Origin of the sequence: Bacteroides caecigallinarum (genome assembly GCF_021531075.1) — a bacterium.
Taxonomy (GTDB): Bacteria; Bacteroidota; Bacteroidia; order Bacteroidales; family Bacteroidaceae; genus Phocaeicola; species Phocaeicola caecigallinarum_B.
Window position 1 is genome coordinate 1 of the sequence record NZ_JADYTJ010000024.1, and the last position, 46,755, is coordinate 46,755.

The 46,755-nt window shown below is 42.6% G+C and carries 37 protein-coding genes, 2 tRNA genes and 4 pseudogenes; 30 read left to right on the forward strand and 13 right to left on the reverse strand.

Annotated elements, in window-relative coordinates:
* From I6E11_RS07935 to I6E11_RS07985, 11 genes and pseudogenes are all read left to right on the forward strand, one after another.
* A partial coding sequence (locus tag I6E11_RS07935; protein ID WP_235337518.1) for an AAA family ATPase occupies positions 1-1,257 on the forward strand: 1,257 nt, incomplete at its 5' end.
* A complete protein-coding gene (locus I6E11_RS07940) occupies positions 1,238-2,023 on the forward strand; it encodes a hypothetical protein (RefSeq protein WP_235337519.1) in 786 nt (261 codons plus the stop codon). The genes I6E11_RS07935 and I6E11_RS07940, both read left to right, overlap by 20 nt.
* A 115-nt stretch (positions 2,024-2,138) precedes the next feature.
* Entirely contained in the window at positions 2,139-2,954 is an 816-nt protein-coding gene (locus I6E11_RS07945) for a patatin-like phospholipase family protein (RefSeq protein ID WP_235337520.1), read from the forward strand.
* A gap of 86 nt (positions 2,955-3,040) precedes the next feature.
* Positions 3,041-3,913, forward strand: coding sequence for an aldose 1-epimerase family protein (locus I6E11_RS07950; RefSeq protein WP_235337522.1), 873 nt, complete (start codon positions 3,041-3,043; stop codon positions 3,911-3,913).
* 6 nt (positions 3,914-3,919) lie between these two features.
* Positions 3,920-5,134 (forward strand): exonuclease SbcCD subunit D, encoded by a 1,215-nt coding sequence (locus I6E11_RS07955; protein ID WP_235337524.1) that lies wholly within the window; start codon positions 3,920-3,922, stop codon positions 5,132-5,134.
* Positions 5,135-5,149: 15 nt separating this feature from the next.
* Entirely contained in the window at positions 5,150-8,551 is a 3,402-nt protein-coding gene (locus tag I6E11_RS07960) for an AAA family ATPase (protein WP_235337526.1), read from the forward strand.
* 11 nt (positions 8,552-8,562) lie between these two features.
* Entirely contained in the window at positions 8,563-9,420 is an 858-nt protein-coding gene (locus tag I6E11_RS07965; protein ID WP_235337528.1) for a DUF4595 domain-containing protein, read from the forward strand.
* A 182-nt stretch (positions 9,421-9,602) separates the two neighbouring features.
* A pseudogene (locus I6E11_RS07970) lies at positions 9,603-9,770 on the forward strand (alcohol dehydrogenase); the annotation flags it as partial.
* Positions 9,771-9,808: 38 nt separating this feature from the next.
* On the forward strand, positions 9,809-10,369 hold the full coding sequence (locus I6E11_RS07975; protein WP_235337530.1) for a flavin reductase family protein: 561 nt from the start codon (positions 9,809-9,811) through the stop codon (positions 10,367-10,369).
* A gap of 44 nt (positions 10,370-10,413) precedes the next feature.
* Positions 10,414-12,348 carry a sialate O-acetylesterase gene (locus tag I6E11_RS07980; RefSeq protein WP_394800115.1) on the forward strand — a complete coding sequence of 645 codons (1,935 nt, stop codon included), beginning with the start codon at positions 10,414-10,416 and terminating at the stop codon, positions 12,346-12,348.
* 18 nt (positions 12,349-12,366) lie between these two features.
* The gene (locus I6E11_RS07985) at positions 12,367-13,935 is read left to right on the forward strand and encodes a glycoside hydrolase family 43 protein (RefSeq protein ID WP_235337532.1); all 1,569 of its coding nucleotides are present in this window, start codon (positions 12,367-12,369) and stop codon (positions 13,933-13,935) included.
* A 74-nt stretch (positions 13,936-14,009) separates the two neighbouring features.
* On the opposite strand, the gene I6E11_RS07990 is transcribed toward I6E11_RS07985, so the two are convergent.
* The gene (locus tag I6E11_RS07990) at positions 14,010-14,651 is read right to left on the reverse strand and encodes a DUF1847 domain-containing protein (protein WP_235337534.1); all 642 of its coding nucleotides are present in this window, start codon (positions 14,649-14,651) and stop codon (positions 14,010-14,012) included.
* A gap of 281 nt (positions 14,652-14,932) precedes the next feature.
* Here I6E11_RS07990 and I6E11_RS07995 point away from each other — a divergent pair, with 281 nt between their 5' ends.
* Positions 14,933-15,397, forward strand: a complete 465-nt coding sequence (locus I6E11_RS07995) for a hypothetical protein (protein ID WP_235337536.1) — start codon at positions 14,933-14,935, stop codon at positions 15,395-15,397.
* A gap of 79 nt (positions 15,398-15,476) precedes the next feature.
* Here the strand turns inward: I6E11_RS07995 and I6E11_RS08000 are convergent, their stop codons facing one another.
* The 3 genes from I6E11_RS08000 to I6E11_RS08010 are packed head-to-tail and all read right to left on the reverse strand — an operon-like array spanning position 15,477 to position 20,548.
* Entirely contained in the window at positions 15,477-17,612 is a 2,136-nt protein-coding gene (locus tag I6E11_RS08000; RefSeq protein ID WP_235337538.1) for a Tex family protein, read from the reverse strand.
* 40 nt (positions 17,613-17,652) lie between these two features.
* On the reverse strand, positions 17,653-18,891 hold the full coding sequence (locus I6E11_RS08005) for a CobW family GTP-binding protein (RefSeq protein WP_235337540.1): 1,239 nt from the start codon (positions 18,889-18,891) through the stop codon (positions 17,653-17,655).
* Positions 18,884-20,548: an AMP-binding protein gene (locus I6E11_RS08010; protein ID WP_235337541.1), complete on the reverse strand. Its 1,665-nt coding sequence runs from the start codon at positions 20,546-20,548 to the stop codon at positions 18,884-18,886. The genes I6E11_RS08005 and I6E11_RS08010 overlap by 8 nt, the downstream gene beginning before the upstream one ends.
* Positions 20,549-20,853: 305 nt before the next feature.
* Here I6E11_RS08010 and I6E11_RS08015 point away from each other — a divergent pair, with 305 nt between their 5' ends.
* From I6E11_RS08015 to I6E11_RS08025, 3 genes are all read left to right on the forward strand, one after another.
* Entirely contained in the window at positions 20,854-21,159 is a 306-nt protein-coding gene (locus I6E11_RS08015) for a DUF4286 family protein (protein WP_235337543.1), read from the forward strand.
* Positions 21,156-21,725, forward strand: a complete 570-nt coding sequence (gene ruvC / locus I6E11_RS08020; protein ID WP_235337545.1) for a crossover junction endodeoxyribonuclease RuvC — start codon at positions 21,156-21,158, stop codon at positions 21,723-21,725. The genes I6E11_RS08015 and ruvC overlap by 4 nt, the downstream gene beginning before the upstream one ends.
* A 79-nt stretch (positions 21,726-21,804) precedes the next feature.
* A complete protein-coding gene (locus tag I6E11_RS08025) occupies positions 21,805-23,250 on the forward strand; it encodes an ATP-binding cassette domain-containing protein (RefSeq protein ID WP_235337547.1) in 1,446 nt (481 codons plus the stop codon).
* On the opposite strand, the gene I6E11_RS08030 is transcribed toward I6E11_RS08025, so the two are convergent.
* Together I6E11_RS08030 and I6E11_RS08035 are read right to left on the reverse strand one after the other, a co-directional pair.
* Positions 23,247-24,410 (reverse strand): dicarboxylate/amino acid:cation symporter, encoded by a 1,164-nt coding sequence (locus I6E11_RS08030; RefSeq protein ID WP_235337548.1) that lies wholly within the window; start codon positions 24,408-24,410, stop codon positions 23,247-23,249. The two genes, I6E11_RS08025 and I6E11_RS08030, sit on opposite strands and share 4 nt — an antisense overlap.
* Positions 24,411-24,428: 18 nt before the next feature.
* Positions 24,429-24,917, reverse strand: a complete 489-nt coding sequence (locus tag I6E11_RS08035) for a pyridoxamine 5'-phosphate oxidase family protein (protein ID WP_235337549.1) — start codon at positions 24,915-24,917, stop codon at positions 24,429-24,431.
* 82 nt (positions 24,918-24,999) lie between these two features.
* On the opposite strand from I6E11_RS08035, the gene I6E11_RS08040 reads away from it, so the two are divergent.
* From I6E11_RS08040 to I6E11_RS08075, 8 genes and pseudogenes are all read left to right on the forward strand, one after another.
* On the forward strand, positions 25,000-26,667 hold the full coding sequence (locus I6E11_RS08040) for a formate--tetrahydrofolate ligase (RefSeq protein WP_235337550.1): 1,668 nt from the start codon (positions 25,000-25,002) through the stop codon (positions 26,665-26,667).
* A gap of 186 nt (positions 26,668-26,853) precedes the next feature.
* The gene (locus tag I6E11_RS08045) at positions 26,854-27,474 is read left to right on the forward strand and encodes a TetR/AcrR family transcriptional regulator (RefSeq protein ID WP_235337551.1); all 621 of its coding nucleotides are present in this window, start codon (positions 26,854-26,856) and stop codon (positions 27,472-27,474) included.
* 108 nt (positions 27,475-27,582) lie between these two features.
* Entirely contained in the window at positions 27,583-28,863 is a 1,281-nt protein-coding gene (locus I6E11_RS08050; protein WP_235337552.1) for a TolC family protein, read from the forward strand.
* Between the two features lie 76 nt (positions 28,864-28,939).
* Positions 28,940-29,830, forward strand: coding sequence for an HlyD family secretion protein (locus tag I6E11_RS08055; RefSeq protein WP_235337553.1), 891 nt, complete (start codon positions 28,940-28,942; stop codon positions 29,828-29,830).
* Positions 29,831-30,056: 226 nt separating this feature from the next.
* Positions 30,057-30,971: an ABC transporter ATP-binding protein gene (locus I6E11_RS08060; protein WP_235337555.1), complete on the forward strand. Its 915-nt coding sequence runs from the start codon at positions 30,057-30,059 to the stop codon at positions 30,969-30,971.
* 23 nt (positions 30,972-30,994) lie between these two features.
* Positions 30,995-31,714: pseudogene (locus I6E11_RS08065) on the forward strand (ABC transporter ATP-binding protein); the annotation flags it as partial.
* A 5-nt stretch (positions 31,715-31,719) separates the two neighbouring features.
* On the forward strand, positions 31,720-32,826 hold the full coding sequence (locus I6E11_RS08070) for an ABC transporter permease (protein WP_235337557.1): 1,107 nt from the start codon (positions 31,720-31,722) through the stop codon (positions 32,824-32,826).
* 7 nt (positions 32,827-32,833) lie between these two features.
* On the forward strand, positions 32,834-33,955 hold the full coding sequence (locus I6E11_RS08075; protein ID WP_235337558.1) for an ABC transporter permease: 1,122 nt from the start codon (positions 32,834-32,836) through the stop codon (positions 33,953-33,955).
* A gap of 14 nt (positions 33,956-33,969) precedes the next feature.
* Here the strand turns inward: I6E11_RS08075 and I6E11_RS08080 are convergent, their stop codons facing one another.
* From I6E11_RS08080 to I6E11_RS08105, 6 genes are all read right to left on the reverse strand, one after another.
* Positions 33,970-34,335: a helix-turn-helix domain-containing protein gene (locus I6E11_RS08080; RefSeq protein ID WP_235337559.1), complete on the reverse strand. Its 366-nt coding sequence runs from the start codon at positions 34,333-34,335 to the stop codon at positions 33,970-33,972.
* Between the two features lie 37 nt (positions 34,336-34,372).
* On the reverse strand, positions 34,373-34,669 hold the full coding sequence (locus I6E11_RS08085) for a type II toxin-antitoxin system HigB family toxin (RefSeq protein ID WP_235337560.1): 297 nt from the start codon (positions 34,667-34,669) through the stop codon (positions 34,373-34,375).
* Positions 34,670-34,804: 135 nt separating this feature from the next.
* Positions 34,805-37,654 carry an aminomethyl-transferring glycine dehydrogenase gene (gene gcvP / locus I6E11_RS08090; protein ID WP_235337561.1) on the reverse strand — a complete coding sequence of 950 codons (2,850 nt, stop codon included), beginning with the start codon at positions 37,652-37,654 and terminating at the stop codon, positions 34,805-34,807.
* A gap of 30 nt (positions 37,655-37,684) precedes the next feature.
* Positions 37,685-38,323, reverse strand: coding sequence for an MBL fold metallo-hydrolase (locus I6E11_RS08095; protein ID WP_235337562.1), 639 nt, complete (start codon positions 38,321-38,323; stop codon positions 37,685-37,687).
* A gap of 3 nt (positions 38,324-38,326) precedes the next feature.
* Positions 38,327-38,953, reverse strand: a complete 627-nt coding sequence (rsmG, locus tag I6E11_RS08100) for a 16S rRNA (guanine(527)-N(7))-methyltransferase RsmG (RefSeq protein WP_235337563.1) — start codon at positions 38,951-38,953, stop codon at positions 38,327-38,329.
* Positions 38,954-38,989: 36 nt separating this feature from the next.
* Positions 38,990-39,844, reverse strand: a complete 855-nt coding sequence (locus tag I6E11_RS08105; RefSeq protein WP_235337564.1) for a DUF3298 and DUF4163 domain-containing protein — start codon at positions 39,842-39,844, stop codon at positions 38,990-38,992.
* Positions 39,845-40,003: 159 nt separating this feature from the next.
* Here I6E11_RS08105 and lipB point away from each other — a divergent pair, with 159 nt between their 5' ends.
* The 3 genes from lipB to I6E11_RS08120 all read left to right on the forward strand — a co-directional run bounded on the left by lipB (position 40,004) and on the right by I6E11_RS08120 (position 41,048).
* Positions 40,004-40,669 carry a lipoyl(octanoyl) transferase LipB gene (gene lipB, locus I6E11_RS08110; RefSeq protein ID WP_394800116.1) on the forward strand — a complete coding sequence of 222 codons (666 nt, stop codon included), beginning with the start codon at positions 40,004-40,006 and terminating at the stop codon, positions 40,667-40,669.
* Positions 40,670-40,867: 198 nt separating this feature from the next.
* Positions 40,868-40,940, forward strand: a tRNA-Lys gene (locus I6E11_RS08115).
* Positions 40,941-40,975: 35 nt separating this feature from the next.
* Positions 40,976-41,048 (forward strand) — tRNA-Lys (locus I6E11_RS08120).
* A gap of 162 nt (positions 41,049-41,210) precedes the next feature.
* Here the strand turns inward: I6E11_RS08120 and ric are convergent.
* Positions 41,211-41,927 (reverse strand): iron-sulfur cluster repair di-iron protein, encoded by a 717-nt coding sequence (gene ric, locus I6E11_RS08125; RefSeq protein WP_235337567.1) that lies wholly within the window; start codon positions 41,925-41,927, stop codon positions 41,211-41,213.
* Between the two features lie 714 nt (positions 41,928-42,641).
* Between ric and I6E11_RS08130 the strand changes: the two are divergent.
* The 4 genes and pseudogenes from I6E11_RS08130 to I6E11_RS08150 all read left to right on the forward strand — a co-directional run.
* Positions 42,642-43,752: pseudogene (locus tag I6E11_RS08130) on the forward strand (ATP-binding protein); the annotation flags it as partial.
* Between the two features lie 381 nt (positions 43,753-44,133).
* A pseudogene (locus tag I6E11_RS08140) lies at positions 44,134-45,699 on the forward strand (RNA-binding domain-containing protein).
* A gap of 78 nt (positions 45,700-45,777) precedes the next feature.
* Entirely contained in the window at positions 45,778-46,200 is a 423-nt protein-coding gene (locus I6E11_RS08145) for a hypothetical protein (protein WP_235337572.1), read from the forward strand.
* Between the two features lie 3 nt (positions 46,201-46,203).
* Positions 46,204-46,359 carry a hypothetical protein gene (locus I6E11_RS08150; protein ID WP_235337574.1) on the forward strand — a complete coding sequence of 52 codons (156 nt, stop codon included), beginning with the start codon at positions 46,204-46,206 and terminating at the stop codon, positions 46,357-46,359.
* Positions 46,360-46,755: the final 396 nt, after the last annotated feature.

The window sequence follows — 46,755 nt, forward strand, 5'->3', positions numbered from 1 at the left end:
GTATTATCCGGTATAAATGGATGTGGTAAAAGCACACTGTCAAGGTGGTTGTATTATTTGGTAAATGGTGTAAAAGGATTTGATTTATTCTTGTTTGAAGAATATAAAAATAAGATAGGCCATATCCTAAGTAGGATGCAATTTGCTTGTGCTGATTTGGAAAGATTTATTCGTAAGGATGATTTATTGGATAAAACATCATTTTACAAACTAATCCAAACAATAAATGAGTTTGGATTTGTAAAAACAGAGACAATAGAGGATTTGTTTTTGCAGGCTTTGCATGCTACAAAAAACTTTCTTACTGAGGCAATGTCAATGGATTTACCAGAGACGCGTAAAGCCAGAATCCTTAATTATCTGAACATAGAAGTTGAAGATAAAGATTTTAATCAAGCGATAGAAAATTTCGTAGAACAGAATATACGTTTGATAAATAAATTGTCAAGTCAATTAAAGAAGGAGATCAAAGAACGGGGGAGAAATAAATTTTTTGATTTGCTTAATGAACGTTTTGAAATACAAAATGATATTCCATCCTTCATTCAGTTGGAAGAGGATGATGTTGATATGATAGAGAAAGATCATATTTCTACTCTTTTCAATCTGCAGCAAGCAGTATATATAGATACTCCTATGGCTGTGGAGATGGGAGATACAGAAAATATATTGTGGAAAGCTCTGCGTGATATTATGATTAGTGAAAGACAAATTGATAATTTTTCATTGCACGAGAAAAAACTCATGTTAAGAGTAAAAGATATTCTGGAAGGAGAAACTGTACTGGAAAAAAGTGATTTATTTAAAATAAAAGGTTTACGTTATATCTCCAAAGATAAAAAAGTAAATATCCTTCTAAAAGATGCTGCTACAGGTTTTAAGACTTTCTCATATCTGCAACGTTTATTGGAAAACGGACTTTTGAACGATGAAACACTCTTGATGATTGACGAACCGGAAGCACATCTTCATCCGCAATGGATTGTTGAATTTGCACGCTTGTTGGTATTATTGAACAAGGAATTAGGATTGAAAATAATGATTGCCAGCCATAATCCTGATATGGTGGCTGCAATACATGATATTGCAAATAAAGAGGGGGTATTGGAAAATACCAACTTCTATGTCGCACAGACGGAGAATCCAGAAAGTCATCAGTATATATTTAAAGATTTGGGACATGAAGTAGGTGAGATTTTTGAATCGTTCAATATTGCTTTAGAAAACATTGGCAGATATGGAAGAGTGGATTTATAATAACAAAATAGTACGGGAACATTCGCTTTTCCGTTTTTGTGGCTCTACTTTGAATGATGTATCAGACAAAGATTATAAGGGCAAATATAAATTCAATCCTGATATAGAATGTCTTGATATTGATGAGTTTGAGAAGAATGTACAAAGAAAACAACAATCCTTTCATACAGGAGATGCGGTAATAGGTATTTCTGCATACGAAAATAATCGTGGTATAAATCCTCGTTTGATGGTTGTAGAGCTTAGAATGGGATATGTAAGTATTTCAAATCTCTCTAAACAAGATATGGAAGCTAAAGTGACCTATACTAAATCTTTGCTTGGAGGGGAAAAGCCTATAAGCAGGGAGAGCATCTTTATTTTCAATAATAGTTTTATAGAGCAGGCCAGGAGTTGGTTTGACAGGAATAGTAGAACAGGAGGAGAATTAAGAAATTGTATTCCTGTTTCTGTTTCTGATTTTTCTGTAAAAGTAAAATCAAAGTCAGACTTTCCTTATGTACCTATCCATAAGGAAGAGGATATAAAGATGAGTATATTACTATATGAGGAAAAGACAGATTGGATAAATGTTTTTAGAGATATAAGATATTGGTGCAATAAAGCTGAAGAGTATAGGTATAAGAATATATCTGAGTTCGGACATATAACTGCTGTCCTTAAAGAATTATGGAAAGATTTTAAAAGCAAATGTTACACTCTTAATGATGAAGAAGAATTGACACTATTGATTATTGAAGAAGATTTTGATTTTCTAATATCTTGAAAACAAGTATTTTATGACTTTTCTCACTGAGCCATAAATAGAATCTTTCCAGGAAAAATACAATGATTTTCCATCTGTTTTTTTACCTTTGTAAAGTCTAATAACACCCAACAACATGGAAAACCAGATAACGAAACAAGACAAAAAGGAAATAGAGATACATAAACCTTATAACTTGGGCCTGGCACTTAGCGGTGGAGGAGCAAAAGGATTTGCGCATCTTGGTGCTTTACAGGCTATGGATGAGAAAGGTATCAAGCCTGATATAATAGCCGGTACGAGTGCAGGGGCTGTGGTAGGGGCTTTGTATGCTGCCGGACTCAAGCCTAAAGAGATTCTGAAATTGTTCTTGGGACATGACTTCAGAGACTTTGTGAGCTTTACATTGCCGAGGGAGGCTCTGCTGAAATATGACGGGTTCATAAAGTTCTTGAAGGAAAATCTGCCGGTGAAACGCTTTGACGAACTGAAGATTCCTTTCTATGCAGTGGCTACCGATTTTGACAAGGGGGAGCCAAAGGTATTTACCGAGGGTGAGCTGGTACCAAGAGTGATGGCTTCGTGCACCATACCTATAGTGTTCAAACCTATGATGATAGATGGGGTGAGATATGTGGATGGAGGACTCTTCAAGAATTTCCCTGTTACACCCATTCGTGACCTCTGCCATAAGGTGATTGGGGTGAATGTTTGTCCGAAGCATCTGGAGGAGTACGAGGATAATATCTTGCGTGTGGCCATAAGGTCTTATCTGTTCCTGTTCAAACAGAATGCAGTGGAGGATTCAGGACTTTGCGATTTGCTGCTTGAGGTGGACTCTATTGACGAATACAATATCTTCAATCTGAAAAATGCCTTGAAAATTTATAATCAGGGATACAGGCAGATGCTGGAACTGCTGGAGAAGGAAGGGAAATTAATAACTAGGTGACAAGTTGACTAGGTTTTTTCTAGTACCTAGTACCTGAAGCCTTGTCAACTAAAAACTAACAACTAACAACTCATAAACTATCATACATGGAAAGATTATCAAACAATGTATTAAGTATTCAGGTATCGGCTGCAGGAGCTGAGCTGTGCAGCATACAGTGTAACGGAAAGGAATATTTGTGGCAGGCTGATCCGGCTTTCTGGAACAGACACTCGCCGGTGCTTTTCCCTATAGTGGGAAGGGTGTGGGACAATACATACAGATGCGGTGGCGAAACTTTCAGTATCGGACAGCATGGATTTGCACGCGATATGGAGTTTCAGCTGGTGAGCATTACGGATAATGAAGTGTGGTACAGACTGACGGATAATGAGGAAACCCATAAGAAATATCCTTACAGTTTCTGCCTTGAGATAGGCTACAGAATAGAAGGGAAAAAGATTCATGTGATGTGGAAGGTGAAAAACACCGGAACTGGGGATATGTATTTCCAGATTGGTGCACATCCTGCATTTTATTTTCCGGGATTCGATGCCGCTACCACTGAACGTGGCTTCTTCGGGTTCGACAAAAAGGAGGGACTGGAATATATCCTGATTGGCGAAAAGGGGTGTGCGAATACTGATGTGCATTATCCGCTTGAGCTGAAGGACGGACTGCTGCCTATGAACACTTCTACTTTCGACGGTGATGCTCTGATTCTGGAGGACGGTCAGGTGGGTGAGGTTGCTCTGTATGACAATTCCCGCAAGGCTGTGCTGCGTCTGCTGTTCGATGCTCCTGTAGTGGGACTGTGGTCGCCTCCTGGAAAGAATGCTCCGTTTGTATGCATAGAGCCGTGGTACGGACGTTGCGACAGAATGAATTTCGACGGAGAATATATGGAAAAGGACTGGATTCAGCATTTACCGGAGAATGGAATCTTCGATGGCGGATATGTGATTGAAATAATGGAATAAGATTTTATGAAGATTATACACACCAGCGACTGGCATTTGGGACATACCCTGTATGAGCATGACAGGACGGCAGAACATACTGCTTTCCTGATACAGCTGAGGGATATTGTGGAGGATGAAAAGCCGGACGCTCTTCTCGTGAGCGGTGATATTTACGACCGTACCAATCCTTCTACTTCGGTGCAGAAAATGTATTATAAGGCTCTGCTGGATATGCATGCGGCATGTCCGGAGATGACTATTGTGGTGACTGCCGGAAACCATGACAGCAAGGCGATGCTGGAACTGGGGCGCGAACTGTGGCTTATGGCCGGAGTGAGAGTTGTAGGACAGGTGGAGAGAAAGGACGGGATGGTGGGCCTGGACAGGCATATCATCGGTATAGAAGGTGCCGATGGGATGATGAAAGGGTATGTGGTGGCCGTGCCGCATATATTCGACCAGAATTATCCGCTGATGGATGAGGAGACTCAGAAAGAGGAACGAAGGTGTGTATTTTTTCATGCGTTGCAGGACAGGGTGAAGGCTGTTAACACTGGCGGTCTGCCTGTAGTGATGATGGCGCATATGACGGTGGCTGACTGTAACTGCGAGGGGCATGATGCTGACGTGATAGGCGGGATAAACGAGGTACCTCACAGCGAACTGGGAAGCGGGTATGACTATATAGCACTGGGACATATACATTATCCGCAGACTCTGAAGGGGGATGCCGGAGTGGCAAGGTATTCGGGATCGCCTGTTCCGGTGAACTTTGATGAGACTTATCCGCATTCGGTGTCTGTAGTGACGCTGGAGAAGGGGCGGGAGCCTGAGATAAGGGAGATAAGGATAAGGAATGTGCGTCCTATGCTGACTGTTCCTGCTGTGCCGTCGGGATTTGAAGATGCCATTGAGGGGCTTTCGGCCATAGGTGATGATGAGGAATGTTATGTAAGACTGAATATTCTTCTGGATGAGCCTATGCCTGCCGACTATATGGAACGTATAGCAAAGGCTCTGGAGGGAAAGCGGGCGGCGTATTGTTACTGCAAAATTACAAGACCGGAAACGGAGGTTGTGGCGGACGGTACGGCGGTGACTTACGACGAGTTCAGGGAACTATCGCCCATAGATGTGGCTCAGAGATTCTATAAGGCAAGGTTCGGAGCGGATATGCCGCAGAGAATGTCGGATATGATTGGAGAGGCGGTGAAAAGATATGACAGTGAATGTAAATAGTGGTTCGTGCAGGGTATGAAACTTATAAAACTTATAATAGAAAATATAGCGTCTATAGAGACGGCTGAGATTGATTTTGACAGGGGGCCTCTGAGTGAGGCTTCTGTCTTTCTTATTACCGGGGATACGGGGGCCGGTAAGTCTACTGTTCTGGATTCCATATGTCTGGCATTGTATAACACTACGCCGAGACTGAATATGGCTTCGGGTACGAAATCGAACTTCGGAACGGATAATATCACTGCCAGGAATACTTCGAATCTGCTCAGACATGGGGCAAGGCAGGCATCGGCTGTGCTTCGTTTTACGGGTACGGATGGTGTGGAGTATGAGGCTGCATGGCAGGTGAGACGAAACAGAAACGGCAAGCTTACTTCGCCGGAACAGACTCTGACGTGGGGAAATGTGACGGTGAAGAATGCAGATGCAGTGAAGAAGATTACTGAAGAGGCTGTGGGGCTGGATTTTGAACAGTTCTGCCGTACTACGATGCTTGCACAGGGACAGTTCACTCAGTTCCTTAAGAGTAAGGATGATGAGAAATCGGAAATTCTGGAGAAACTGACGGGTACGCGTATATATTCGGAAATAGGAAAGAAGATAGAGGAGATAAAGAAGGAAAAGGAGGCGGAATATACGGCACAGAAGAATCTTACAGCCGGAATTGTACTTCTGAAACAGGAGGAAACGGATTTGCTGAAAGAGAAGCTTCTGGCTGCCGTAGAGAGGAAAAAGGCTCTTGATACAGAGACTGTACGTCTGGAAAAGTGTGTCAGATGGTTGGAAACAAAGGCTAAGATAGACGGTGAACTTGTGGCTGCGGAACGGACTGTAAAGGCCTGCGAAGAGGTAATAAATTCTGACAGTTTTAAGGAAAAGTCCAGGCTAATCCGCGATATGGACAGAACGGAGCAAGCAAGAAACAATGTCCGTATGCTTAAGGACGCGGAGAAGAGAACAGGTGAACTGAACAGGGATGCGGAGAGTCTTAAAGCTCTGTATGTGGATTTGTGTAGGGGAAGGAACGGACTTAGGGACTGGATTCGAAGGAAGCAGGAGTATATGGTTTCGCTTGCCGGGAACATGGAATCGGCTTCGGAATATTCGGCTATGTATGCCAATGCGCAGAAGATAGAGGCATTGCTTAATTCGGCTGTCGAAGCTCAGGACCGGATAATGGTTAACGGTGAGGCTGTGAAGGGTATCACCGGGAATATGCCTGTGCTGCAGAAGAACTGTAAGGAGGCTGAAGAGGCTTTGGAACTGGCATCGAAGGCTGTAATACTGAAGGAGAAGGAATACGAAAAGGCTGATGCGGAACTGAAGTTGCTGAAACCTGATGAGGTGAACGGGGAGCTGAACAGAATCAATCAGGAGAAGGATGGACTGAATGCACTGACGGGATATGTGGCGGAACTGAGGAATGTAAACGCTTCGGTGGAGAGGATTGACAGGGAACTTTCGGCACTGGAGGAAGAACTGAAGAAACGGCAGGAGGAATTTCAGACATTCAGTGGTAAACTGGAGGACGTGACACGAAGATTCGGTGAGGCTAAAAAGGCTTATGATGGTGTGGAACTGTCGCTGAAGGAATGGACCGTGAACCTGAGGGCAGGACTGAAAGTGGGTGATACGTGTCCGGTGTGCGGACAGAGGATTGAGAACCTTGTATCTGACGAGGAATGCAGCAGAAGACTGAGACCGCTGGAGGAGATGGTCGTTGCTCTGGAAAAGGAGATGCGTGATACGGTTTCGCTCTGTAACGGTACGGGGATGATAGTTGAGAAACTGAAGAAGGATAAGTCGGCCAGGGAACAGGAAAGGACAACTGCAATGGATGGTGTGAACAGGCTGGCTGAAAAGGTTGTACAGGAGTGCGGGCGTATAGGATTGGCTTGTGTTGAAGGCAATGGAGTGGATGCTGCTGCAGTGGACAATGGTGTGCGTGTGAGGACGGAGCAACTGTCGGCCCGTATAAGTGAACTTATGGAGATGCAGAAGAGGATTTCTGCAGGCAACAGATTGTTGTCTGAGTTGGGACGGGAGCTTTCTGCGCTACGAAAGGATGTTGACAGGGTAAGGAAAGAGAGTGAAAAGGACAAGGAGAAACTTTTGTCTGCCACCAAGGATATGGAACGGATAAATTCTCTGATGGAAGCTGATGGACGCAACGTGGAAAAGGCTCTTCAGGAAGCGGACGGTATGATAAACATAGAAGGATGGAAGAACCGGTGGAAGGCTGATGCAAAGGGACTTGTTTCTTTCATTAATGATTCTGCAGCACAGTATTTCGGTTGGGAAAAGGAACTGAACCTTACGGAGAAACACTTGTCGAAGGCTCTGCCGGCATTGGAGAATGTGGAAAAAATCCTTACATCGGTGGCTGTTCAGTGGCCGGAATGGGCTGCACAGGAAGTGACGGAGTCTGTTCCTAAGGAGGGCCTGAAGGATATGTGCGACGCTTTTGGCGAAAGGGTTAGTGCATTGGTGGCATCGCTGTCTGCCGAACGTGAAAACGTAAGAAAAGCTAAAGATGGGCTGGATGTGTTTTTTACGGATGAAAAGGATATAGATATGGGACGTCTGGAGTTTCTGGCTACGGTTACCGGACTGAAGGAGATTAGGGAGGTTCATGACAGGAAAATTTCGGATGCGAAAAGTGCTACGGGTGTGTTCGAATCGAAAAAGAGGGAACTGGAGGCTCATATGGCTGTTCGTCCGGAATCTCTGACTGACGATGACGGACAGGAGAGACTTAACGATTCGCTTAAGGAGGTACGAGGTATGATGGAGGTGTTGATGGCTGAGACGGGACGTATAGAACAGCAACTGAAAACCGATGAAGAGAATGCCGCACGATTCAGAGCTGAAAAGGAGAGGGAAGAGGAGATGATGAAGGTGTATACTGAGTGGGAGACTCTGAACAAGCTTTTCGGTGGCGGTGACGGTAAGATATTCAGAAGGATAGCCCAGAGTTTTATACTGAGTGATCTGCTGCAGAGGGCAAACGGCTATCTGGGCCGATTGAACAAGAGGTACAGGCTGGACTGTGAGCCGGGTACTCTGACCATACGCATGATGGATATGTATCAGAATGATGCCCAGGGACCGGTGGACATCCTTTCGGGTGGTGAAGGTTTTCTGGTATCTTTGTCGCTGGCTCTGGCGCTGTCGTCGCTGAACAGAAGAAATCTGTCTGTAGATACTTTGTTCATCGACGAGGGTTTTGGTACGCTGAGCAGTGAGGTGCTGAACACGGTGATGGATATGCTGGAGAAACTGCAGAGCATGAACGGAAAACGTGTGGGAATAATCAGTCATGTGGAGGGACTGAAGGAGAGGATTGCCGTGCAGGTGAAGGTGAAAAGAATAGACCAGACACGCAGCGCGGTGGAGATAACGGATAATAGATTATAGGAGATATTGATATGAGAAATATTATATGGATTTTGTTTCTTCTGGTTATGTATGGGTGCTCGGAGGAACGCGTGAATGACAACTCGGATGAAAATACGGGAGGCAATAAGAATAATTCCGGCAAGGAAGTGAGTAGTATTGAACTTAAAGAGCTGATTCCTAGCGACTCGTATGACGTTACTTCGACCAGGACTTTTAAGTTTGGAGATGACGGGATATCTTATTTTGTAGCAGCACAGGAGATTGCAGGCGGGAAACTGTTCAGCAGTTCGGACACTACATTCGTTTCGTATACGGACGGTGGAATGGTGGTGAGCGACCGTAACGGTAATGTAAGGACTTATATGATGAATGACTTCGGATGTGCTGTTTCATGTTGTCTGCAGGAAGGGGGCGGTACAGAAAGGAACTATTATTTCTCTTATATCACGGGTGAAGACGGATTTCAGTATCTGTCGGGGATTACGGAAATGCTTGATGACGGGGAGGTATATTCGCTGTTGACGTTCGACTATTCGGAGGATGGAAAGATTAAGGTAGGACAGACTGTGGACGGAATGTCCGAAACATATATCGTGGAATTTGATAAATCTGTTGCGGTGGAGAATGTGTGCGGATTGCCGGATATCTTCCTCTCGGAACTGTATCCTATGTCGATGCATCTGGTGGCACTTTATGGCGGTGTATTGGGTAATGCCTTTGAGTATCTGTGTACGGATATGTATCCTGAAAACAGTCCGGAACTGAATGAACATACCACGTACGAGTATTCTGTAGATGAGGAAGGGATACCGGATTATTGCGAAATTGTTACTGTGAGCGGTGGAGAAGAATATAAAAGAAATATTAGTGTAAAGATTACGATATAAGGGTATTTTTACATATATTTGTCCGTGAAAAACATACTTCCATAAGTCCTTTAGCCTTAAGGATTTATGAAAAAATATTAAGCTAATATGAAAACGGACAATAAGACTATAAAGCCTGTGACTGCTGGAAATGCGGCTGAGGGTGGTATAAAAAGGGTGATATTGCTGAATGCAATAAGGAAATGTTGACATTAACTTATGTCGGAAAAGGACAATTTGCCCTGATTAGAAAACCGGTTCCGCATATTATCAATCCCAAGGATGCAATAGTGCGTGTCACGCTGGGTAGTATCTGTACGAGCGATCTTCATATCAAGCATGGCAGTGTGCCGCGTGCAGTTCCCGGAATTAAATGTATCGTTTCCTTTAACCTAAATAAAAATATCATATGAGAAAGAATTTTGGAAGTAAAACATGGTTATATCCTATGCCGGTGTTTATAGTGGCGGCATATGATGCCAACGGAGCACCTAATGCAATGAATGCGGCATGGGGTGGTATTTATACAGACAATATGGTTTGTCTGTGTCTGTCGGAAGGTCATAAAACGACAAAAAACATTTTGGAGTCGAAGGCTTTTACTGTAAGTATGGCTACTGAGGATTATGTTGTGGCGTGTGATTACCTGGGCATTGTGTCTGGAAATAATGAAAACAAGAAACTGGAGAAGGCTGGTCTGCATACTGTAAAGGCGGAATCGGTGAATGCACCGCTGATAGAGGAACTTCCTATGGCTTTGGAGTGTGAACTGGTTTCGTATGATCCTGAAACATGCCATATGGTGGGACGAATAGTAAATATATCTGCAGACGAATCTGTATTGGGAGATGATGGAAAAATAGATGCGGAAAAATTACGTCCTATCACCTACGATCCGATAAAGCATGTTTACAATGTTTTAGGGAAAAAGGTTGGAAATGCATTTTCTGACGGCAAGAAATTGAAATAACTTTACACTTAAGGTACGGATGAAAAACAACTTATAATTTTATTATGAGAAAGACATTTAAATCGATGCTCCTCTGTGTAGGCATGGTATTGTGTGGCCTGACGGCTTATGCGCAAGATTCTAATTTTTATATTTATTTGTGTCTGGGACAGTCTAATATGGAAGGTAATGCCAGATATGAGGCTCAGGACACTACTGTTAATCCCCGTTTTCAGGTGCTCTCGGCGGTTGATAATGATGAGGTGGGACGTAAAATGGGTAAGTGGTATCCGGCACGTGCCCCGTTGTGCCGTAAAGGTACAGGACTGACTCCTGCCGATTATTTCGGTCGTACTATGGTGGAGTATCTTCCTGAGAATGTAAGGGTCGGTGTGGTGCATGTGGCAATAGGCGGTTGCCGCATTGAACTCTATCAGAAGGATACACGCGAGGAATACATTAAGACAGCTCCGGACTGGATGAAGAATATGCTGAAGGAGTACGACAACAATCCTTATGCACGCCTGGTGGAGATGGCAAAACTGGCTCAGAAGGATGGCGTGATTAAAGGTGTTCTGTTGCATCAGGGTGAATCGAATACAGGTGATAAGGAATGGCCTATGAAGGTAAAGAATGTTTACGAGAGTTTGCTTTCTGACTTGAACCTTAAGGCGGAGGATGTTCCTTTGATAGCCGGTGAAGTGGTGAATGCCGATCACGGAGGTACTTGTGCTAGCATGAATGAGATTATAGCTACTTTGCCTCAGGTTATAAAGAACTCTACTGTCGTTTCGTCTGCCGGACTGAGTTGTGCAAGCGATCATCTGCATTTCGATGCTGCCGGTTATCGCGTGTTGGGACGCCGTTATGCCGAAAAGGTGCTTGGCATGATGGGTATCAAACTGCCTACTACTGAGGATGTGATAGCAAACACAGTTCCTGCATCATCGAATATGCATGGATGTGACTTTCCGCGTCTGGATAAGGAAAACCGTGCTTATTTCCGCATTTATGCCCCGGACGTAAAGAGACTTCAGGCGGATGTGTGCGGTGTGAAATATGACCTGGCAAAAGATGAAAACGGATGGTGGACAGGACGCACAAATCCACTTGTGGTGGGTTTCCATTATTACTTCCTGCTGGTTGACGGATTTTCAGTAATCGACCCTATGAGCTGTACTTACTTCGGATGCAGCCGTATGGCCAGTGGTATAGAAGTTCCTGAAGGCAGTGAGGGCGATTATTATCGTACTAAGGATGTTCCTCACGGACAGGTAAGGATATGTACATATTATTCAGAGTCGCAGAAACGTTTCCGCCGTTGTGTGGTTTATACTCCTGCCGAGTATGAAACTAACAGGAAAAAACGTTTCCCAGTTCTGTATCTGCAGCATGGTATGGGAGAGGACGAAACAGGATGGAGCACTCAGGGATATATGTACAACATTCTTGACAATCAGATAGCAGAAGGTAAGTGCGAGCCTATGATTGTGGTAATGGAAAGCGGAGATATTGAGATTGGCTTCCGTCCGCGTCCTGGAAAGAACGTAAATGAGGAAAGAAATCTTTATGGGGCTTCGTTTGCTACTCTTATGACAGAGGATCTTATTCCATACATTGACAAGACTTTCCGTACATATACCGATCGCGACCATCGTGCAATGGCAGGATTGTCATGGGGTGGAAAGCAGACGTTTGATATTACTCTGAACAATCTTGACAAATTCTCGTATATAGGCGGTTTCAGCGGTGCTATATTCGGTGTTGATGTGAAGACTGCATTCAATGGTATATTTACGGATGCAAAGGCATTCAACAAGAAGGTACATTACCTCTTCCTGGGATGCGGCACAGACGAGAATATGGGTACTGAGGCCCTAGTGAAGTCATTGCGTGATTTGGGAATAAATGTTGATTATTATGTGTCGCAAGGCACCGGACACGAATGGCTGACATGGCGCAGATGTCTGAATGAGTTTATTCCGCATTTGTTTAAATAAGAAATTTAATATAATGACATGAAGAAGAATCTTTTATTTGTGATGGCAGCATTATTGATGCCATATTCGGCTTTTTCGGATAATTCGGACAAAGCTACCAATCCACTCATTTATGCAGACGTCCCGGATATGTCGATGATTAGAGTGGGAGATACATATTATATGAGTAGTACCACCATGCACATGTCTCCTGGTGTGCCTATCATGAAATCTAAGGATTTGTCGAACTGGGAACTGGTAAGTTATGCCTATGATACACTTACTGACAGTTTGGAGACTATGAACCTTGAAAATGGAAAGAATACATATGGCCGTGGCTCATGGGCAAGCTGTATCCGATATCATAAGGGATATTATTATGTGTCAACTTTTGCCCAGACTACCAACAAGACATATTTCTTTATAACAAAGGACATAGAGAAGGGATTATGGAAACGTATAGAGTTTTCGCCTTCATACCATGATATGACATTCTTTCTGGATGAGGATGGAAAGAACTATATGATTTACGGTAATGGAAAACTTTTTATGGCCGAACTTAAGAGTGATCTGACTGGAATTGTTCCAGGCTCGGAGAGGGTACTGATAGAAAATGCCAGTGCTCCAGCAGGAGACAAGATAATGCTTGGTGCTGAAGGATCACAGTTGTTTAAGGTGAATGGCAAATTCTATCTGTTCAATATCACATGGCCGATAAACGGAATGCGTACAGTAGTTGTACACCGTGCCGACAAGATTACAGGTCCTTATGAAGGCAGGGTAGTGTTCCAGGACAAGGGTATTGCCCAGGGTGGTATGATAGATACACCGGACGGAAGATGGTTTGCATACCTTTTCCAGGATTGCGGAGCTGTAGGACGTATTCCATATCTTGTTCCTATGGAGTGGAAAGACGGATGGCCAGTTCTAGGGGTAGATGGTAAGGCTCCGGATTATCTGGACTTGCCTGCTTCTAAAGGGCTGGAACCTGGTATCGTATGTTCGGACGATTTCTCACGAAAAGACGGCGACAGGGCATTGCCTCTTACATGGCAGTGGAATCATAATCCGGACAATTCACTATGGTCTGTTTCGGAACGTAAAGGTTATTTGCGTCTTACTACAGGTAATATAACCAATACAATATTCCAGGCCAAGAATACATTGTCGCAACGCACTTTCGGGCCTGTGTCATCGGCTTCTACATGTGTAGATGTATCAGGTATGAAGGATGGTGATTATGCTGGTCTCACACTGTTCCAGGAGAAGTATGGATTTGTTGCCGTAAAGAAAGTAGGCAATAAGAAATACATCGTAATGGCCGATGGATCTTGTGAAAAGCCAGGTGAAGTGGTAAGCATACCTTGCAAGGCAAATAAGGTGTATTTCAAGGCTGAATGCGATTTCAGAAACCGTACTGACAAGGGATATTTCTATTACAGCCTCGACGGAAAGAAATGGACGGAAATAGGCAGTGTCATTAAAATGCAATACACTCTGTCACACTTCATGGGTTATCGCTTCGGACTATTCAATTATGCTACAAAAGAAATAGGTGGTCATGTGGACTTTGACTATTTCGACATTGATGACAGTATTTCGAAATAATAAGCTTTTCCCATTATATAAAAAGCTCCCGGTTGGTTATTGCTCGGGAGCTTTTTCGTTTTTATTGTAAAAAGCTATTTCCGGTTCTTGAAGAACTTCTTGTTATAGTATGAATTTGCTGTGTATAGTGCGGCTGCCGGATTGTTGCCTGTTACACGGTCTTTTGTGACGAGTGTTGTGACGTATGCATCGGAATATTTGTAGAACAGACTGTCGTGTCCCACACATAAACCAATAACTACGTTCAGGTCGGTTTTTGCTTTATTGAGAAGTCTGGCCTGCATTATAGGATTACACATTGCCGGACCGATGTTTTCGCACTCTGCGGGTATTCCCATTGACGATTTGGCCTGTCCTGCCACTTTGCATATCACCGAATATGCCTCGAAACCGTTGGCACGAAGTATCTTTGCGAAAATGCGCGCTTCGTTTATCAGACCGATACAGTTGGCTATTCCGATTCGTTTTGCGTTTATCTTCCGTGCAAATTCCATTATTTCCTGTACTCTTGTCCACTGGCAGTAACCTTCGTATTCCACTTCGGCACTGGCTATCATTATCTGTCTGTTGTTTCCTTCATCGTATCTTTCCAAAGCCCATTGTTTGTCTTCTTCGGTCAAAGCTGTGGTGAGGCAAAAATCAGGGTATGTACGGTCCTTGAATTTGCAGTTCTGTGTTCCGCAGTCCACGCAGGTGTGTATTGTTTCTTTTTCCATATTATAATGCTATTGTTTAAACGGGTGACAAATATACGATTTTTATGTAAAAGCAGTGGAACCAGAATTATTAGTATATATAAATCACGGTTTTCGGTGAATACTTTTTATGGCTTAGTTTGTATTTTTGTAAAAATTAAATCTTATCAATATGAAATCTTTTTATTATTTGTTATTAAGTGCGGCACTGGTGTTTAGTGCTTGTAGCGAAGGAGAGGATAATCCTGCTCAATTAAAGTTGGCTGCAACTTTATAGAATAACAGGTTCTTCAAAAGAAAAATTGTATGATTTTGAATACAACGGAGAAGGACGTCTTGTTAAAATGGAAATGTACAAGGGAAATGGTTATAAATGTACTGAAACTATTTCTTATAATGGAAGCTTGTTCGAAACATATGAATATGAGGATTATAATAATGAAGGTAATTCTGATGCATGTACTTATGAAGTTGATTTGGAGACAGGATATGCACACAAATATCCGAATAATGGAAATATTGATATAATGACTTATATCTTCCCTTTTCTGGATAATAATTCAATGTTATTTCATATAGGAGTAATGGGAAAGACAGGTGATTATATGCCAGAGGCTGTAACATTAAACTTTAAATATAGTGATACTATCAAGAAACCAGATATATTCAGTTATGAATTTGACGATAAGGATAGAATGACTAAACTTACAATTAAAGAATCATATGATGGATATGAGAATTATAGAATATATGAGTTCTCCTACTAATAGAAACAATATTATATAAAAATAAAATCCATGAAGATTAAATGTTAATTATCTTCATGGATTTTATTTTTATGTATGTTTATTTTATCCCTTTCATAGTAAGCTGTACACGTTTTCTTTCGTGGTCAATTCCAAGAACTCTGACACGTACGTGTTGGTGTATGCTGACTACTGTAGTCGGGTCGCTCACGAACTTGTCGGCAAGCTGGGAGATGTGTACAAGACCATTTTCCTTTATACCTATATCGACGAAACAGCCGAAGTTGGTGATGTTTGTCACTATACCAGGCAGTTCCATTCCTTCACGTAGGTCATCCAGTGTCTTAACGTCCTTGTCAAACTCAAACACTTGAATCTGCTGGCGAGGGTCTCTTCCTGGTTTATCAAGCTCCTTCATGATGTCGTTCAGGGTAGGGAGGCCTACGGTGTCGATGACATATTTCTCTATATTGATTTTATTTCTCAGTTCCTTGTCCTTGATAAGGTCTGCAACAGTACATTTCATATCTTTTGCCATCTTTTCTACTATGGCATAGCTTTCAGGATGTACGGCAGAATTGTCAAGCGGATTGTTGGCTCCCGGTATTCTGAGGAATCCTGCACACTGTTCGAAAGCCTTGGCTCCCATACGTGGAACTTTCAGGAGCTCTTTTCGTGATGCGAAAGGTCCGTTCTCTGTTCTGTAGTCCACGATGTTCTGAGCCAGTGAAGGACCAAGCCCTGACACGTAAGTCAGCAAATGCTTGCTGGCAGTATTCAGGTTCACTCCAACAAGGTTTACGCAACTTTCCACTGTACGGTCCAGCGACTCCTTAAGTTTGGCCTGGTCTACGTCATGCTGATACTGTCCCACACCAATGGACTTTGCATCAATCTTTACAAGTTCGGCAAGAGGGTCCATCAGACGGCGGCCTATAGATACAGCTCCACGTACGGTTACATCGTAATCAGGGAATTCCTCGCGGGCAGTTTTCGAAGCCGAATATATTGAAGCGCCGTCCTCGCTCACTACGAATACCTGCACCTCACGGTCGTATCTTTGAGACGTTACGAAACGTTCGGTTTCGCGGCTTGCAGTTCCGTTTCCTATAGCGATAGCCTCTATCTTGTATTGTTCAACTAGTTTTACAATCTTTCTTGCTGCCAGCGCTTCTTCCGATTTAGGCGGATGAGGATATATGGCTTCGTTGTGAAGCAATGTTCCCTGGGCATCCAGACATACCACCTTACAGCCTGTTCTGAAACCAGGGTCGATGCCCATTACACGTTTCTGTCCCAATGGTGGAGCCAGAAGTAACTGTCTCAGGTTTTCGGCAAATACGCGTATAGCCTCTTCGTCGGCCTTTTCTTTGCTGAGAGCTGAAAACTCGGTCTCGATAGCAGGTTTGAGCAGACGTTTGTAAGCATCCTTTACCGCTTCTGCCACTTGCGAAGAGCATTCTCCGTTACCTCTTACGAACTGGCGTTCGAGTCTGTCTGTACATTCTTCGTCTTCTTCAGGTGAGATTGTTACCTTAAGAATTCCTTCCGCCTCACCACGACGGATAGCCAGCAGACGGTGTGACGTGCAGCGTTTCAGCGGTTCGCTGAAATCGAAATAGTCGCGATACTTAGCAGCATCCTCTTCCTTCTCTTTGCCTTTTACCACTTTGGCTGTGATTACGGCCTGACGTGTAAATATATTTCTTATCTGATTCCTTGCTCTTTCATCTTCGTTCACCTGTTCGGCAATGATGTCGCGTGCACCTTTCAATGCGTCTTCCTCGTCTTTTACTTCACCCCTTACGAACTGTGCCGCCTTTGCCATAAGGTTGTTTTCGCGCTGCATCATCAGGATTATTGCCAGTGGCTCAAGACCTTTCTGGCGTGCAGCTTCTGCCCTTGTTTTTCTTTTTGGCTTGAATGGAAGATAGATGTCCTCCAGTTCGGTAGAGTCCCAGCAATTGCCGATTCTGTCCTTCAGTTCGGCAGTCATCTTGCCCTGTTCCTCTATCGTGGAAATAATTGTTTCCTTTCGCTTTGCAAGTTCGCACAGCTTTTCGTATCTGTCGTTTATTTCGCTTATCTGCACCTCGTCCATACCACCGGTAGCCTCTTTTCTATATCGGCTTATGAACGGTATGGTTGCCCCGCCCTGAAGAAGTTTAAGAGTGTTTTCCACTCTGTGCTCCTGGAGCTTCATGGCAGCGGCTATCATCTTACTGAATTGTTCCATTGTATTATCTTCTCTAACTTCTTTAACTTCTCTACCTTCTCTAACTTTCCAGGCATGAGTCAAGCTCCTTTATGAGCTGTTCCTTGTCCATATCTTTTCCTATGAATACTATCTTCTGCATTCTGTCGCCATATTTCTCGTCCCAGTCTCTCATCAGTCCCGGTTCCTGTTCCATCAGTCTTCTGATGTCAGCTTCCGGCAATGTGGCATACCATAGTCCTGCTTCGGAAATCTGTTTCTGTTTGCCTGCCTGTTCGAACAGATACGACATTTCCGGCTGGTCGCTGAAGTAGCATACACCTTTGGCTCGTATAACGTTCTTAGGCCATCTTGACGAAATGAAGTAGTCGAAACGGTTCATGTCGAATGCAGCACGTCTGAAGTAAAGTAATGTGCTTATGCCATATTCCTCGGTTTCGCCTCCTTCATGGTGATGGTGATGTCCGCAAGTACATTCTCCGTCGTGATGATGATGGTGTCCGCATGAACATTCCTCTTCGTGATGGTGATGATGGCAATGACTGTCGGTATCTTCTTCAGTAACATGTTTTCCCAATTCCTGAACCCATCCGGCAGAGGCTGCAACCTGTTCGTATCTGAACATCGAAGTTGATATAATCCTGTCAAGGTCAATATCTGCATAATCGCATTCTATAACCTCGGCATAAGGCTGGAGAGTCTTGACAATACGGTGTATTGTTTCCAGTTCTTCAGGACTTACTTCGGATGCCTTATTCAGTAAAACTATATTACAGAATTCTATCTGATGTATAAGAAGATTCTCGATGTCATCTTCAGAAAGATTCTTGTTTGTGAGACTTTCGGCACAGCAGAATTCGTCTTTCATGCGGAGTGCGTCGACCACAGTCACCACCGAATCAAGGCGTGTGATGCCATACTTGGTATAGGCGCCTCCCAGTTGTGGTATGGAGCAGATAGTGTTTGCAATGGATTCCGGTTCGCAGATACCGCTGGCCTCAATCACTATGTAGTCGAATTTTTCTGTCTTCAGAATTCCCAGAATCTGTTCTATCAGGTCAGTTCTAAGGGTACAACAGATGCATCCGTTCTGTAGTGCTACAAGGCTGTCGTCATTCATGTCCACCACGCCCTGACGCTGTATCAGTTCGGCGTCTATATTTACTTCACCTATATCGTTTACGATGACTGCAAATCTGATGCCCTTCTTGTTCGAAAGAATTCTGTTGACCAGAGTGGTTTTCCCACTTCCCAGGTATCCTGTCAGGAGCAGTACCGGTATGTCTTTTGTCTTATTCATCTATGTTCTGATATAAAAATCTCTTTATACTCTTTTTGGCTGTTTTCTCGAATTCCTCAGGATAAAGTTTTGCCTTGGTTATTTGTGAGAAAGCAGGAAGAGTTTTGTTGAGTTCAATTCTGTTTTGATCTATTGCCTCTTCAAGCTGTTTCATTGACATACCGTTGGCAAAAGCTTCGTCTCTGTCCGGATATACCAGAGCAACCAGCTTTTCACCATGCAGAATAATCAATGATTCGTTTACGAAAGGCATATTGTTCAGCTTGGCTTCAATTTCCTCAGGATAAATGTTTTGCCCTGTAGAAGTAAGTAGCATATTTTTGCATCTGCCTTTTATGTAGATGTTGCCCCTTGCATCCTTTATAGCCATATCTCCTGTGTGCAACCAGCCGTCGTGATCTATAGTCTGTGAAGTGGCTTCTTCATTCTTGTAATAACCAAGCATCACGTTTTTACCTCGGCATACCAGTTCGCCTGGAATTGTCTCCGGATTTTCGGACAAGACTTTGGTCTCCATATTGGCTACCGTTTTTCCGCACGACTGATATTCAATCTCGTCCCACCGGCTGTGGCAGATAAGCGGAGCGCACTCTGTCATACCGTATGCTATAGTATATGGGAAGTTTATTTTTCTTAGGAATGCTTCTACTTCTGCATTGAATGGTGCCCCGCCGATAACTATTTCGATGAAGTTGCCGCCGAACACTTCCATAGCCTGATGTCGTATCTGTTCCTTAATCTTGTCGCTTATGATAGGAAGGTCCAGAAGAATCTTGCCTAGTGTATTGTCTACTTTAGGCAATATATTTTTCTTGATAATTTTTTCTACTATCAGAGGTACGCACGCTATCACCCTCGGACGGATTTCTGCAAACGATTCTGCAATGATTTTCGGGCTCGGCATACGGGTGAGGAACCATATGTGTGCTCCTACGGTTATTCCATAAAGGAAATCGAATACCAGGCCGAAAATATGTCCCAATGGAAGCATTGAAACAATTCTGTCGCCAGGTTTCAGCCCGACCTTGTCATGTATGTGGATTATGTTCGATGTTATTGCCCTATATGGCAGCATGACACCTTTGGAATATCCTGTTGTACCTGAAGTGTAATTGATGATAGCCAGTTCTTCAGGATTTTCTCTTCTGTATGACACCTGTTCAGCTCTGAAACGGCATGGATATTTCTTCCCGAATTCTTCATTCAGATGTTCTCTGGCATATGTTAGTTTTTCAGAACGTGATACTACAAGGTCGAAGTTTTTCAGTTCGATAATGCCTTCCAGATTAGGCATAGAAGCTTCGTTCAGGTTTTCCCAAATCTGGTCGCCGGCAAAAAGCATCCTTGCTTCAGAATGGTTTACTATATGATGAATGTTGTCCGGCTTAAATTCGTGGAGGATAGGTACAGCCACTCCGCCATATGCTATTATTGCTAGAAATACTGCGGTCCAGTTGGCACTGTTGCGTCCACAAATAGCTATCTTGTCTCCTGGTTTGATTCCTGCATGCTGGAGCAGAATGTGCATTTTCTCTATTTTTCTTGCTACGTCCTTGTATTGGAGTGTCACTCCCTTATAGTCGGTAAGTGCATTACCGTCCCAATTTTGTTTTATGCTTTTCTCAATTAATTCTATGAAGCTGTCGTTTAATTCCATATCAAATATGTACACATTTCGAGATAATGTGTGCAAAAATAGTAAAAGTTGCTTTAACGTCAGCACTGTAAGTTTATTTATTTTTAATTATTCCTACTATTTGGGTATAAATACTTACATTTAGTAAAATAGGCTGCACCTCGGGATTAAAAGTCGAAAACTATGTTTTCACTTTGTACTTCTCTCGGTTTGCACTATCTTTAGATAAGATAGGCTGCACCTCGGAATTAAAAGTCGAAAACTGTGTTTTCACTTTGTACTTCTCTCGGTTTGCACTATCTTTGCAGTGATAAAATTTTACATTTATGCTTATTTACAATACTACTTTTCATGTTGAAATGAACGATGCCAGAAATTTCGTAATCTGGCTGAATGAGTGTTATATACCTGAAGCTGAAAAGACAGGCGAACTTAAGAATCCACGCATATTGCGTATTCTGAGTCATAAGGAGCAGGACAGCGAGTGCTTTTCTTTGCAATGGGAGGTTGAGGAAAGTGCTGCGCTTCATAGCTGGCATACCAAGTGTGGTGCCCGTCTGAATGATGAAATGACAAAAATTTTCAAGGACAAGATTATTGGTTTCCCTACTTTGATGGAGGTAATAAAGTGATTCAGCCCGTTAAGGAAAAAATAATATTAGGAATCGACCCCGGAACTAACGTTATGGGATATGGAGTCATAAAGGTAGTAGGTACCAAAGCCGAGGTTGTCACTCTGGGAGTGATAGACATGCGTAAGTTTACAGACCCGTATCTCAAATTGAAGCATATTTACGAGCGTGTGCAGGGGGTTATCAATTCATATCTTCCGGACGAACTTGCCATAGAAGCTCCTTTCTTCGGCAAGAATGTGCAATCCATGCTTAAGCTTGGCAGGGCACAGGGAGTGGCAATAGTAGCTGCGTTGTGCCGTGACATCCCTGTAACCGAATATGCTCCTCTAAAGATAAAGATGGCCATTACAGGCAATGGTCAGGCAAGCAAGGAGCAGGTGGCTGATATGCTGCGACGCATGCTGAAAATAAGAAAAGAGGACATAGGACCGTTTATGGATGCCACAGATGCCTTGGGAGCAGCATATTGTCATTATTTGCAGATGGGACGGCCGGAGACTCAAAAGGCTTATTCGGGATGGAAAGATTTTATAGCAAGGAATCCTGATAAGGTGGTGAAGTAGCTCTTAATTAATAATTAAAAATTAATAGTTAAGATTGCTGCTAACAACTAAAAACTAACAACCAACAACTAAAAATACAATGCAACAACGAGTTATTTCAGTATCAAATGGTGTTACACGCCATCCGATGTACAGAATGCAGAAACCTGTGGACTTTTGCCTTAATGCAGGCGAGCAACTGGCTGTGGTAGGTCCAAACGGTGGTGGTAAAAGCATTCTGATAGATATTATCACAGGGAAATATCCCCTTCTGATGAATGAGGTGGAATATGACTTTTCACCTTCAACTTCAAATCTGGTTTCGGACAATCTCAGATACATTACATTCCGCGATTCGTATGGCGATGCCGATGGCAGTTACTACTATCAGCAGAGATGGAATTCGCAGGATACGGAGAATATTCCAGTGGTGGGCGATCTTCTTCCACAGTGCAAGGACGAACAACTGAAGGAGAGTCTTTACACATTGTTCAGAATAGAAGAGATGCTGCAGAAACCTATAATACTTCTTTCAAGCGGCGAGCTAAGAAAGTTCCAGCTTACCAAGACATTGCTGGCAGGACCGAGAGCCCTCATCATGGATAATCCTTTCATCGGACTGGATGCCGGTACGCGCGATTTGTTGAAGTCTCTTCTTGCTGAGCTTATCAAGGTGATAGGTCTTCAGGTTATCCTTGTGCTATCCAAATCGGATGATATTCCTGAGTTCATCACTCATGTTATTACTGTTGAGAATATGACGTGTGGCGAAAAACTTCCACGTCCGGAATATCAGGGTGTAACAGTTCCTGAAAAGATGCTTCACGACGATAAGATACAGGCTATACTTGATTTACCGTATAAGGACAATCTGTATAAGGCCGCCAACGTAGTCAAACTGAATAAGGTTAGTATCCGTTATGGCGAACGGACCATCCTTCGTGACCTTGACTGGACAGTTAGGTGTGGCGAGAAATGGGCGTTGAGCGGTGAGAACGGTGCCGGTAAGTCAACTCTTCTCAGTCTTGTATGTGCAGATAATCCTCAGAGTTATGCATGCGATATCACATTGTTCGACCGCAAACGTGGCAGTGGCGAGAGTATCTGGGAAATAAAGAAACATATAGGATATGTCAGTCCTGAGATGCACAGAGCCTATCTGAAGAATATTCCTGCCATTGATATTGTGGCAAGCGGACTGCACGATTCTATAGGACTCTACAAGCGTCCTAAGGAAAAGGATAGGGAAGTGTGTCTGTTCTGGATGGATATATTCGGAGTGAAACAGTTGGCAGACAGAAGCTTCCTTCAGTTGTCAAGCGGCGAGCAGCGACTTGTACTTCTGGCACGTGCTTTCGTGAAAGACCCTGAACTTCTGATTCTCGACGAGCCGCTTCACGGACTTGACCTTTACAACCGTCGTCTGGTGAAAGATGTTATAGAAACATTCTGCCGCCGAAACGACAAAACCATGATTATGGTTACCCATTATAAGGAAGAACTTCCTGCCTGCATTACCGATTCATTGTATCTGGTCAGGAATTAGACTTTCTTCCTGAACCAACGGTCTATAATTACAGCCAGCGCACCATCGCCTGTCACATTGCACGCGGTGCCGAAGCTGTCCATTGCAATATAAAGTGCTATCATCAGTGCTTGGGCGTTGTCATCGAATCCAAGCATTGATGAAAGTATTCCCAGTGATGCCATAATTGCTCCACCTGGTACCCCGGGAGCAGCCACCATCGTTATTCCAAGCATGAAGATAAATCCGGACATCATCTTGAAATCGTAAGGTATGCCTTGCATCATCATCAGTGCAAGGGCACATGCCACAATCTTCATTGTGCTTCCAGAGAGGTGTATCGTTGCACACAGAGGTATCACAAACCCGGCGGTATCTTCGTTCACTCCATTCTTGACAGTCTGTTTCAGTGTGACAGGAATAGTGGCAGCCGATGACTGTGTACCCAAGGCTGTGAAATAAGCCGGCATCATGTTTGCAAGCATCCTGAACGGATTCTTACCTGCTATAACTCCTGCTATTACATATTGGAATATCAACAGAAGTATATGAAGGATGAATATTATTCCGATAATCTTGATGAATACACTCAGAACATGGAACACCTGTCCCGAGTGCGTCATATTGAAGAATATGCCGAATATGTATATAGGCAAAAGGGGAAGTATGACCTTCTGGATAGTTTTTACGATAATCTCCTTGAAATCAACGAAAGCATTTTTCAGATAGCTGGTGTTCAGGTTTGCCATTCCCAGCCCTACGGTGAAAGCCATGACGAGCGCTGTCATTACGTTCAGCGGTTCGGGAATGTCAATGGTAAAGAACGGTACGACCCCGTTTGCCTCACTGATTTCCGATAGCGGAATGTCTCTTGTTATGAGCATAGGGAAGAAAGTCTCACCCACAGCGTATGAAGTAAACCCGGAGAAAAGTGTGGCACCATAAGCCAGCAGGGCAGTTGCGGCAAGCATCTTTCCTGCTCCCTTGCCTATGTCGGCTATGGCAGGAGCTACAAGTCCCACTATTATTAGTGGAATGATGAATGCCAGAAATTCGCTAAACAGTCCGTTGAAAGTGACGAATATTCTCACAGGCAGGGCAGGTGATATGATGCCCGCTCCTATACCTAATACTATGGCAATAATAATCTGTGCCAATAGTCCGGGTCTTTTTAGTTTCATGTTGTTGTGATTTTAAGTTTAGAACATAGCTTTGCTTTTTCCGCTTATGCTTTCTATATCCAGCCTGATGATTTCAGTTCTATGGAAAGATTTGTTGGCATACTCCATACCCATAATCTTATGGTCAGGGCAGTATTTGCTTATAAAGAGCGAAAGTGCGGACATTCGTTCCGCTTCATGCAGACTGTGGTGTGCCGTACATTTCATCACTACGCTTTCGTAGCCGGTAGTAAACTTCTCAGGATGAATTTTAGTCTTTCCCACCACGCAGAATGATACGTTAGGATTGGCGTCAATGCACCTTAACTTTCTGCCCACAGGAGCGCAGTGTATGTATATTGAGTTCCCTCTGTCCCAAACGTAACTCAACGGTATGCCGTAAGCACCTTCTGCATCTTCGGCTATCATTGACAAAATGCCATATTCACCATCTTTTATTATCTCCATTGCACGCTTTTCGTCGAGTAATCTGTCCTGTCGACGCACTTCTTTATTGCTAAATTCCATAAATAGTGTATTTTACTTTATTGTTGTTTTCACAAATATATAGTTTTTTTTCTTACCTTTGCAAACATATAAAAATAAGAATATGAAATCAGATATAGAAATTGCTCGCAGTATTGAGTTAACCAAGATCAAACAGGTAGCATGTAACTTCGGAATGCCATTGGAGTATGTCACACATTACGGTCGTTACATGGCTAAAGTATCAGAAGAAATCATCGACGAAGAGAAAGTAAAAAACAGTAATCTTATTCTTGTAACAGCCATCACTCCAACTAAAGCCGGTATCGGTAAGACTACAGTGTCAATAGGTTTGGCATTGGGACTTAACAAAATAGGAAAGAAAGCCATCTGTGCCTTGCGTGAGCCGTCACTCGGTCCATGTTTCGGTATGAAGGGTGGTGCAGCCGGAGGTGGTTATGCACAGGTTCTTCCTATGGAGAAAATCAATCTTCATTTTACAGGCGACTTCCATGCCATCACTTCTGCACATAACATGATTGCTGCGCTCCTCGACAACTATATGTATCAGAATCAGGACAATGGTTTTGCCATGAAGGAAGTGTTGTGGAACAGAGTGCTCGACGTTAACGATCGCGGTTTGAGATATATCGTCACCGGACTTGGGGGCAAGTCAAACGGTATAACACGCGAGTCAAGCTTTGATATCACTCCTGCATCAGAAATAATGGCTATCCTCTGTCTTGCCAAAGATGAGGCTGACCTTCGTCGCAGAATAGAGAATATACTTCTCGGTTTTACTATCGACAACAAACCTTTCACAGTGAAAGACCTTGGAGTGGCAGGTGCCATAACAGTGTTGCTCAAGGATGCTCTTTCTCCTAATCTGGTACAGACCACAGAGGCCACTCCGGCATTCGTTCACGGAGGTCCGTTCGCCAATATCGCACACGGATGTAACTCTGTTCTTGCTACCAAGCTTGCAATGACTTTCGGTGACTATGTAATTACAGAAGCCGGATTCGGTGCCGACCTGGGTGCAGAAAAATTCTATGACATCAAGTGCCGCAAGGCAGGTCTGCAGCCTAAGCTTACAGTGATTGTTGCAACTGCTCAGGGATTGAAGATGCATGGTGGAGTTGAAATTGACAAGATTAAGGAACCTAACCTTGAAGGATTGCGCGAGGGAGTGAAGAACCTCGACAAGCATATCGAGAACCTTCAGTCGTTCGGACAGACTGTAGTTGTGGCATTCAACCGTTATGCAAACGACACTGAGGAAGAAATCAACTTCGTTCGTCAGCACTGCGAGGAAATGGGAGTAGGATTTGCCGTTAACAATGCTTTTGCCGAAGGTGGTGCAGGTGCTGTTGAACTTGCAAACCTTGTAGTCGATACTATTGAGAACAAGCCGTCTGCTCCTCTCTCATTTGCATACGATGAAGAAGACTCAGTAGAGGTTAAAGTCACTAAAGTGGCATGCGAACTTTACGGTGCTAAACAGGTGTTGTTCGGCCCTGCTGCAAGAAAGAAACTCAAGATGATAGAAGAACTCGGTTTCAGTCACTTCCCTATATGTATAGCCAAGACACAATATTCGTTCTCTACAGATCCGAAACTGTATGGAGTGGCATCTGGATTCAACTTCGCAGTACGCGATATAGTAATCAATGCCGGTGCCGAGATGTTGGTAATCGTTGCCGGTGAAATGATGCGTATGCCTGGATTGCCTAAGGAACCACAGGCACTTCACATTGATATCGTTAACGGTGAAATAGAGGGCTTGTCTTGATTTTGAAGTTAAAGTAGTTAAGAAGTTAAATGAATTTACAGCACGGATTGAGTGCTTGAATATTATAATATCTGCCATGGGTGTTATGCTCTTGGCAGATTTTTTTTGCACATTTTCATTGTTTTATTTGGATATATTAATCGGATAATTTAATTTTGTGATTAAAATAATAATTAACAATTATCAATGAATAAAGACAAAGCAAATATGGAGCAGAAAATCCTTGAGGCAGCCGAGAAACTGTTTATGGAACAAGGATTTGCTTCTACTACCACAGCCAAGATAGCTAAAGAGGCTGGTTGTAATCAGGCATTGGTGCATTATTATTACCGTACGAAGGAACTGCTGTTTGAAAGAATCTACAAGGAGAAAATGCAGCTCATGGTAAATAGCATTACAAACATAAATACTTCAGGTTCTACATTTGAAGAGAAAGTTGTAGGTGTTATCAATGCATATTGGGATTTTCTTACAAAAAATCCTTTGATAGTATGGTTTGCCTTGCGCGAGAACCTGAATGGTTCAACAGCACTGGTAAATCTTTTTATTAAGGAAATAAGACCAAAGGCTGTTGATGCTTTCTCTAAACTTGAGAAAGATTTGAATACTGAAATAGAAAAAGGAAATATTTCTCCTATAACAATTTATGATTTATTGCTTACCATTATATCGCTTGATATAGCACACTTTGTCATACAGCCTTTTTATCAGATGATTGTTGGCGATGGAGAAACATCTGTGAAACATATTCTTGATAACAGAAAGGAAGAGGTGATAAAAACAGTGTTAGCCAGACTGAAAAAATAACTTTTAGTCTGATTTACGGATGAGGCTAGTATTGCATAGCCATAATCCGTTTTTTTAGACTATTCTATTAATTAAGTAATTAAATATTATAATTAATATTGCTGATGTATGAAGAAACTAACCATTACAACAATTGCAATTGCCTTGTCATCGCTTTGTTTTGCACAGTCACGCATAACAATAGAAGAATGCTACGGCAAGGCGAGGGAGAATTACCCTTTGATAAAACAATTGGGACTTGTGGAGAAAACCAAGGATTACAATATAGACAATGTAAGTAAGGGTTATCTTCCGCAACTGATGTTCTCTTCAAAAGCTACTTATCAATCGGACGTGACTAAAATCCCGATAGATTTGTCTGCTATTGGAATTCAAGGTGTAAATATTCCGCAACTCAGTAAAGACCAGTACGGTATTACGCTTGACCTCAATCAGACAATATGGGATGGCGGTGCTATAAAGTCGCAGAAAAACATTATCAGATCATCGTCTGAAGTAGAGAAGAACAATATTGAGGTGAGTCTGTATTCGATAAATGAAAGGATAAATCAGATATATTTCGGTATCCTGTTGGCGGATGCCCAGATATTACAGAATAAGTTGCTTAAAGAATTTCTTGATAACAGCTACAGTCAGGTGAGCTCATACGTCAAGAACGGTATTGCCAACCAGGCAGACCTTGACGCCATAAAGGTAGATATGATAAAGGCCGACCAGAATAATGTAGAATTTCTCACAACAAAGAATACATACATCACAATGTTGTCAAAGCTGATAGGTACAGAGATAAGTCTGGATACCGAATTTGTCAAGCCGTTGCCTGTCATTCCATCAGACAAAGGGGTGTTAAACAGACCGGAGATGAGTCTTTACGATGCACAGGTTTTAAAGTATAAGAGTGAATACAGCAATATAAATGCCGGATTGTATCCTAAATTAAGTCTTTTCGCCACAGGAGGATATGGTAAGCCGGGACTTGATATGTTCGAAAATAAGTTTTCGCCATACTACATAGCCGGAATAAAGTTGAACTGGAATATCGGCAACTTCTATTCTCTGAAAAGTCAGAGAAGGCTGATACGCAACAATATTGATATGGTGGAAAACCAGCGTGAACTCTTTCTTTTCAATACGGATATAGACAAGACGCAGAAAGAGCTTGCAATAGACAAATACATGGATCAGATAAAGTACGATGACGAGATTATCCGCCTGAAGACTTCAATCAGAAAAGCATCCGAGGCAAAGATAGCCAACGGGACTATATCCGGTACAGATCTTATGCGTGACATCAATTCGGAGCATGCTGCCATACAGACAAAGATTCTGCATGAGATACAGCTTCTGCTTGCCATCTACGATTTCAAGTATGTGATGAACGACTTTTAAATACCATTTAAACACCGTTTAAAAGCCTTTTAAAACACTTTGCAAAAACTTTTCAATACATAAAAAACAGGGAAATATGAGAAACATTCTTTTTATTATATCAGCAATGGCTCTCCTGACAGCATGTTCGGGAAGCGACAGTAAGTACGATGCTTCGGGAGTATTCGAAGTGACAGAAGTAATGGTATCGGCAAGAGTGGCCGGTGAGATTATGGAACTTGATATAGACGAAGGTACGGAAGTTACTGCAGGTAAGCCTGTGGGATATATTGATACCGTACAGCTTTACCTTCAGAGGCTTCAGCTTGAGGCCAATGTAAAGGCGACAGAAAGCCGTATATGTGATGTGGAGAGACAGACAGCAGCCATACGTCAGCAGATTGCTACACAGAAAAAGGAACAGACCCGATTCGAAAATCTAGTAAACGCCAATGCCGGAAACCGCAAGCAGTTGGACGATATCACTGCTGCCATCAATCTGTTGGAGAAACAGTTGGATGCACAGACCGAAACATTGAGAAACGGCAATGCCAATGCCAAAGCTCAGGCAGAAGCCTTGAAGGCTCAGATAGCCCTCACTGATGATATGATAAAGAAAAGCACCATTTCATCACCTGTGGATGGAACTGTGATGGCCAAGTATGTGGAGAAAGGGGAACTGGCTGTGCAGGGACGCACCCTGTTCAAAGTGGCAAATATCAACGATATGTATCTGAAAGCCTATATCACATCCGGACAGATTACCGGTCTGAAGATTGGTCAGGAAGTAAAGGTTTTTGCCGACAGCGGTGACTCCGACAGAAAGGAGTATCACGGGGTTATCTCATGGATTTCAGACAAGGCAGAGTTTACGCCGAAGACCATCCAGACACGGGATGAACGTGCAAACCTGGTATATGCTGTTAAGATTAAGGTGCAGAACGACGGATATATCAAGCGCGGAATGTATGGCGAGGTGAGTTTCTGATTTGGCAAGGCTTCAGTTACAAGGCTACAGGTTTCAGATACTAGGAACCAGACACTAGGAACTAGATACTAGACACTGGGAACTAGATACTAGACACTAGGAACTAGATACTAGACACTAGGTACTAGATACTAGATGCCAGGTATTGGAAAACCTTGTTTACTTGTCAACTGGTTAACTTGTTACCTGATTATTAATTCTTAATTATTAATTATTAATTCAACAAATGCCCTCAGTATCAGTAACACAATTATCAAAATCATATAGCTCAATCAAGGCTCTTGACGATGTCAGCTTTGATGTTCCGAAAGGCGAACTCTTCGGTATCATAGGTCCGGACGGAGCTGGGAAGACTACACTCTTCCGTCTCCTCACCACACTGATATTGCCGGACAGTGGCAGTGCCGTGATTGAAGGTCTGGATGTGGTGAAGGACTATGCATCCGTGCGAAGTATAATAGGGTATATGCCCGGAAAATTCTCGCTGTATCAGGATCTGACAGTAGAGGAAAATCTGAATTTCTTTGCTACGGTTTTTAATACTACTGTAAAGGGAAATTACCATCTGATAGAAGATATCTATAAGCATATCGAACCCTTCAAGACTCGCCGGGCCGGAAAATTATCGGGAGGTATGAAGCAGAAACTGGCATTGAGCTGTGCACTTATCCACAAACCGAAAGTCCTCTTTCTTGACGAACCTACTACCGGAGTAGATCCCGTATCAAGAAAGGAATTCTGGGAAATGCTCCTGAAACTGAAGAACCAGGGTATAACCATTATAGTATCAACGCCGTATATGGACGAAGCCAGACTTTGTGACAGGATAGCACTGATGCAGAACGGAAAGTTCCTTAGGATAGACTCGCCGGACAATATCATAGCATCCTATCCCCAAAAACTATGCTCTGTCACAGCAGACAATATGCACGGACTGCTGAACGACCTGCGTTCCTGCCCATACTTGAAATCGTCGTTCTCATTCGGTGCATGCTATCATGTCACTATGGTTGAAAGCGCTACTGCCGCTATGCTTGACGAATATCTGATTAATAAGGGATACGGAAATATTGAGATTACAGAGATTAAGCCTACAGTGGAAGACTGTTTCATGTTGATGTTAAAGGAGGATGAGCAATGAAAGAAGAATACGTTATACAGGCCGAGAACCTTACCAAGAGGTTTGGCAATTTTACTGCAGTCGATCATATTACTTTTAACGTAAGGAAAGGAGAGATCTTCGGTTTTCTTGGTGCAAACGGAGCAGGCAAGACTACAGCCATGCGAATGCTTTGCGGACTGAGCCGTCCTACGGAGGGCAGAGGAACAGTTGCAGGTTTCGACATAGATAGCGAACCCGAAAAGGTAAAGCGCAATATCGGCTATATGAGTCAGAAATTCTCATTGTATGAAGATCTGAAAGTATGGGAGAACCTGCGTCTGTACGGAGGTATTTACGGTATGAAAGATAAGGAAATAGCCGAAAAGACCGATGCAGTTCTACGCAGTATAGATATGGAATCAGAGCGCGACACCATGGTATGCGACCTTCCTTTGGGCTGGAAACAGAAACTTGCATTTGCCGTTTCCACTTTCCATAATCCTAAGATAGTATTTCTTGATGAACCGACAGGTGGGGTAGATCCTATCACGCGTCGCCGTTTCTGGGAACAGATATACGGTGCAGCGTCAAGCGGTATCACGGTGTTTGTCACCACTCACTATATGGATGAGGCCGAATATTGCGACCGCGTCTCCATTATGGTGGACGGTAGGATAAAGGCGCTGGACTGCCCTATGGCTCTGCGTAACAAATTTGGTGTGTCGGACATGGACGAAGTATTCCGCATGTTGGCACGCGAAGCTACACGAAAAGGAGATTGACAGTTATGAAACAGTTTATTACATTTGTCCGAAAGGAATTCCTTCATATATTCCGCGATTCCAGAACAATGCTTATCCTCCTGGGTATGCCTATGGTGCAGATGCTCCTGTTTGGTTTTGCCATTACCACCGAAGTGAGAAACACCAAGGTTGCCGTGTTCGATCCTTCACAAAGCATGGAAACCAGAGCCATAAAGGAACGTTTCGATGCCAGTGAATATTTCACCATTGCCGAGGAAATTCGGGATGTGTCGCGCATAAACGATGTATTCAAGTATGGGGAGATAGGCCTTGTCATGGTGTTCAGCGATGATTTTGAAAATGAACTCCATCAGGGAGGCGATGCCGCCGTGCAGCTTATTACCGACGGTACGGAGCCGAATCAGGCGTCAATGATAACAGGATATGCCTCTAACATCCTTGCACTGAGCATGCAGGAACTGTCCGAAGGTAGCAGTGCTCCGTGCCGTATAATACCCGAAATAAGAATGCTATATAACCCGCAGGCAGAGAGTGCATACAACTTCGTTCCAGGAGTAATGGGAATGATACTTATGCTTATCTGTGCCATGATGACCTCAATAGCCATTGTGCGCGAAAAGGAAAACGGCACTATGGAGATACTGCTTGTATCGCCCATGAAACCTATATACATCATTCTTTCCAAGGTCACTCCGTATTTCACACTGTCTATGGTAAATCTTGTAACCATACTTCTGCTTTCGGTCTGTGTACTCGGAGTACCTATTGCCGGGAGTCTGTCTCTGCTGCTTTTCGTATCGGTGATATTCATCTTCCTTGCATTGTCGCTCGGACTGCTTATCTCGAATGTGGTGAACACACAGGTGGCAGCCATGCTTGTGTCCGGAATGGGACTAATGATGCCCGTCATGCTTCTTTCCGGTCTGATATTCCCCGTAGAAAGTATGCCACTTCCGCTACAGTGTCTTTCTGCCCTTGTTCCCGCAAGGTGGTATGTTGATGCCATCAGAAAGATAATGATTCAGGGAGCAGAGATACAGTTTGTACTGAAGGAGATAGGAATACTGCTTTTTGTCACAGTGGCACTTGTAGCCCTGAGTCTGAAAACATTCAAGAACCGTTTAAACTGAAACGTCTATGCTGAAATATTTGTTGGAAAAAGAATTCAAGCAGATAATGAGGAACAAGTTCATCCCGCGGATGATAATAGCCATGCCTCTTTTCATGATGCTTATTATGCCCTGGGCTGCCAATCAGGAGGTGACCAATATCCGTCTCACAGTGGTTGACAACGACCGCAGTGTGACATCCGATGAACTGGTGCGCAAGGTAGTTTCGTCAGGATATTTTATCTTCCAGTCGGTGTCGGACGGTAGCGGGGAAGCCCTTAGAGACGTTGATGCCGGAAAGGCTGATATTATACTCGACATACCGGACGGATTCGAAAAAAACTTACAGACTGAAAGAGTTTCGGGCGTTATGATTTCGTCCAATTCCGTAAACGGAACCAAAGGAATTCTGGGTAGCAGTTATCTTTCTACGATAGTCAATGATTTTGCAACATCGCTGTCAGAGGAAATGATGATGTCTCAGCCTGCGGCACTGAACTCCGTGGGAAAGTCTTTTACCATTGTGCCCCAGTACAAGTTCAATCCGCATCTCGACTATAAAGTCTTTATGGTTCCTGCCATAATGGTGATGCTCCTCACCATGATAACCGGATTTCTCCCGGCATTCAATATCGTGGGTGAGAAGGAAGCCGGTACCATAGAACAGATAAACGTAACTCCTGCAAGCCGTATGCAGTTTATACTTGCCAAGCTGATACCTTACTGGTGCATAGGGCTCATAGTCTTTACCCTCTGTATGCTACTGGCTGTGTTTGTTTATTCTCTCATACCTGTAGGCAGTCTTCTGACGATATATCTATTTGCTGTGGTATATATCGTTGCCGTATCAGGTATGGGATTGGTAGTGTCCAATTATTCAGACACCATGCAGCAGGCCATGTTTGTGATGTTCTTCTTCATAATGATGTTCCTGCTTATGAGCGGACTGCTCACACCTGTTGCCAGTATGCCGGACTGGGCACAGTATATAACCATATTCAATCCGTTGAAATATTTTATCAGCGTCATGCGTATGGTTTACCTCAAAGGCAGCGGTTTTGCCGAACTCGTTCCGTATTTCCTCTCTCTATGCGGTTTTGCCGTGGTGTTCAATGCGTGGGCGATATTAGGGTATAGGAAGAGGAGTTGAATGGTGTAACAGTATCAAACACCTAACACTATGTTGGCATCAATATTAAGTTTTTGACTGATTTCGCGGGCAACTTTTAATGTTGGTTCACATTTACCTGATATATAATCACTTAAACGGGAAGGGCTAACTCCAATCAATTTAGCTAAAGATTTTTGATTAAGTCCCATTTCATACATACGAAGTTTAAGAACATCAATCAATGTTGGTGCTCCCAGTGCAAAATGCTCTTCCGAATAGTCCGCGACAAGGTTGGAAAGCAATTCCAACTCTATACTGTTAGGATCATCCAGAGGAGTTTCATCTGTAACCAGCGGAAGTAATTCCTCAACTCTTTTTATAGCCCAGTCGTATTGAGCTTTTGTCTCTATCTTTGTCATTGCTCTTGATTAATCGGTAACCGCCGATTCGGTTTAATTATAAAACTGAACAATCGGTAATCTTGTCATATTCAGCATGAGTGCCGATGAAGCGAATATAAACAAACTTTATAGTGAATTTTATTACTACAATCAGCCTGTAATTATTACCCTTGATGTTGAATACATAATGTTGGTTGCCTACATTATCGACACTATTGAATGTCTTTTTTACATCAGCAAAACAAGTCCATTCGCTTCTCTTAACAATAGTAGTCCATTCTTGTAAAGCTACCTTTGCATCAGGGTGTGCTTCTGCATATTCTTTTATAGCTTGTTCGGTAAATATTCTCATAGAATTCACTCATTAATCATATTGCAAAGATAGAAATTTAATTCTAATATTCAAAATTTAATTCTATAATACGGAATTATAATAAAAACCACCACACGTGGGATACCAAGTGTGGTGGTTTTAAGACCTTTTTATTCATTCAAACGCCCCATACCGTGTAGGCAACAGCTTGCGGTCGCCCAGTGTATTGTCTATTCTTGCCACGTTTATCCAGAACTTGTTATGCCTTACACTTTCCAGCGGATATACGGCCTTGGCGCGTGTGTAAGGATGATTCCATTCGCCTTCCACCACCTCATATTCCGGATGAGGAGCATTTTTCAGAACATTGTCGTCGGCAGGAGCAGAACCGTTCTTCACTTCCTCTATCTCGTTCCAGATACTCAGCATAGTATCTACAAAGTTGTCCAGCTCGGCGAGACTTTCACTCTCTGTAGGCTCAATCATCAGAGTGCCGTGAACAGGAAATGAAAGGGTAGGAGCATGATAACCGTAGTCCATCAGACGTTTGGAAATATCGTTTTCGTCTATACCGCTTTCCTCATGCAGCTTTCTGCAATCCAGAATCATTTCGTGTCCCACAAAACCGTTTGTTCCTCTATATACTATACCGTAAGTATCGTTCAGACACGCAGCCAGATAGTTGGCATTGAGGATAGCAGCCTTTGTGGCATTCTCCAGACCTTCGGCACCCATCATGCAGATATATGCGTATGTGATAGGCAATATTCCGGCACTACCATACGGAGCTGATGAAACCTCATTCAGAGCATTATCGGTTGATGCATGTCCCGGAAGGAAAGGAACAAGATGAGATTTCACACACACCGGACCTACCCCCGGACCACCGCCACCGTGAGGGCTGGCAAATGTCTTGTGCAGGTTCAGATGACACACGTCAGCACCGATAGTTCCCGGATTGGTTAGTCCCACCTGGGCGTTCATATTCGCACCGTCCATATAAACCTGTGCACCGCAGTTATGTATAATATTGCATATTTCCACTATGTCCGCTTCAAAAATTCCGTGAGTGGAAGGATAAGTAATCATCAGTGCAGCCAGACGGTCCTTGTTCTCTTCAGCCTTGCGTTTCAAGTCTTCCACGTCCACATTGCCATGCTCGTCGCAAGCACAGGTCACAGTTGTGAATCCTGCCTGAATAGCCGATGCAGGATTGGTTCCGTGAGCCGATGCCGGAATAAGAATAATATCCCTGTCGCCCTGACCGATGCTGTTCAGATAGGCAGCAATTACGCGCAGACCGGTATATTCACCCGCAGCACCCGAATTTGGTTGCAGAGTCACACCGTCCATACCCGTAATCAGAGCCAGCTGTTCCGACAGATTTGTTATCAGTTCCATGTAACCTTCAGCCTGTTCAGCCGGAGCCAGAGGATGCATATTCATCCATCCGGCATTGCTTAGAGGCAGCATCTCGGAAGCCGCATTCAGCTTCATTGTACATGACCCTAGCGAAATCATTGAGTGAGCCAGAGAAATATCCTTACGTTCCAGACGCTTGATATATCTCATCATCTCCGTTTCTGTGTGATACTTGCAGAACACCTCGTGAGTGAGATACGCACTCTGGCGTTTCATATCCTTTTTGATCACAGATCCTTCTGGTATCTCTGCTGTTTCAGTGAAAGGCTTTTCAGCAGCAATGGTAAATATGCTTAGCAGAAGATTAGCTTCGGCCACAGATGTAGTCTCGTTTATGCTCAGTCCCACATCACCATTGTCAAAATACCTCAGATTGACACCTTTACCGAGTGATATAGTCTTTATTTCGTCAGTCTTTACATGTTCAGGCATCTGCAGTCGCAGAGTGTCGAAATATATCGCATTCTTCTGTACATAACCCAATTTCGAAAGTTGTTTAGCCAGCCATACCGTAGTGCTGTGAATACCCGAAGCAATACTCTTGATACCTTCCTGACCATGATATACGGCATAGAATCCGGCCATTGTAGCCAGCAAAGCCTGGGCTGTACAGATATTGGATGTAGCCTTTTCGCGTTTGATATGCTGTTCGCGAGTCTGCAGTGCCATACGATAGCACAGATGTCCGTACTTGTCTTTCGACAGACCTATGATACGTCCCGGCATATTTCTCTTATATTCGTCCCTAGTGGCAAAATAAGCAGCCGACGGACCTCCATAGAACATAGGAATGCCCAACCTTTGGGTACTTCCGAACACTATGTCCGCACCCCATTCTCCCGGCGGAACAAGCAGAGCGAGCGACATGATGTCCGCATCCACAGCCACCTTGCACTCAGCCTGATGAGCCTTTTCTGTAAACTCCCTGTAGTCCTCAGCACTACCGCTGTTGTTCGGATATTGCAGTATGCAGCCGAACACATCCGGAGTAAATTCAAAATCCTTGTATGAACCGGTCTTTACGTTCATTCCCTGAGGAATGGCCCTTGTCATGATAACGGCAAGATTCTGCGGGAAAATCTCCTCATCCACGAACAGGGTACAAGCCCCTTCCTTCTGCTGTTTTCGGCTCCTCAATGCAAACATCATAGTGGCAGCTTCGGCAGCGGCAGTAGCCTCGTCCAGCAGAGAGCAGTTGGCAAGCGGCATAGCCGTAAGGTCGCACACTGCAGTCTGGAAGTTGATAAGAGCCTCAAGTCGTCCCTGAGATATTTCAGCCTGATAAGGTGTGTACGAAGTGTACCACACCGGATTTTCGAATACGTTTCTCTGTATCACGGCAGGAGTGGCAGTGTCGTACCATCCCTGACCGATATACGATTTGAATCTTGTGTTTTTCGCTGCCATGCGGTTTATATGTTCTGCAAACTCATGTTCGCTCATGGCAGGTTTCAGTGGCAGTCTCTCTTTAAGCCTTATTTCAGACGGGATGGTCTTTTCTATAAGTTCATCCACAGACTTTACTCCAATTTTCTTGAGCATTACAGGAATATCCTGTTCCGAGATACCGATATGACGGTCGGAAAATGAGAAACTTTTCATGGTTATATTAGTTTTAGGTTTGTGAGTTTTTTATCTGAAGAACGGATTATTCATCTTCTCGTTCCCTATAGTGGTAGGTTCGCCGTGTCCTGTATACACCTTTGTCTGTTCAGGCAGAGTAAACAGGCGGTTGCTTATACTGTCTATAAGCTGTTTGTAGTTGCCACGGTCAAGGTCGGTTCGTCCTATACTGCCTCTGAACAGTACATCACCACAGAACAGACAGTTGTCCTTCTCGCTGTAATATACAAGGCTTCCCGGCGAGTGTCCCGGAGCCTGTATCACTTTCAGTACAGTGTTTCCGAAACAAACCTCATCACCGTCTGCCAGATGTTTTCCCAGGGCTGGAACATCCTCGTTCATCGCAATCCCGAACATTCGGCAATAGTCCTTGGTTTTAGGCAGAAGGAATTCATCATCAGCCGAAGCCTCCGGCATAACACCATACGTCCTGCTCACAAAAGCATTTCCAAAGATATGGTCCAGATGCAGATGAGTGTTAAGCAGATGCTTCACCGTAAGTCCGTTTCTTTCGATATATTTCTTCAGCATCTCCTGTTCGTCCTCATAATAACATCCGGCATCTATTATCACCGCTTCGTTAGTCTCGTCCGAAAGCACATAAGTGTTTACCGGAAACATATTGAATTCAAAGCACTTTATAGTCATAAATTATTTGTTTATAGTTACGTAAACCACCTTCTTGGTTTCGAAAAACTCTTCCTCGAAATAGTTCTTCAGATCATACATCTCAGTCTGATGTTTCACCGGCATTACCTCGTTCTGAAGCTCACCGCCCTTCAGACAGATAAGTCCGTTAGGCAGAGAATTCTGCTGTTCCTTCTTTATATTCTTTCTGATGATTTTCAGAAGATCCGTCAGAGGCATTACGGCGCGGCTCACAACAAAATCGAACAACTGCTTCTCTTCCTCGGCCCTGCAATGACGTGTAGTGACATTTTTCAGTCCTATGGCAGAAGCAATCTCGGTAGCCACCTTCACTTTCTTGCCTATACTGTCCACCAGATGGAAATGAGTGTCCGGAAACATGATGGCCAACGGAATGCCAGGGAAACCACCTCCCGTTCCCAGGTCCATAATCTCGGTACCCGGTCGGAAATTAATCACCTTGGCTATACCCAGCGAGTGAAGTACATGGTGTTCGTACAGGTTTGTAATGTCTTTTCTGGAAATCACGTTGATTTTGCTGTTCCAGTCGGTATATAAATCGTATAAAGCCATGAACTGCTCCTTCTGTGTGTCGGTCAGTTCCGGAAAGTATTTCTGTATAATCTCCATTTATTGAGTTAATAATTAATAATTAAAAATTAAGAGTTATTCCCTGTTCAGCATCGTTTCAATTTCTGCGTAAGGCACGTCTATGATGAATTCACCCATTGAATAAGGAGCGATGTCATATCTGTTGTATAGGAACGAAACCCTGTCCTCAAGCAAGAGGAAGTTGTCAGGGATATAAAGATCCACATCCAGCAAGGCACCGTTCTGTTTCAGCCCCTCTATGGAAGTGATAGTGTCTGTTTCCAGTCTCTGGTTCACTTCATCTATCAAATGTTTCATTATCAGTCCGACAATTTCGTTTTCCTTGTCTTTTCTGAACACCACATCCTTGGTAAGTATCTTTCCGGATTTTGCAAGCAGGTTAGCCCATTTTATGGTAGTGTTAGGATGAGCCCCGCCCGTATCCCTGAAAGTAGATACAGAGAAGTTCCAGATACTGTCATTGTTGAGCGACAGTTCCGATGTAATCTCATACTCATAGTTATACCATGCCGGCACATCTTCAGGTTTCATGCCGTTGTGCAGGTCGGCTTCATAGAATTTTATCAGTTTGTCTCTATATTCTTTGGTATAACTTCTCATTACTGTAGGTACGGCCTCTTTCGGACTCATACTGCTGTATGCGTTGCCAAATGCTATACTCTGAATCCTGGAATTTATGATGGAAGAAATGGAATCCTTTTCGTCGCTCGCTTCGAGGTACATATAATCTATTGAAACCTTACATTTGGGCGATGCCTCATCACCTGTTTTCAGGGCAACCAATGTATCTGCCTGTATGCTTGACACCTTTGCCGGCTTTAAGGTCTGTGTCTCCTGGCAGGACTGCAATGAGAAACATACAGCAGCTCCACATGCCAAGGCTGTATTGAGAATTGTTTTTTTATTCATAAATTGTTTTTGTGATAGTTCTAGTTATTACAAATATAATGAAAGTTCTTGAATGCATTAACCGGATGCTTACATTTTAATAGTTTTTTACTGAATATGCACCATGCATCACGCCTCACATCTTGCAATATTAAGATAAAACCTATATTTTTGTTATGAATAAAACCTATAACCATGAAAATAGAAGACTGGAAACACATATCCTATTCCGATGCCTGGAGCAGACAGACAGAAATATTCAATTCAGTAATAGAAGCCCGTAAAGAAGGAAAACCGTACGAGAACCGTATAATTTTCTGCACCCATCCGCACGTATACACCATAGGCAAGCACGGCAAGCAGGAAAATATGCTGATATGCGATGACATGCTTTCGCGCATAGGGGCAGAAGTGTTCCGTATCGACCGTGGAGGCGACATCACATATCATGGCCCCGGACAGTTGGTGTGTTATCCCATACTCTGTCTGGAAGATTTCAATCTCGGACTGAAAGGCTATCTTCATTTGCTTGAAGAGGCAGTGATACGTACATGCTCGCATTACGGCATACAGTCGGGCAGGGTAGACGGAGCCACCGGAGTGTGGATAGACATAAATACACCGCGTGAAAGGAAGATTTGCGCAATGGGAGTGAGGAGCAGCCACTTCGTGACGATGCACGGTCTGGCACTTAACGTAAATACCGACCTGAAATACTTCGATTATATCAATCCGTGCGGTTTTACCAACAAGGGAGTTACCTCAATAGAGAAGGAGACAGGAGTACAGGTTTCAATGGACGAAGTACGACGGATATTGACCGATGAGCTTCTGAAACTGCTTTGAAAGCGTATGTGCCGTTTGCTTTTTGTTAAAACACAGGAAGTCCCATCATGTAAGTTTATCGGCTGATAATGTGCATTTTGTGCCGTCTGTGAGTTTATGCTGCGTAATTAAAAGGACAAAAAACGGATAAAAATGTACATGAAATGTTTTGTAAATTCAAATAAAAGTCATACATTTGCACCCGCAATCGAAAATGATGCACTCTTAGCTCAGTTGGTAGAGCAACTGACTCTTAATCAGTGGGTCCAGGGTTCGAATCCCTGAGGGTGTACTTCTTTCGGGAAATTTGACAATAATTTAGTGGATGCACTCTTAGCTCAGTTGGTAGAGCAACTGACTCTTAATCAGTGGGTCCAGGGTTCGAATCCCTGAGGGTGTACGTGCACTGACGGTTTTTTGGATTGGGGAATCCATTGGCCGGAAAAAACGAATAAGGAGTCCTTTAGATCGTGAAGATTTGAAGGACTTTTTTATTTTCTGTCTGCTCCAAAAAATAAGGGATGCCGAAGCATCCCCTTTCAGAAAATTCAATCTTATAATATTAAAACATTCTTTCTTCCAGTTCCAGACTTTTCGGGAACATGATATTGTTCTCAATGTGAATATGTTCGAACAGTGCATTTACGAACTTCTCCAGCTCCGTCATCATCAGGCGGTAAGTGTTGCATCCGTCCTGTGGAACCTCAAAATTGTTTGTAATCTCCTTGATATGTAAATATCTGTTACCTTCATTCTCATGCTCCATGTTCATTACCCTTATAGGATTGGCTATTGATCCGCAGTGCATAGCTTCGATACTGATATTTCTTTCTGTTGCATCGAAAAGTTCAAGCAGATACGGGAACAGCACATTCTCCTCTTTCTGCAGATGGTTTTCCAGGTCTTCAAGCGAAACGCTGACCAGATCGTACAGTTCGTTCAGTTCCGGATGTCTCTCGCCATGAGTATTTCTCACTTTTTCTATCAATTTCAGAAGTACCGGGCCATTGTTTCTGATTCCGCGGTGATGTATCTTGAGAACATAGTCAATAAGCAGGTCGATAGGCCATGAAGCAAACGGAATACCACCTTCCGAAACAGTGCTGTTGTCATTTATGGCATTTATAACAGTATCTACATCTACATTCGCTTTCTTGCAAGCCTCATCCAGAGCAACCTGTCCGTGACAACAGAAATCTATGCCAAACTTATAGAACACACTTGCCGTAGAAAATCTTTCGGCTACGATATCTCCAACGTTTCTCTTTCTTAAATCCATAATACTTAATGTTTAATTGTTTGCGGCAAAGGTAAGGGTAATAAACCGGGAGAACCGTAACATTTGTTACCCGGCTGCATAATAATGGTTAATTAATATTACGCCGTATGTAAATTGTCATTTTGACAAATTGTAATTTTAGGCTTCTGAGAATGGCTTATTTGTGTGCGATGATACGGTTGGTGCTGAAAATTACAATGATGAAAATTTGTGAATTGATAAAGTGATTTTTATATTGGTTAAATTTGCTGTGTATGTAAGGCCTATTGATTAATATTATGTTTTTAATTCATTTAATAGCACATATATCTATTATTGTGATATTCTGTGTAGCCTTCGGCTTATTGATGAAATAGAATAAAATTCCCTGTTTTGCAATGGATTTTCAAATGCTTTGCAAACCTCCTGAAAATGCTTTGACATTCAAATTAAGATGTCAAAGCGTTTTTATTGGAATTCCCTGTCATTTTTTCTTGATTTTTGGGGTGGGTGAATGTTAATTTATTTCTTGTTTTTGTTTGTGTATTCGATTTTAGTTGATGATTTATTAAGTATATGCCTTTATATGTTTAACTTTTCTCTCCGGATTGTTGTTTCTTTTATTACTATAAGGTAAAAATATAGGCTGATTGGTGGCCAAAAGTAAGGAAAAGTAATTGAAAAAATGAATATTTTTCCGTAAGTTTGCGTAAATTTCAAGAATAGAATTAAGTTATGAAATTCCCAATTGGTATCCAGAGTTTTGAACGTATTATTCAAGAAGGTTATATATGTAGATAAGACAGATATTATTTATGACCTTACACATAATGGAAGTATTTATTTTCTTAGTCGTCCGAGACGCTTCGGAAAGAGTCTTTTTATTTCTACCTTGGAAAACTATTATTCAGGACGTAAGGAACTGTTCAGTGGTCTTGCCATAGAAAAGATGGAGACTGAATGGAACGAGTATCCTGTATTTCATATGGATTTCAATGCTACCAATTTTACCAATCCTGGAGAATTGGAGAAGAAACTTAACTTTTATCTTACGGAATGGGAACAGAAGTACAATCTGCCTGTACGTGAAAATGAATTGGGGCTTGGCGATCGCTTTATAAAAATTCTCGAAGCCGCTCATCTTCAGACAGGCCGACGCGCTGTGGTGCTTGTAGATGAATACGACAAACATATTCTTGATGTACTGGATGTGGACACCAATCTGGAAGAGAGACATCGCAATATTCTGAAAGCTTTTTATTCCGTGTTTAAGGGAGCGGACAAACACCTGCAGTTCGTACTGCTGACAGGGGTTACAAAGTATTCCCAAGAAAGTATATTCAACGGTTTCAACCAAGCAAAAGATATAAGTATGGATGTACGTTATGAAGCTCTGTGCGGTATAACTCAGGAGGAAATTGGAAAATATTTTACTGAACCCGTATCGCAAATGGCTGTTGAATATCAGTGTACACCGGAGGAAATGTATAAAATGCTGAAGAAACAGTATGATGGTTATCACTTCAGCAAACGTATGACTGACATATATAACCCATTCAGTCTGTTGAACGCTCTTGACAAAATGAGTATTGATGACTATTGGTTCAGCACAGGAACTCCCACATATCTTATTCGCCTGCTTAACCATTCGCATGAGAGGATGAACGAATTTACCGGGAAATATTACACTCCGGCAGAATTTATAGACTACAAGGCAGACGTGGAACGTCCTTTGCCAATGATATATCAAAGCGGATATCTTACAATAAAGGCTTACGACAGAGATTTCAATACCTTCCTTCTTGATTTTCCGAACAATGATGTAAAGGGAGGATTCCTTACAATATGCAGCCGATAACCGCAAGGTTTATAAGATTGGTGCATCATTCTCTTCCGAAACAGGGACTATTGGTGATTGGGGAGTTAGGTAAACAGGTGGTAAATGGTGATTAAGCAGTAATTAAACGGTTTTTAGACACTGTTTAGATTGTGTTCATTGGCTGTTTAGTGAGTGTTCACTGAAATAATAAAAATATGAACTATTCAAATTTTTCGAATAGTTCGAAGTTAAAGAAGCGAGTTGCTCAGGGTTACTGGACAACTCGATTTTTATTTATGAAAAGATGAATTCTCTGTTCATTTTTATAACTTAATTATTAAGGAATTTTTATTATCTTTGCAACTAAGCGTTTACATAGTTTGAAGTCGTTTTTTTATCCAGTAAATTATGGCAATACCTATCAATATTGAAGATATCTTAAACAAACGTAAGATAGAATCTAATCGCATCGAATTTAAAAAAGGATGGAATCCTGATAAGATCTATCGTACCATTTGCGCTTTTGCCAATGATTTTGATAATATCGGTGGAGGATATATTGTCGTAGGTGTAGAATAGGAGGAAAGAACAGGTATAGCAAAACGGCCGGTTGCAGGTATATCTATAGAAGAACTGGATAAGATCCAGCGTGAGATGATAGGTTACAACAATAAGATTGAACCGTTCTATCTGCCACGAATAGATGTACAGGAGGTTGATGAAAAATATGTACTGCTTATCTGGGTTCCGGCAGGTGTGAATCGTCCGTACAATGTACGCGAGCGGGTTACTGCAGGCAATCAGTCGCCATGCAGATGGTATGTCCGTAGCGGTACAAATACTATTGAGGCAAAAGGGGAGGTGTTGGACGAATTGCGGGAAATGGCAAACCGTACTCCATTCGACGAAAGAGGAAATGAGAATATAGAACTGACAGATATATCAAGAGCCTTGGTTCTTGATTACCTTCAGACAGTCAACAGTCGTTTAGTGGCAGGTTTTGAGCAGCTATCCCTGTCGGAACTATTGTCGCAGATGGATCTCCTTGTAGGACCTATAGAACGCCAATTGGTCAAGAATGTTGCAGCCATGATGTTTTGTAAGAATCCGGCCAAATTCTTTCCGACTACACAGGTGGATATTGTCATCTTCCCTGAAGGGTGTGTCAGGAATCCCAACAATATGATTGAAGTCCCGAAGATTGTCGGACCAGTACCCGATATGATAAAACAGGCGTTGGACTATATCAGAACCAATGTCATCAAGAAGCGTATTATCAAGCAGAAAGACAAGGCTGAATCTATAACCTTCTTCAACTATCCTTATCAGGCTATTGAAGAGGCAGTAGTCAATGCCCTGTATCATAGAGATTATCAGGAGCGGGAGCCGGTTGAGATTACTATCGAGCCGGATAAGATTTCCATTCTCAGCTATGCCGGTCCGGACCGTTCCATAAGTATTGATGCCATTCAGAAGGCAGAGCGACTTAAGTCACGTCGCTACCGCAATCGTCGTTTAGGTGATTACCTTAAAGAACTTAAGCTGTCTGAAGGTAGAGGAACCGGCATTCCGACCATACAAGATGAGTTAAGAAGAAACGGCTCCGGAACTGCTGTAATTGAGACAAACGAGGAACGAAGCTACTTTCTGATTGAGATACCTTGTAGAGAAGGGTTTGAAGATGAGCCATTAAATGGCACGATAAATGGCACGATAAATGGCACGATAAATGGCACGATAAATTATGATATAAAGGAGCGTGAGAGTGATGTGCTTGCAGTTATTGCCAATTCCCCTAATATCAAAAAGGGAGAACTTGCTGAGCGGTTGAATGTTGCTATTCGGACACTTTCTCGGAGTATTCAAATTCTTTCTTCTGAACCATATTCGCTTATAGAGTATCATGGAGCAAAGAAAACAGGCGGTTATGTGCTGACAGAGAGGGGAGAAGCGTATATTAAATCGTTGAAATAGTCAATGGAACTAAAAAACGATAATGAGTTATTATTTTTCAGTAAATAATACTATTTTGCTACATAACCTATTATAATTATGGTTGAAAGTATTAATTGGAGAAAAACTAATGGTATGGATTTTAGTCTGATGAATAAAGATCAAATGATGCTCTCTTTTTGTAATAATTCTAATCGTTTTGTATTACAAATGTATTTGGATGAAATGGAAAGAGAACCTCTTTGTTTGCACTGTGATAATATTCTACAGGAAAAAGAAGAAATGGATTTTTTTATCATGACAAAGGCTAAAAAAGTTCATTTTATTCAAGAAAATGGTAGGATGATAGATCTTCCTCTTTCAGAATTTGATTATAATCGTGAAGAAGGATATTTGGAACATTCTTCTGAAAATATTGCAATTAATATTTTTAAGCCTCTTAATTGTTCATATACCTATACATATAATGATTATGGAGAGATTGAAGACAGAAGTCCTATTTATGATGTAGTTATTTATTAAGTTATGACAAAAGTTGACGCTATAGAACAGGTTATGCTTGCCAATGGTGGTTCTGCAAGTCTTAGCCAAATATATGACCAGATAGATAAATTTTATCCGACGGCAAAACAATCCGCTACTTGGGATGCAGGTATAAGGGGTATAGTATTGGTACTTTAGAAGGAGCATTTAAACGCTGTATGCAAATGCATAATTTCAGGACTCGTTTTTTTATTGTAGCCCCGGAGAAACATAGGAAGAAATTTGAACAGACTATAGAATTGGAGATATATTATAAAACAAAAGAACTTTTTTCTTTTATTAGATATGATATGATGCTTGAAACGTATGATCATGTTGTGAATGGTGCAACTTTATTAAGTTGGTTATAATTGTTATCACAGAATAGCCCCTCTCAAAAAATAATAAAGAGTCCGACATTAAGTAATCTATAGGATAACAAAGATAGCCATCCGAATGCGGATGGTTTTTTTATATTATATCGTAACGAAAAATATAATCTCTAAATTTATTGAAAATTTGATTTGGATTGCTTGCATATGAATAATACTCTCC

Bases quoted from the DNA above. Each gene is read 5' to 3' on its own strand.
- I6E11_RS07940 (WP_235337519.1), top strand. From the start codon at position 1,238: ATGGAAGAGTGGATTTATAATAACAAAATAGTACGGGAACATTCGCTT.
- I6E11_RS07945 (WP_235337520.1), top strand. From the start codon at position 2,139: ATGGAAAACCAGATAACGAAACAAGACAAAAAGGAAATAGAGATACAT.
- I6E11_RS07950 (WP_235337522.1), top strand. From the start codon at position 3,041: ATGGAAAGATTATCAAACAATGTATTAAGTATTCAGGTATCGGCTGCA.
- I6E11_RS07955 (WP_235337524.1), top strand. From the start codon at position 3,920: ATGAAGATTATACACACCAGCGACTGGCATTTGGGACATACCCTGTAT.
- I6E11_RS07960 (WP_235337526.1), top strand. From the start codon at position 5,150: ATGAAACTTATAAAACTTATAATAGAAAATATAGCGTCTATAGAGACG.
- I6E11_RS07965 (WP_235337528.1), top strand. From the start codon at position 8,563: ATGAGAAATATTATATGGATTTTGTTTCTTCTGGTTATGTATGGGTGC.
- I6E11_RS07975 (WP_235337530.1), top strand. From the start codon at position 9,809: ATGAGAAAGAATTTTGGAAGTAAAACATGGTTATATCCTATGCCGGTG.
- I6E11_RS07980 (WP_394800115.1), top strand. From the start codon at position 10,414: ATGAGAAAGACATTTAAATCGATGCTCCTCTGTGTAGGCATGGTATTG.
- I6E11_RS07985 (WP_235337532.1), top strand. From the start codon at position 12,367: ATGAAGAAGAATCTTTTATTTGTGATGGCAGCATTATTGATGCCATAT.
- I6E11_RS07990 (WP_235337534.1), bottom strand. From the start codon at position 14,651: ATGGAAAAAGAAACAATACACACCTGCGTGGACTGCGGAACACAGAAC.
- I6E11_RS08000 (WP_235337538.1), bottom strand. From the start codon at position 17,612: ATGGAACAATTCAGTAAGATGATAGCCGCTGCCATGAAGCTCCAGGAG.
- I6E11_RS08005 (WP_235337540.1), bottom strand. From the start codon at position 18,891: ATGAATAAGACAAAAGACATACCGGTACTGCTCCTGACAGGATACCTG.
- I6E11_RS08010 (WP_235337541.1), bottom strand. From the start codon at position 20,548: ATGGAATTAAACGACAGCTTCATAGAATTAATTGAGAAAAGCATAAAA.
- I6E11_RS08015 (WP_235337543.1), top strand. From the start codon at position 20,854: ATGCTTATTTACAATACTACTTTTCATGTTGAAATGAACGATGCCAGA.
- I6E11_RS08025 (WP_235337547.1), top strand. From the start codon at position 21,805: ATGCAACAACGAGTTATTTCAGTATCAAATGGTGTTACACGCCATCCG.
- I6E11_RS08030 (WP_235337548.1), bottom strand. From the start codon at position 24,410: ATGAAACTAAAAAGACCCGGACTATTGGCACAGATTATTATTGCCATA.
- I6E11_RS08035 (WP_235337549.1), bottom strand. From the start codon at position 24,917: ATGGAATTTAGCAATAAAGAAGTGCGTCGACAGGACAGATTACTCGAC.
- I6E11_RS08040 (WP_235337550.1), top strand. From the start codon at position 25,000: ATGAAATCAGATATAGAAATTGCTCGCAGTATTGAGTTAACCAAGATC.
- I6E11_RS08045 (WP_235337551.1), top strand. From the start codon at position 26,854: ATGAATAAAGACAAAGCAAATATGGAGCAGAAAATCCTTGAGGCAGCC.
- I6E11_RS08050 (WP_235337552.1), top strand. From the start codon at position 27,583: ATGAAGAAACTAACCATTACAACAATTGCAATTGCCTTGTCATCGCTT.
- I6E11_RS08055 (WP_235337553.1), top strand. From the start codon at position 28,940: ATGAGAAACATTCTTTTTATTATATCAGCAATGGCTCTCCTGACAGCA.
- I6E11_RS08060 (WP_235337555.1), top strand. From the start codon at position 30,057: ATGCCCTCAGTATCAGTAACACAATTATCAAAATCATATAGCTCAATC.
- I6E11_RS08070 (WP_235337557.1), top strand. From the start codon at position 31,720: ATGAAACAGTTTATTACATTTGTCCGAAAGGAATTCCTTCATATATTC.
- I6E11_RS08075 (WP_235337558.1), top strand. From the start codon at position 32,834: ATGCTGAAATATTTGTTGGAAAAAGAATTCAAGCAGATAATGAGGAAC.
- I6E11_RS08080 (WP_235337559.1), bottom strand. From the start codon at position 34,335: ATGACAAAGATAGAGACAAAAGCTCAATACGACTGGGCTATAAAAAGA.
- I6E11_RS08085 (WP_235337560.1), bottom strand. From the start codon at position 34,669: ATGAGAATATTTACCGAACAAGCTATAAAAGAATATGCAGAAGCACAC.
- gcvP (WP_235337561.1), bottom strand. From the start codon at position 37,654: ATGAAAAGTTTCTCATTTTCCGACCGTCATATCGGTATCTCGGAACAG.
- I6E11_RS08095 (WP_235337562.1), bottom strand. From the start codon at position 38,323: ATGACTATAAAGTGCTTTGAATTCAATATGTTTCCGGTAAACACTTAT.
- rsmG (WP_235337563.1), bottom strand. From the start codon at position 38,953: ATGGAGATTATACAGAAATACTTTCCGGAACTGACCGACACACAGAAG.
- I6E11_RS08105 (WP_235337564.1), bottom strand. From the start codon at position 39,844: ATGAATAAAAAAACAATTCTCAATACAGCCTTGGCATGTGGAGCTGCT.
- ric (WP_235337567.1), bottom strand. From the start codon at position 41,927: ATGGATTTAAGAAAGAGAAACGTTGGAGATATCGTAGCCGAAAGATTT.
- I6E11_RS08145 (WP_235337572.1), top strand. From the start codon at position 45,778: ATGGTTGAAAGTATTAATTGGAGAAAAACTAATGGTATGGATTTTAGT.
- I6E11_RS08150 (WP_235337574.1), top strand. From the start codon at position 46,204: ATGACAAAAGTTGACGCTATAGAACAGGTTATGCTTGCCAATGGTGGT.